Raw genomic sequence first — 55,753 nt, forward strand, 5'->3', positions numbered from 1 at the left:
GGAGCAGCGCCGGCACGGCCACGCCGAAGGCTGCGCCGATGCTGATCGATACGCCGACCACCACCAGACTGTTCCAGACGGCTTCGAAGGCGCTGCCGGCGCTGGCCAGCACCCAGTAGCCGACGATGGCCTTGAAAACGAAGAGGGAGAGTACGCAGTTGCAGGCGGTGAGGTGGAACAGGCGCTCGGTGACCTGGCCCGAGCTCTGCAGTTCGTTGGCCACCCGCAGCACGGCTGCCGGCGAGGTGGCCATGGCCAGCGCGGCGAGCAGCAACGAGGGGACGATTGGCAAGGCAAAGGCTTGCGCCAGCATGAACACCGCAGCAAAACAGCCGCTCGCTTCGGCTACGCCGGTGATTGCCAGCCAGGGATTGACCCGCAGCCAGCGCAGGTTGATGCGGTAGCCGAGCTCGAAAAGTATCAATCCGAAAGCGAAATGAGCCAGCAGAGCGATCGGCGTTCCCGAAGGGTTGTCGAGAAATCCCCCCTGGCTGGCGGCCATCACGAAGCCGGCGATGCCGTAACTGCTGATTCGCGGCAGCGATAGCAGGCGGTAGGCCAGTTCGCCGACGGTCCAGGCGATGGCAATCGCTGCCGGCCAGGCGATGCTCGCCAGGACGTCGAGCAGCGTTTCCTGAATCAAGCCGGCCGGCCTCGCAGACGGGAAAGTCCAGGCTGGCTGGCGAAAGCAGTCACCCGACAAGTGTTCCTGTACATGCGCCCTCCCAAGCTGATGGCGACAGGATACCCGAGGAAGCAGCAGTGCGACCGTCTGGAGCTGGGAGTTTTCCCCTGCCCGGCGGCCATCGCTGTTGCACTGCAATAAGCTAGAATTCGCCCTTTGCTGCTAGCCGAGAGTATCAATGAACGCACGCCTGCGCGAGATCCCCTACAACTACACCTCGTTTTCCGACCGCGAGATTGTCATTCGTCTGCTCGGCGCAGAAAAGTGGGCCTTGCTCGACCAGCTGCGTGCCGAACGCGTCACCGGTCGCTCGGCGCGGATGCTCTATGAAGTGCTCGGGGATATCTGGGTTGTGCAACGCAATCCCTACCTGGAGGACGATCTGCTTGCCAATCGCGAGCGGCGAGTGGCGCTCATCGCGGCGCTTCGCCATCGTTTGCGCGAGATTGAGAAGCGTCGCCAGGGTAACGAACGCGTGCAGCAACTGATTGTCGCCGCCGCGGCCGCGGTTGACGCTTTCGAGCGCCATTTCGACGATACGGGCAGGCTGCGCAGCAAGGTCAGAAAAGCCCTTTCCAGGCATACGCGCCACGACAATATTGCTTTCGACGGCCTGGCGCGCGTCTCGCACGTCACCGATGCCACTGACTGGCGCGTCGAATACCCCTTCGTGGTGCTCAACCCGGACAGTGAGGAAGAGATCGGCGCCCTGGTGCGTGCCTGCATCAAACTCGGGCTGACCATCATTCCGCGCGGTGGCGGCACCGGTTACACCGGCGGGGCGATTCCGCTGACGCCGCTGGCGGCGGTGATCAACACCGAGAAGCTGATGAACATCGGTGCCGTCGAGGAAATGCGCCTGCCCGGATGTGATCGCCCGTACGCAACGATCCGTACCGGTGCCGGCGTGGTCACGGCTCGCGTCGCGGAAGCCGCGACGGCGGCCGGCCGGGTGTTCGCGGTCGACCCCACTTCGGCGGATGCCTCGTGCATCGGCGGTAACGTGGCAATGAACGCTGGCGGCAAGAAGGCAGTGCTGTGGGGAACGGCGGTCGACAATCTGGCCTGGTGGAAGCTGGTCGACCCCAGTGGTCATCCGATGGAAGTGACGCGCATCGGCCACAACTTCGGCAAGATCCACGAACAGGAGACGGTGCGCTTCGAGATCAGGCGTTTTCGCAAGGATGGCAAGACGCTCTACGGCGAGCCCGAAATGCTGGAGATTCCCGGCTCAAGCTTTCGCAAGGCGGGTCTCGGCAAGGACGTCACCGACAAGTTTCTGGCCGGTCTGCCCGGTGTCCAGAAAGAGGGCACCGACGGCCTGATCGTCGCCGCGCGCTGGGTTCTGCACCGTATGCCGCAGCACGCACGTACCGTCTGCCTCGAGTTTTTCGGACAGGTACGCGAGGCGGTGCCGGCGATTGTCGAGATTACCGATCACTTCGCGCCTGGGGGGCGGCGGCAAGGACGCTGGTGTCCTGCTCGCCGGACTCGAACACCTCGACGAGCGCTATCTGCGCGCCGTCGGCTACGCGACCAAGGCCAAGCGCAAGGCGGAAAACGCCGGGCGTCCGAAAATGGTGCTCATCGGTGATCTGGTCGGTGACGACGAGTCGGCGGTGATGAGCGCGGCGTCGGAAGTGGTGCGCCTGTGCAATCTGCGCGGCGCCGAAGGCTTCATCGCCGTCGACGCCGAAACACGCAAGAAATTCTGGCTTGATCGCTCGCGCACCGCTGCCATTTCACGCCATACCAACGCCTTCAAGCTCAACGAGGACGTGGTGATTCCGCTGCCGCGGATGGGCGAATACTGCGACGGCATCGAGCGCATCAACATCGAACTGTCGATCGGCAACAAGCTGGCGCTTTGCGACGCCCTGAGCGAATTCCTGCAGGGCGACCTGCCCCTGCATCGTGGCGACGCCGAACTCGACAAGGAGCTGTTGATCGGCGAACGCCGAACGGCCGCGCTGGAAGCGGTGGCCAGTGTACGCACGCGCTGGCAGTGGTTGCTCGACAGCCTCGACCTGCCGCTGCACGAGGCCGAAGCGCAGTTCGCCAGACGTGGCCTCAGCAGTGGCGAGTTGAAGAATCGGGCGCCCAGGCCGACGCTTTTTCATCGCTTGCAGGACTACTCGCTGCGCGTTTCGTGGAAGAGCGAGCTCAAGCCGCAGCTCGAAGACATTTTCGACGGCGTCATTTACCGGCCGGTCGTCGAACGTATCGCCGCGATTCAGCAGCAGACATTGCGCAGCCGCCTGTTTGTCGCCCTGCACATGCACGCTGGCGACGGCAACGTGCACACCAATATTCCGGTGAACTCCGACAACTACGAGATGCTGCAGACCGCGTACGCCGTGGTCGAACGGATCATGGCGCTGGCGCGGGCGCTCGACGGCGTTGTCTCGGGCGAGCACGGCATTGGCATCACCAAGCTGGAATTCCTCAGCGATGAGGAAATCCAGCCTTTTCGCGACTACAAGGCCCGGGTTGATCCCGAAGGCCGCTTCAACAAGGGCAAGCTGCTGCCGGGCGGCGATCTGAGCAAGGCCTACACGCCGTCGTTCTCGCTGCTCGGCACCGAGTCGCTGATCATGGAGCAGTCGGAAATCGGCCACATTTCGGCGATGGTCAAGGACTGCCTGCGTTGCGGCAAGTGCAAGCCGGTCTGTTCGACGCATGTTCCGCGCGCCAACCTGCTCTACTCGCCGCGCAACAAGATCCTTGCCACCTCCTTGCTGATTGAAGCTTTTCTCTACGAGGAGCAGACTCGGCGCGGCGTTTCGCTGCGCCATTTCGACGAATTCAACGACGTTGCCGATCACTGCACGATCTGCCACAAGTGCCTGACGCCGTGCCCGGTCGATATCGACTTCGGCGATGTCTCGATCCGCATGCGCAATCTGCTGCGCGAGCAAGGCAAGAAGAAATTCGTGCCGGCGAAAGCGGCGGCCATGGCTTTCCTGACGATCAAGGATCCGGCGACCATCAAGCTGGTGCGCAAGCTGATGATCGACTGGGGATATCGGGCGCAGCGCCTGGCTTACCGGGCGGCGAAGTCGCTGGGTCTGATCCAGGCGCAAACGCGGCAACCGCCGGCGACGCTCGGTTCGCCGACACTTCGGTCGCAGATCATCCACTTCATCAACAAACCGATGCCGGGTGGGCTTCCCAAACGCACGGCGCGCGCGCTGCTCGACATTGAGGACGACAAGATTGTCCCGATCATCCGCGATCCGCAAAAGGTCAGCGCCCCGGATTATGACGGCGATGCGGTTTTTTATTTCCCGGGTTGCGGCTCCGAGCGCCTGTTTTCCCAGGTGGCCCTGGCCACGCAGGCGATGCTCTACGAGATCGGCGCGCAAACCGTGCTGCCACCCGGTTACCTCTGCTGTGGCTATCCACAGACGGCAGCCGGCGAGGCCGACCAGGGGCAGAGGATCACCACCGACAACCGGGTGCTTTTCCACCGCGTTGCCAACACCCTGAACTATCTGGATATCAAGACCGTCATCGTCTCTTGTGGCACCTGTATGGACCAGCTCGAAAAATACCACTTCGAGCAGATCTTTCCCGGTTGCCGTCTGCTCGATATTCACGAGTATCTGCTCGAAAAAGGCGTCTGCCTCGACGGCGTCAGCGGCAGTCGTTACCTCTATCACGACCCCTGTCACGTGCCAATGCGCACCATGCCCGGCATCAAGGTGGTCAACAGCCTGATGGCGCAGCCGGTAGAGCTTTCGGCGCGTTGCTGTGGCGAGTCGGGAACCCTGGCCGTGACGCGTCCGGACGTGTCCACGCAAGTGCGCTTCCGCAAGCAGGAGGAGATCGCCAACGGCGTCGAAAGGCAGCGGGCGGATGGCTTTGGCGGCCCGATCAAGGTGCTTACCTCCTGCCCCTCTTGTCTGCAAGGTTTGTCCCGCTACAACGATGACAGCGGCACAGAGGCCGACTACATCGTCGTCGAAATGGTCAGGCGCCTGCTGGGCGACGACTGGCTGGCCCGCTACGTCAGGCAGGCCAACAACGGCGGTATCGAGCGGGTGCTGCTCTAGAGCGCGGGCAGTAAACGCCGTGAGTGGCCTGCCGGGCGCCGTGGCGAGACTTTCGGTATAGAATGCCCGCCACATTGCGGCCGCCGGGCTAAGATACCTGCTCGCTGGTGCGGCTGATTTTTTACTCTCCCCCTGATCCTCGCGGATAGACCCCTGAGTGGTCGATTCCGCATCCTCATGGGCACGTCAAGAAAGCTGGTGGCCAGGATCGAGAAAATGTCTGGTTCTTCGTCGCTTTCCGCGGAGTCGCGAGGCGCGCGCGTGTTTGGGCGTTTCGCACCGGCGCTGTACGTCCTCGGCGTTCTGATCGCCGGCTTCGGTTGCCTGATGATAATTCCGCTCGCCATTTCCTGGCTGACCGCCGACGGCGCACATGACGCGTACGATGAAGCGGTGCTGATCACCATCCTCTGCGGCTTGCTGCTTTCTTTCTTCATAGGCCGGCAGCAACGCGAGATGCGGGTGCGCGAGAGCTTTCTGCTGGTCGCCCTGATCTGGGCGATCCTGCCCGCTTTCGGCGCCCTGCCCCTGTACCTGCACATTGCCGAGCTGACCTGGACGGACGCCTATTTCGAGGCCGTTTCAGGCCTTACGGCGACCGGTGCGACGGTCTTGTCCAGGCTTGACCAGCTGCCCGTTTCGATCAACTTCTGGCGAACTTTCATGCACTGGGTCGGTGGCCTCGGTGTTGTCGTTCTTGCCGTCGCCATTCTGCCCTTGCTTGGCTTCGGCGGCCGCGGCATGCTCAAGGCGGAAACCCTGGGCCGATGAAGGATTCCAAGATCACGCCGCGCATCACCGAGACTGCCAAGGGCCTGTGGGTAGTCTATGTGATCCTTACTGCTCTCTGCGGCATCAGTTTGTATGGCGTGGGCATGGAACCCTGGGACGCGATGATGCACGCCTTCTCGGTGATGGGCCTCGGTGGTTTTTCCAGCAAGGATGCCAGTCTTGGCCACTTCGACAGCCTCGATATCGAGTTGGTGGTCATCTTTTTCGCCCTGCTCGCCGGCATCAACTTCAGCACGCACTTCCTGGCCTTCTCGCAGCGATCGCTGCGTGCGTATCTGGCCGACATCGAGGCGCACTATTTCCTGGGCATTCTGGCACTGAGCATCCTGGCGCTTTCGGTCTACCTCTGGCCGGAGGCGATCTACGCGGATTTCCTGACGACTCTGCGTTACGTCGGATTCCACTCCGTGTCGCTGGCCACTTCGCTTGGCTTCGCAACGACCGATTACGTGCAGTGGCCCCTGTTCGGCCAGCTGTGGATCCTTTTCCTGGGCAGCTTCGTCGCCTGCTCGGGTTCGGCGGGTGGCGGGATCAAGATGATGCGCGCGGTGGTTCTCTACAAGCAGGTGTCGCGCGAACTGACGCGGGCCATGCATCCGCGCGGCCTGCAGACGGTGCGCTTCGGCGGGACGGTCATTCCGGACCAGGTGCTGCACGCCATCCTTGGCTTCATGTTCATCTACGTGGTCAGCATCGTCGCAATGACGTTGCTGATGGTCGCCACGCGGCTGGACATCATCACCGCGTTCTCCGCCGTCGTCGCCTGTTTGAACAACACTGGCCCGGGACTGAACCTCGTTGGTCCGGCGACGACCTACGCCGTGCTCACCGACTTGCAGACCTGGGTGTGCACCTGGGCCATGCTTCTCGGACGCCTCGAGATTTTCACTTTGCTGGTCTTGCTGGCGCCTGGCTTCTGGCGGAGTTAGGCCAGTCGCCGTTTGCCCTTCGCGCCACGGCGACGGCTGCCGCTAGCGCGCGAACGCGCGGCCCCACGATAGCTTGTGCGCAAGCCCGACTTTCCAGAGTGGTGTCAGCTTCCAGTAAGAATCGACATCAATAATCGCCCCGGTGGTTCCCATGGGTGCTTCGGGAGCCACTTAATCGATCGAAAAAAAAATTGGAGGAGGTAATCATGGAGGACAGTGGAAAGGCTTACTGGTCGGCGACCCTCGGGTTGTTAACCAAGATCCTGATAGTATGGTTCCTGGTCTCGTTCGGCGCGGGCATCCTGTTCGCACCCCGCACTCAATAGCATCCATCTGGGTGGCTATCCCCTGGGCTTCTGGTTTGCCCAACAGGGAGCGATGTACATATTCATCGCGCTGATCTTCTACTACCGGAAGAAGATGGGCGAAATCGACCGTCAATTCGACGTTCACGAAGAATAAGGGGCCAATATGGAACTGCAAACAACAATTTACCTGGTGGTCGGCGCAAGTTTTGCACTGTACATCGGCATCGCCCTCTGGGCGCGCGCCGGTACCACCAGCGATTTCTACGCTGCCGGAGGTCAAGTCGGGCCGGTGATGAATGGCATGGCGATCGGCGCGGACTGGATGTCGGCCGCCTCGTTCATTTCGATGGCCGGCCTGATCTCCAACATGGGTTATGGCGGCGGTCTGTTCCTGATGGGCTGGACCGGCGGCTACGTTCTCCTGGCGATGCTGCTCGCTCCCTATCTGCGCAAGTTCGGCAAGTTCACCGTGCCGCAATTCATCGGCGACCGCTTCTACTCGAAAGCCGCCAGCACGGTCGCTGTTATCTGCCTGTTGGTCGCTTCGCTGACCTATATCATTGGTCAGATGACTGGCGTCGGCGTCGCTTTCTCGCGCTTCCTGGGAGTGACGAGCGAAACCGGGATCTATGCGGGTATGGGCATCGTCTTTCTGTACGCCGTGTTTGGTGGCATGAAGGGGATCACCTACACGCAGGTCGCGCAATACTGCGTGCTGATTTCTGCCTACATCATCCCGGCAATCTTCATCTCGATCCAACTCACCGGCAACCCCGTCCCGCAACTGGGTCTGGGTTCCAACATCGTCGGCCAGGATGTCTCGCTTCTGCACAAGCTGGACATGGTGGTGACCGATCTGGGATTCGCCAACTACACTACGTCGGACGCCGGCGGCATGTTGAACATGTTCGTGTACACGATGTCGCTGATGATCGGTACCGCCGGTCTGCCGCACGTCATCATGCGCTTCTTCACGGTGCCGACGGTTGCTGCTGCGCGTAGTTCCGCCGGCTGGGCTCTGATCTTCATCGGCCTGCTCTATACCACCGCCCCTGCTGTTGCGGCGATGGCCAAGACCAACCTGCTGCGCACGATCACCCCGGGTGTGGTGATGGGCAATGCCGATCCCTACGCTGCCGACTCGCAACTGGTGTACGAGGAGCGTCCGGACTGGATGAAGCGCTGGGAGAAGACCGGTCTGCTGAAGTGGGAAGACAAGAACGGTGACGGTCGCATCCAGTACTACAACGACAAGTCCAAGAGCGATGCCTTCAAGGCCAAGGCCGAGGGTGCTGGCTGGAAGGGCAACGAGCTGACGGTCAACGCCGACATCATCGTGCTCGCCAATCCGGAAATTGCCCTGCTGCCGAACTGGGTGATCGCGCTGGTCGCCGCCGGTGGTCTTGCTGCCGCCCTGTCGACTGCTGCTGGCCTGTTGATGGCTATCTCGGCTGCGATCTCGCATGACCTGATCAAGAACGTCTTCGTTCCCGATATCAGCGAGAAGAACGAGCTGCTGGCGGGCAAGATCTCGATGGCCGTGGCAATTGTCATCGCTGGCTACCTGGGTCTCAATCCGCCGGGCTTCGCCGCAGGTACCGTTGCCCTGGCCTTCGGGATCGCGGCGAGCTCGCTGTTCCCGGCGATCATGATGGGGATCTTCTCGAAGAAGATGAACAAGGAAGGCGCTATCTGCGGCATGCTCGCCGGCCTGTTCGTCACCCTGTTCTACGTCTTCGCAGCCAAGGGTCTCTTCTTCATCAAGGGAACCGAGTACCTGGACCTGATCGGTGGGCCAAACAGCTTCTTCGGCATCACGCCGGAAGCCTTCGGTGCCATCGGAGCCTGTGTTAACTTCGGTGTTGCCTTCATTGTCGACAAGATGACCCCGGAACCGCCGGAGCACATCCAGGCAATGGTCGAATCGGTTCGCATCCCGCGTGGCTCAGGGGCTGTTACGGGTGCTCACTAAGCGCAGTTAGCATTATGATCATGCTGTCGTCCGGCCTCGAGTTGGCGGCAGCGGGCAAGAAGAGCCCCGCTGGCACTTTTGGCGGGGTTTTTCTTTGCTGCTTTGCGAAGCGAAGCGCATTGATTTCTGCGCGCTGGCGCGCGCAACAACAGGAGTAGTGGATGACTATCAGCGTCGCGATCACATGGATATTGTTTCTCGGCCTTTTCCCGATTGCCTTCTTCTGGCTGCGGCGGGCCTGGCGAATTCTCGTCGAGCGGGATTTTTCCGAAGTCGCGCTGAAAGGCGGCGTGAGCCCCGCGGATCCTGAGAAGTTTGCACCGTACGCGGCGGCCATCAACCTGGTTGCCGGCGGCATTGTGGTGGCCGTTGTTCTGATGATCGTCATCGGCGGCGTCGCGTACGACATCTGGAGCGCAATTGCCGGGTCGACGATCTGGATGAAGTTCCTTGCCGATTACATCCTCCGTCACCATGCTCACCCGACGATGTGGGGCAAGAAGAAGCAAGCGGCGTCCAAAGACCGTCCCTGACCTTCTCGGGAGTTTTGTTTGCCAGCGCTGCCGATTTTTTTTCGTCGTGCGGGCAGCGTGCCGCCCAGCGCTAGCGCGCGTGTCTGGGGTCAGGCGCCGCCAACGACGGTGTCAGGAGAATTTGCCGGCGGGCGTGGCTCGGCCTTGGCGTCCAGCTCTCTGGCCCGGGCGTCGGTGATGATTTCCAGAAGGGTGACGACTTTCTTGACGTCGCTCGTGGTGCGCGCCAGCTGGATTGCTGCGTCGGCCTCGCGCTGCGTGACCAGGCCGAGCAGGTAGACGACACCGTTTTCGGTCACCACCTTGACATAGACGGGGTTGAACTTGCCGGCTTCGACAAAGCGTGACTTGACCTTGGTGGTGAGGTAGGAATCGTTGCTGCGCGTCCCGAACGAAGAGATTGGCGCGACCACGAGTTCATTGTAAACGCCGCGCACTTCCGGTAGCGCGGCGACCAGCCGTTCCACTTCTGCCTTGGTCTGCTCGGACGCCACCTCGCCGGTAATGAGCACCTTGCCGTTGTAGCTGGTGAAGTTGATATGCGACTCGCGGCCTCCTAGCGGGCTGATCTGCAGCGCGGCCTTCCATTCGATGCTTTCGTCTTCGGTTTGGGTGCCCAGCGCCCGGCGGTCGACGGCGGCCAGCGTGGCTTGCGTGGCGCCGACGGCAAGCAACGAGATGCAACCCTGCAACATCGGTACCAGGAGCGCGCCGCAAATCAGGCTGGTGACCAGAGATCTCCTCATTCTTCAACTCCCATGAGCAGGCAATCGATGCCATCACAAAGGCAGTGGATGGTGAGTAGGTGCGTTTCCTGAATGCGTGCGGTGCGTTCAGCCGGCACCAGGATATGGACGTCGCCTTCGCGCAACATTTCACCGATCGCGCCGCCGCCCTTGCCAGTCAGGGCCACCACTCGCAGTTCGTTCTCGTGCGCGGCACTGATCGCTTCGACGACGCTGGGCGAGTTTCCTGACGTCGAGATGGCCACCAGCACATCGCCGGGCTGGCCGAGGGCACGGACCTGCTTGGCGAATACCATCCTGAAGCCATAGTCGTTGGCGATCGCCGACATGATCGACGAGTCGGTGGTCAGGGCAATCGCTGCCAGTTCGTGCCTTTCAGCCTCGAAACGGCCAACCAGTTCGGCGGCCAGGTGCTGCGCGTCGGCAGCCGAGCCGCCGTTGCCGCAGGCGAGGATCTTGCCGTTGTTGAGCAGGCAGGCGACCATTGCCTCGATCGCCTGGGCAATCGGTCCGGCGAGCAGTTCGATGGCGTCGAGCTTGGTCTGCGCGCTGTCCTTGAAGTGCTGGCTGATGCGAGTGATCAAATCCATGAGCTTTGACTCGACTGAAAGAAGAGTACGAGATCTTAACACCAGGGCGTCGACAAGATCGTGCAGTGGGAGCCGGGGTGCTCCGGCAGTGGCGAGCGGCGGCATGCCTCACCCTGCGGCAAAGGCGTCGCGCAACCATTCGATTGCCGCTTCGGAAAGGGCGTCCAGGAGCAGGCAGTCGAAGCGGCATTCGGGCTCCCGCCTGGCGCTATGCGAGGCCAGGTAATGGCGCGCAGCGAGGATGATGCGGCTTTGCTTGGCGCGGGTGATGCTGGCCGCTGCACCGCCGTAGCTGGTGTTGCGGCGCAGGCGCACTTCGACGAAGACGAGCACCTGTCGGTCCTCGCAGATCAGGTCCACCTCGCCGCCGCGGCAACGGTAATTGCGTGCCAGGATGCTCAGGCCGTTCCGTTCGAGGAAGGCCGCCGCCAGGCGTTCTGCGCGCAAACCCGGTGTTGCCGGGCGTTCGCCCGCCCCGGCCGTGCTATCTTTGTCGTTCACCTGCCGATGGATGGTCATGAGCGAAGAACTCCCTGCACTGTATGTGGTACCAACGCCGCTCGGCCATCTTGGCGACATGAGTCAGAGGGCCATCGATGTTTTGCGGCAGGTGGCGTGGGTGGCCGCCGAGGACACGCGTCATAGCGGGCTGCTACTCAGACATTATGGCTGTACTGCACGTCTGCTGGCGGCGCATCAGCATAATGAGCAGTCTGCCGCGCAACAGGTCATCGCGCGCCTGGCAAACGGGGAGTCGGTGGCGCTTGTGGTCGATGCCGGCACCCCCGCGGTGTCCGATCCGGGGGCACGGGTGGTAGCCAGGGTGCGCGCTGCCGGCTATCGCGTGGTCCCGTTGCCGGGGGCCTGTGCGGCGATCGTGGCGCTCTCTGCGAGTGGACTCGAGGACCCGCATTTCCTGTTCTACGGTTTTCTGCCGAACAAGGCGGGGCAGCGCGCCGAGGCCTTGCGCGGGCTGCTCCAGTTGCCCTACGCCCTGGTTTTCTACGAGGCGCCGCACCGCATTCTCGATACCGTGCTCGCCCTGGCGGATGCCTTCGGGCCGGCACGGACCGTGGTCCTGGCGCGGGAGCTGACCAAACTATTCGAGTCCATCCATGTCTGTCCGCTTGCTGAAGCGCATGGCTGGCTGCTGGCCGACGCCAACCGGCAGCGTGGCGAGTTTGTGCTGCTGGTTTCCGGGGCCGCATCGCTTGACGACGGCGTCGAAGGGGAAAGAGTCCTCAAGCTGTTGCTGGACGATGGCCTGGCGGTTAGCCAGGCGAGCCGCCTGGCGCACGCCATTACCGGTGTCGGCAAGAAAACCTTGTACGAATTGGCCTTACGACTCAGGGCTTGAGCGCTGCGCGGGTGGCAGTGCGACGCCGGTCGTGCCGCTGGCCGTTGCGTCGTCGGCTCGCCCAGGTTCGGCCGCGGCGAGAAAATCATCTAGAATTCAGACTTTTCCTCGCCGCGGTTCAAGAATGCAGATCACCCTTACTCGCCCTGACGATTGGCACCTTCATCTGCGCGACGGTGAAGCGCTGCGCACGGTTTTGCCGCATAGCGCGCGTCAGTTTGCCCGCGCCATCGTGATGCCCAATCTGCGACCGCCGGTGACCACCGTCGCTGCGGCTGGCGAATACCGGGCGCGGATCCTGGCGGCGTTACCGCCGGCGTTGTCGTTCGAACCCCTGATGACTCTCTACCTGACCGACCGTACGTCGGCTGATGAAGTGCGGCTGGCCGTGGCGAGCCGGTTCGTACACGCGGTGAAGCTGTATCCGGCAGGAGCGACGACCAATTCGGACGCCGGCGTCAGCGATCTCGACAAATGCGCGCCAGCCCTTGCCGAACTGGAGCGATCGGGGATGCCCTTGCTGGTGCACGGCGAGGTGACCGATCCGGAGGTCGACGTTTTTGATCGCGAAAAACGCTTCATCGAACGCGTTTTGGAGCCGCTGCTGGCGCGTTACCCGGGTCTCAAGGTCGTTTTTGAGCACATCACTACCCGCGATGCTGCTGATTTCGTGGGTAGTGCGGGGCCGAACCTGGCGGCGACGATTACCGCGCATCACCTGCTTTACAACCGCAACGCCATTTTTGCCGGCGGTATTCGCCCGCACCATTATTGCCTGCCGGTGCTCAAGCGTGAGACGCATCGGCTGGCGCTGGTGCGCGCAGCGACTTCCGGCAGCAAGCGATTCTTCCTGGGGACCGATTCTGCGCCGCATGCACGGACCAGCAAGGAGACCGCTTGTGGTTGTGCCGGTTGCTACACGGCGCACGCGGCTCTGGAACTCTATGCGGAAGCCTTTGCGTCGGTCGGCGCCCTGGATCGGCTGGAGGCCTTTGCCAGCTTCAATGGCGCCGATTTCTATGGTCTGCCGCGCAATTCCGGGACGGTGACGCTGGTGCAGGAGGACTGGCTCGTTGCCGAGGCTTTCTCCTATCTCGGCGACGATGCGCTGGTTCCGCTACGTGCCGGTGAGCGGCTACGCTGGCGGATGCTCGATTAATGTCGGGGCGTCTCCCTGCGTCGGCCGGCTCCGGGATTCGCTTGAGGAGATTTCCTGTGCTGCGAAAGACCTTGTTGTCCCTGTTTTTGCTACCCCTGCTGGTGGCCTGCTCCGATCAGCGTGCGTCCTTCGAGATCGACGGCTCCAGCCAGCACGCGCTGACGCTAATTCGCATCCAGAATTTTTTCTGGGAGAAGTCGGCTTCCTATTCCCTGGTCGCCGCGCGGATGCCGGAGTGCATGCGTCGCCATGACATGGGCAAGGCCGGTGCCACAACGCCGGTCGAGGTCTACGCCCCCGGGAACGGTGCCTGGATTCTCAAACAGGGGCGCCGCATGCTGGTCGTCGAGACGCGCACCTGTGAGGGCTTTGCCCGGCTTGAAGAGGCGCCGGCGGAGGGTATGGGTCCTTTACAGGGCAGCTTCGAGATGCGCAATGGCAGCTTGAGCTTCGTCGCCGCAGCGCAGAGCGATACGCCGACGAACGCTGGCGCGCCGGCACAGCAGTGAGCAGGTGAAGCAGTGAATCTGGCAGCGTGGCCGTCGCCGGGTGGTTTGTTCGCGCCACTGTCACCGCTCATCGAGGGCATTCCCTTTGCCCCGGAGCCGGCGTCGCTCGAACTGCTCAGCGCGCGCTGCGATCTACGTAGCGCTGGCGGTCAACGCCTGTCTTTCGTTGCGCCGCAAGGCGATGGCGTCGATTACGAAACGCGCATCTGGGTGCGCGGCGAGGTGGAGACGCGTCCGGGCAACTGGCACGATTTCTTCAATGCCCTGGTCTGGCTCAGTTTTCCGCTGAGCAAATCGACGCTGAATGCCTGCCACGTCGAGGCGATGGCGGTACCCGACGCGCGCTGCGGTCGCGGCCGCGATCGCGATGCGCTGACCCATTTCGATGAATGCGGCGTTGTCGTTGTCTCCTCCGACCACTCGCTGCTGGCCCTGTTGCGCGGCTTTCAATGGAAAACCCTGTTCTGGGAGCGGCGCCTTGATCTCGGTCGCACGCTGCGCTGTTTTGTCTTTGGTCACGCCACCTACGAGCAACTGCTGCAGCCGTTTCGCGGGCTGACAGCCAAGGCCGTGCTGCACGAGGTCAGTGAGGACTGGCTGCGCGCGCCGCTGTGCGAACAGTTGGCTGACGTCGACCGGCGTCTGGCGAGCGAAGTGGCGGCCGGACGACATCGCGATCCACGCGCTTTTCACCCTTTGCCACTGCTGGGTCTGCCCGGGGTGACGGAGGCCAACGAAAGCCCATCCTACTACGATGATGCCTGGCAATTCCGCGCGGGCCGAACGCGGCGACGGGTATAATCGGCGCGGGAAGTCGGTCAGGCAGCCGCTGGGCAAAAGGTTAACCCCTCGCGCCGAGAGGAAAGTCCGGGCTCCGTAGAGCAGGATGCCGGTTAACGACCGGGCACCGTGAGGTGACGGAAAGTGCAACAGAGAACAGACCGCCGATGTCCGCGCTCAGCGAACCGAGAGCGGGCAGGTAAGGGTGAAACGGCGAGGTAAGAGCTCACCGCAGGCGTGGTAACACGGCTGGCACGGCAAACCCCATCTGGAGCAAGGCCAAATAGGGAAGCACGGGCGTGGCTCGCGCTGCTTCCGGGTAGGCTGCTTGAGCGTGCTGGTAACAGTACGTCTAGAGGAATGGCTGTCCACGACAGAACCCGGCTTATCGATCGGCTTCCCACCTTTCTTCCCGCCTGACAGGCTGTTTTCGCGGCCGCTATTTCAACAATCCCCCCTCCATTTGCCTCCCTTTGGCCGCCAGTCGGCCGCGTCTAGCGCGCTTAAGGCGTGCGCAGGGCCGGTTTAGCCGCGCTTCTTGAGAAATCACTTTAACTACAGGAATGGCGCCATTGTTTTATAAAAACAATGCGCCTCTTGATGTGCTTCAGAAGTCGTCTATAAGTCCTTGTAGCTATTGAGAAAAGCACTGAAAGAGACCTTGCTTTCGTGCCAGCTTTGTCTTAAAGTGGGGACAAGTAGTAGAAAGTGGGAAATATTGCGGTGATCTCGGAAAGATTGCAGGGGAAGAGTTGGGGTGATGTTTCAGGGTGCGGCGGCGTTGAGTCTCGATGTGAAGGGCAGGCTGGCTATTCCGGTACGTCATCGGGAGGCTTTGGCCGCGGCTGCTGACGGCCGTCTGGTGCTCACGGCGCACCCGCATCGTTGCTTGCTCCTCTATCCCGAGCCGGCCTGGGAACCGATTCGCGACAAGGTTCTGGCTGCGTCGAGCATGAATCTGCAATCGGCCGCCATCAAACGCCTGTTGGTCGGTAATGCGCGCGAAGAAACGATGGACGCGGCAGGTCGCCTGCTTGTCGCTCCCGAGTTGCGTCAGTTCGCGGCGCTCGAAAAACAGGTCTGGCTGGTCGGGCAGGGGAGTCATTTCGAAATCTGGTCCGACCTCGGCTGGCAGGAACAGCAGGAAGCGGTCTTTGCCCTCAGCGACCAGTGTCTGCCGCCGGGGCTTGAGGATCTTGCGCTGTGAGCTTGTCGGCGCAGCATCAGACGGTCTTGCTGCGGGAGGCGGTTGCCGCCCTGGCGATAAAACCCGCCGGAACCTATGTCGATGGCACTTTTGGTCGTGGCGGACACAGCCGGGCGATCCTCGAAAGGCTGGGGCCGGACGGTCGCCTGCTGGCTCTCGATCGCGACCTGGAGGCGGTGCTGCCGGCGCGAGAGATTCAGGATCGCAGGCTGCTGGTCATGCACCAGCGCTTCGGCGAGTTGAGCGAAGCCTTGCGCCTGGCGGGAATCGACATCGCGGAAGGCGTCGATGGCGTGCTTCTCGATATTGGCGTCTCGTCGCCACAGCTTGATCAAGGGGAGCGGGGTTTCAGCTTCCGTTACGACGCAGCGCTGGATATGCGGATGGACACGACGCAAGGGGAAACCGCAGCGCAATGGTTGCAGCGGGCCAGCGTGCAGGAAATTACGGAGGTTATCAGGAATTATGGGGAAGAACGGTTTGCTGTCCAGATTGCAAAGAAGGTTGTGGCTGTTCGGGGAGAGCGGCCGCTTGCAACCACGGGCGAGCTCGCAGCCCTTGTACGCGAAGCCGTGCGGACCCGCGAGCCTGGCAAGGACGCGGCGACGCGTACCTTTCAAGCTCTACGGATTCATATCAATCAAGAACTCGAACAACTCACGCTAGTGCTGCCGCAGGCAATGACAGTCCTCAAACCGGGAGGGCGGCTGGTGGTGATCAGCTTCCACTCGCTCGAAGACCGGATCGTCAAACGCTTCATGCGCGACGGCGCCGCGCCCGAGCAGCTGCTGTCTACGAAGCTGCCCTTGCGTGCGGTCGATCTGCCGCAGCCGGAGCTGCGCCTGGTCGGCAAGCCGCTCAAGGCCAACGAAGAAGAGGTCGCTGCCAACCCGAGGGCGCGCAGCGCCGTCATGCGCGTCGCCGAAAAGCTCGCCCGGAAGGCGGCTTGAAATGGTGCGCCTGAATCTGCTTCTCCTCCTGGTGGTGATGCTCTGTAGCCTGGGCGTGGTGACTTCGCAACACAAGGCGCGGCAGCTCTTTCAGGAGCTTGACGTCCAGCACGAGCGTACACGCCAGCTCGAGGTCGAGTTGGGGCAGTTGCAACTTGAACTGTCGACCTGGGGAACGGCGCCGCGAATCGAGAAAATCGCCGTCGAGAAGCTCGGTATGCGCACCCCTGACGCCGAGACTCTGCTTCCCACGGCACCGATTGGAGGCGCGTCGCGATGATGCGCTTCAAGGCAAAAGTGTCCCACAAATTCGCCGAGAGCCCTTTGCTGGAGCTGCGCCTGCCCGCCTGGCGGTCGCGGCTGATGGCTTTGCTGATTCTCTTTTCCTTTGTCGTTCTGATCGGCCGTGCGTTCTACCTGCAAATACTCGACACCGATTTCTTGCAGGAGAAGGGCGAGTCACGCTACCGGCGTGACATCGAAATCACCGCCTCACGCGGACGCATTGCCGACCGCCATGGCGACGTGCTGGCCATTTCGACGCCGATGCGGTCGATCTGGGCAGTCCCGCCGGCGGTACAGTTAAGCGCCGAGCAGACGCAGCAACTGGCCGCGCTGCTGGAGACCGACGCGCAGGCGCTGACCCGCAAGCTGACGACTGATAAGCCCTTCGTCTTCCTTCGCCGCCAGATTCCACCGCCGGTGGCTGCGCAGGTGGCTGCGCTCAAGCTGCCTGGCATCGGTCAGGACCAGGAGTATCGCCGCTTCTACCCGACTGGCGAGATGACCGCGCACATGGTCGGTTTCACCGGGGTCGACGACAAGGGACTCGAAGGCGCCGAGCTGGCCTTCCATGGGAAATTGTTGGGCACGCCGGGCAGCCGTAGCGTGATCAAGGACCGGCGCGGCCAGATCGTGGAAGACGTCGGCTCTATCAAGCCGCCGCAGGACGGCGAAGATATCAACCTGGCCCTGGATTCCAAGGTACAGTACCTGGTTTATAGTCAGCTCAAGCAGGCCATTGCCGACAGCAAGGCAAAAGCTGGCGGTGCCGTTGTCCTCGACGCCAGGACCGGTGAAATCCTGGCCCTGGCGAACTGGCCGACCTATAACCCGAACAATCGTACGAGTCTTTCCGGCGCCCAGTTGCGCAACCGTGCCTTGACCGATACCTTCGAGCCCGGTTCGACCCTGAAGCCATTTACCATTGCCCTGGCAATGGAGACTGGGAAAGTCCGCTTCGACACGCCGATCAACTGCGCGCCTGGTCGTCTGCGCATCGGCGGTGCGACGATTTCCGATACTCATCGCTACGGCGTGCTGAGCGTTGCCGAGGTCATCCAGAAGTCGTCGAACGTCGGAGCGTCCAAAATCGCGGCCATGCTTCCGGCGAAAACGATGTGGGATATGTTTGACAGCGTCGGTTTCGGGCAGGTGCCGAGTCTCGGTTTTCCGGGCGAGGTCAGCGGTCGACTGCGTCCCTGGAAGACCTGGCGGCCCATCGAGCAGGCGACGATGTCCTTCGGCCATGGCATTTCGGTATCCCTGATTCAGTTGGCGCGCGCCTATACGGTTTTTGCGCGTGATGGCGATCTGGCGCCGCTCTCGCTCACCCGCGTTGCTTCCGCGCGGCCGCGTGGCGAGCAAGTATTCAGCCCGCAGACGGCGCGGGAGGTGCGCGCCATGCTCGAAATGGCTGTGCGGCCCGGCGGAACGGCTCCCAGGGCGCAGATCCCGGGTTATCGTGTGGCCGGCAAAACCGGTACCGCGCGCAAGCTTGAAGGCGGTCGCTACACAACCAAGAAATACGTCGCGTCCTTCGTCGGGTTTGCGCCGGCCTCGGATCCGCGGCTGGTCGTTGCCGTGATGATCGACGAGCCGCGCGGCAAATACTATGGTGGCGAAGTGGCGGCGCCGGTTTTTGCGGCGGTGATGGCCGGTACCTTGCGGACCCTCGGCATCGCACCGGATGCGCCGCTGGAGGTTGCGCAGAGCGGCAAGCCAGCGACCAAGGCCAGGTTGTGAGCCGGACGGATGCCCTTGTGACGGCCGACACGACCGCCCGCGCTATGCTGGCGCAGTTGGCGGCGCTTGGCGTGCTGCCCAGCGGCGCCAGCGACGACAGCCGCCAGGTCAGTGCTGGCGATCTCTTTCTCGCCTATCCTGGCGACCTGGCCGATGGCCGCAAACATATTGCCGCGGCTATCGCCGCGGGCGCTTGCGCTGTCCTCTGGGAGGCGGGTGCGGCTACGGACGATTTTGCCTGGAACGCCGACTGGCGGGTCGCCAATTTGCCGGTGCAGGGTTTGCGGTCACTGTGTGGGCCGCTGGCGGAGGCTGTTTACGGGCGGCCGAGTGAGCGGCTGTCGCTAATCGCGGTTACCGGCACCAATGGCAAGACCACCGTGACGCAATGGCTTGCCGCTTGCCACCCGCGCCGCTGCGCAATCATCGGCACCTTGGGCGCCGGCTTCCCCGGCCAGTTGCTCGATACCGGCTTCACGACACCCGAAGCGACGACCCTGATGCGCTCCCTGGCGCGCTTTGCCGACGACCAGGCTCAGGCCTGCGCGCTGGAAGCCAGTTCGATCGGCATTGCCGAAGGTCGCCTCGACGGCGCCCGCGTCGATATCGCCGTATTCACCAATCTGACGCGCGATCATCTCGACTATCACGGCAGTTTCGAGGCTTACGCACAGGCCAAGGCAGCACTCTTTACCTGGCCCAGGCTGCGCCTGGCGGTGTGCAATCTCGACGACCCTTTCGGGCGCCGGCTGGCGGCGCTCAGTTCGGCCACCAAAGTGGTCGCTTACACCCAGCAGGACAGCCCCGACGGTCGACAGGGAACGATTCGTGCCGAAGAGATCGAGGAAAGCATCGACGGTTTGCGCTTCCGGCTCTGTGCTCCGAACGGGCGCGCGATGGTCGAAACCGGCCTGCTCGGTCGCTACAACGTCTCCAATCTCCTCGCTGTTGCCGCTGTCCTGATCGATGCCGGCTTGACGCCGAAGGCCGTCGCCGAACGCTTCGCGCAGTTGCCCTCGCCAGCCGGTCGTCTGGAGAAGATCGGCGGCCGCAACGAACCGCTGGTGGTCGTCGATTACGCCCACACCCCCGATGCCCTGGACAGCGCACTGGGCGCCTTGCGGGCGGTGGCGACAGCTCGTGGTGCCCGCCTGATCGTCATTTTTGGCTGCGGTGGCGATCGCGACCGCGGCAAGCGACCGCTGATGGGAGCGATCGCCACAGCGCGCGCCGATCATGTCGTGTTGACCAGTGACAACCCGCGTGGCGAAGATGCGCAGACGATTATCAACGAGATTCGCGTCGCGGCACCGGCTGCCGAAGTCGTTGTCGATCGCGGCGAGGCGATCGAGCGCACCCTCCTTGCCGCGCACCCCGCGGATGTGGTGTTGATTGCCGGCAAGGGGCACGAGTCGTATCAGGAGATCTGTGGTCTGCGGCGGCCGTTTTCCGACGCCCTGCAAGCGCGTGCCGCACTCACTGCTCGTCAGGAGATGGCCGAATGAGCGTGATGATGGATCTCCTGGCCGTTGCGCGCGCAACCGACGGCCAACTCCTTGGCGAGAATGTCCAGTTCTGCGGGCTGTCGACCGACAGCCGAAGCAGCGCAGCCGGCGAGCTCTTTCTTGCCTTGCGCGGCGACAATTTCGACGGTCACCACTACCTGGCCGCCGCCAAGGCCCGCGGCGCGGTCGCCGCAGTGGTCGCCGCCGATGCCGTCGATGGGCTGCAGGAGCTCGCTCTGCCCTTGGTTAAGGTGGCTGAAACACGCTTGTCACTTGGCGCCCTGGCCGCGGATTGGCGCGGCCGTTTCACCCTGCCGTTGATTGCCGTCACCGGCAGCAATGGCAAGACGACGACCAAGGAAATGATCGCCAGCATCCTGAAAGTCGCCTACGGCGATGCGCTGCTGGTCACCCAGGGCAACTACAACAACGACATCGGCTTGCCCCTGACCTTGCTGCGGCTGCAGGCCGGCCATCGTGCGGCAGTCATCGAGATGGGCATGAATCATCCTGGTGAGATTGCCTATCTGGCGGGAATTGCGCACCCCAGCGTCGCCGTGGTGACCAACGCGCAGCGTGCGCATCTCGAGGGAATGGGCTCGCTCGAAGCGATCGCCGCCGAAAAAGGCAGTATCTATTCGGGACTTGACGAGAGTGGCATCGCCGTGTTCTGCGCCGACGACCAATGGGCGGAACTCTGGCGCAGTCAGAGTCGCGCCCTGCGGATGATGACTTTCGGCTTCGAAAAGGCAGCAGACGTCCGCGGTCGCTTCTATCTGCACGGTCTCGAAAGCCGGCTCAGCGTCGCAGCTGCCGGCGACGAGGTCGAGATTGTGCTGGCCCTGCCCGGGCAGCACAACGCCCGCAACGCGCTGGCCGCCGCCACCGCCTGCCTCGCCGCCGGAGTTCCGCTGGCCGCGGTGCAGGCCGGCCTGAGCGCTTTTCACGGTCTCAAGGGGCGGCTGCAAAGGCGCCTGGCCGTGCACGGTGCGCTACTCCTCGACGACACTTACAACGCCAATCCCGACTCGGTCCGCGCCGGCATCGACGTGCTCGCGGCAACCATCGGGCACAGCGTACTGGTCCTCGGCGACATGGGCGAGATCGGCGCGATGAGCGGCCAGTTTCACGACGAAATCGGCGGCTATGCCAAGAGCCAGGGGATCGATCGTCTATTCACCCTCGGTGAGGCGAGCGCTCTCGCGGCGCACAATTTCGGCAGCGGCGGCGAGCACTACCAGAACCTCGACAGACTGATCGCCGCCCTGATCGCCGAGCTGAACCCGGAAACCACAGTCCTGGTCAAGGGCTCGCGCTTCATGCGCATGGAGCGGGTGGCCGACGCCATTGCCTTGCCAGCGATTGCGGAGGGCGGCTGATGTTGCTGCTACTCGCCCAATGGCTGGCGCAGGATGTGCGCGCTTTCAACGTTTTCGGCTACATCACCCTGCGCGCCGTCCTCGCGGCGATGACGGCGTTGATCATTTCCTTCCTGGCCGGGCCGTCGCTGATCCGCTGGCTGGCAGCCAAGAAAATTGGTCAGGCGGTGCGCCAGGACGGTCCGCAGACCCACCTCGTGAAGTCGGGAACACCGACCATGGGGGGGGGCGCTGATCGTCGTCGCGATCTGTTTTACTACGCTGCTCTGGAGTGACCTCAGCAATCGCTATGTGTGGGTGGTACTGATCGTCACCGTCGGCTTCGCCGGCATAGGCTGGTACGACGACTGGCAAAAAGTGGTCAACCGCGACCCGCGCGGGCTGGCTTCACGCTGGAAGTACTTTTGGCAATCGGCGCTTGGTTTGCTGGTAGCCCTCTATCTTGGCCTCAGCGCCAGCGGTCCGGAACAGCTGCAGCTGATCGTGCCATTCTTCAAAACGGTGGCCTATCCGCTGGGAATCATTGGCTTCATCGTTCTCAGCTACCTGGTCGTCGTCGGCACCAGCAATGCAGTGAACCTCACCGATGGCCTCGACGGGCTGGCGATCATGCCGGCGGTAATGATCGCTGCGGCCCTGGCCATCTTTGCCTACGTGGCCGGAAACTCGGTCTATGCACGCTATCTATTACTGCCCTACGTTCCGGGTGCTGGTGAACTGGCCATTTTTCTCGGTGCCATGGTCGGTGCCGGGCTCGGCTTTCTGTGGTTCAACGCCTACCCCGCTGAAGTGTTCATGGGCGACGTCGGCGCGCTGGCGCTTGGCGCAGCTCTCGGCTCCGTGGCGATCATCGTCCGCCAGGAAATCGTGCTGGCGATCATGGGCGGCGTCTTCGTCGCCGAAACACTGTCGGTGGCCGCACAGGTCATTTACTACAAGCTGAGCGGCGGCCGAAGGATCTTCCGCATGGCACCGCTGCATCACCATTTCGAACTCGGCGGCTGGAAAGAAACTCAGGTCGTCGTGCGCTTCTGGATCATCACCATCATGCTGGTGTTGATCGGCTTGTCCAGCCTGAAGCTGCGCTGAGATGGAACTTCAGGGGAAACTGGTGCTCGTCATCGGCCTTGGCGAAAGCGGCTTGGCGATGGCCCGCTGGCTGCACCGGCAGGGCGCCCGCGTACGTGTCGCCGACAGCCGTAGCGCACCGCCGCAGGCCGACGCGCTACGCGCCGCTGTGCCCACAGCGGTCCTCTTCGCCGGGCCGTTCTCGGCCGCGGCCTTCGCGGGTGTCGAACTGATCGCCATTTCCCCTGGCGTTCCGGTACAGGAGCTGCTGCTTCAGGACGCTGTTGCGCACGCCATTCCCCTGGTCTCCGAAATCGAGCTCTTTGCCTGGGCGGTGCATCGCCTGACTCCGCAAGCTGCGCTGATTGCCATTACCGGTAGCAATGGCAAGACGACCACCACCGCCCTGGTCGGCGCCCTGTGCCGGGCCGCAGGCCGGCGTACCGCCGTCGCCGGAAATATCGGCCCGGCGGCTCTTGATGCCTTGATGACGGCCATCGATGGCGACGACTTGCCGGCGGTCTGGGTCCTCGAGCTGTCGAGTTTTCAGCTCGAAACGACGCACACTCTGGCCGCCGATGCGGCGACCGTACTCAATATCAGCGAAGACCACCTCGACCGCTACAATGGCCTCGACGACTATAGCGCTGCCAAGCTGCGTGTCTTTCAGGGGTGCGGCGTGATGGTCGTCAATCGCGATGATCCGCGCAGCCTGGCGGCCGCACGCAGTGACCGTCGTTGCGTCAGCTTCGGCCTCGGTGCCCCGGCGCAGGCCAGTGAATACGGAATCGCCGATGACTGCCTGGTTCGTGGTGAGGAGAAACTGATCGCGCTCCGGGAACTGCAGCTCGTGGGCCGTCATAATGCGGCCAACGCCCTGGCCGCACTGGCCTTGTGCGAGGCGATCGGTATCGATCCGCAGGCCGTAGTGCCAGCCCTGGCCGCCTTTACGGGTCTGGCGCACCGCGTCGAGCGGATTGCGGAGATCAAGGGGGTCCGCTATTTCGACGACTCCAAGGGAACCAACGTCGGCGCCACCCTCGCCGCGATCGAGGGCCTGGGCTGCAAGCTGGCCATCATTCTCGGTGGCGATGGCAAAGGGCAGGACTTTTCGCCGCTCCGTCCAGCGCTTGACCGGCATGCCCGTGCGATCGCCCTGATCGGGCGCGATGCGCCGCTAATCGCTGCGCTGCTGGCCGGCTCCCAGGTGCCGCTGCGGCGCTGCCTGGATATGCCCGAAGCCGTTAACTGGTGTGCCGCGCAGGCGCAACGCGGCGACGCCGTTCTGCTCTCGCCGGCGTGTGCCAGCATGGACATGTACCGCAACTACGCGCATCGCGCGGCAGCTTTTGCCGACGCCGTTCGTGGCCTCGAAGGCGAGGCAGCCTGATGTTGAGCACCTTCGATACGCCCCGCCGCCTGCCTTCCGAGATCGACCTGGCGCTCCTGTGGGGCACCTTGATCCTGCTGCTGATCGGCATGGTGATGGTCTACTCGGCGTCGATGGCGACCGCCGAAGCTGCCCGCGGCACGGGCCATCAGCCGGCCTACTACCTTGTTCGCCATGCCATTTTTCTGATCATCGGGCTACTCGCCGCCGCCATCGCTTTTCAGGTGCCGATGACCAGTTGGCAGCAGTGGTCCCCGTGGCTCTTTGTCGGCGGCTGCCTGCTCCTGGCCCTGGTACTGATCCCCGGTGTGGGCCGCGAGGTCAACGGCGCGCAGCGTTGGCTTCCTCTTGGCATCGTCAACCTGCAGCCTTCCGAGTTGATGAAACTTTGCGCCGTCCTCTACGCGGCCGACTACACGGTGCGCAAGATGCCGCACATGCACAATCTCAAGAAAGCTTTTCTGCCGATGGCTTGCGCCATGGTTGCCGTTGGCGTGCTGCTGCTCAAGGAACCCGACTTCGGCGCCTTCGTGGTGATCATCTCGGTTGCTTTCAGCATTCTCTTTCTCGGTGGCATGCGGGCGCGCCTGTTCGTCGTCCTGATCATCGTCCTGGCCGCAGCTTTTGCGGCGCTGATCATCTTCTCGCCTTACCGTCGTGACCGCATTTTCGGATTCATGGACCCCTGGGCAGACGCCTTCGGCCGTGGCTATCAACTGTCGCACTCGCTGATCGCCTTCGGCCGTGGCGAGTTGTTCGGCGTCGGCCTCGGGGCCAGCGTCGAAAAGCTGTTCTACCTGCCCGAAGCGCATACCGACTTCCTGCTCGCGGTGATCGCCGAAGAACTTGGATTCGTTGGCGTACTGGTGATTATCGTTCTCTTCGGGCTAATCGTTCAACGCGCTTTCGCCATCGGTCGCCAGTCGGTCGCCCTCGAGCGTCTGTATTCGGCGCTGGTCGCACAGGGAATCGGCGTCTGGATTGGTGTTCAAGCCTTCATCAACATGGGGGTCAACTGCGGTCTGCTACCGACCAAAGGACTGACCCTGCCGTTGATGAGCTTTGGTGGCTCGGGGATCCTGGCCAATTGCCTGGCGGTGGCGGTGCTGCTCCGGATCGATTGGGAGAATCGTCAGCTGATGCGCGGGGTCGAGCTATGAACGCGCCGGCTGTGAATGCTGCGGCGACCAACAAGACCCTGCTGGTCATGGCCGGAGGTACGGGTGGGCACGTCTTCCCGGGCCTGGCGGTGGCCGACCTGCTCAGCAGCCGCCACTGGAAAGTGGTCTGGATGGGCGCACCGGGGAGCATGGAAGCCAAGCTCGTGCCCGCGCGTGGTTACGAAATGGCCGAGGTCCGTTTTGCCGCCCTGCGTGGCAAGGGCCTGTTGCGCAAGATACTGCTTCCCTTTCATCTATTCTCGGCGTGCTGGCAGGCGCAGCGCGAGCTTCGCCGCGTGCAGCCCGACGTCGTCCTCGGGATGGGCGGTTACATCAGCTTCCCCGGCGGCTTGATGGCTGCCCTGTTGCGCTATCCGCTGGTGATTCACGAGCAGAACTCCGTCGCTGGCCTGGCCAACAGGGTGCTCGCCAGCTTCGCCGACCGGGTGGCCTGCGGTTTTCCGGATGTCCTGCCGAAGGGAGTCTGGGTCGGCAACCCCTTACGTGCGGAAATGAGCGCCGGGCCGGCGCCGGCAGTGCGCCTCGCGGGCCGCCAGCCACCCTTGCATCTGCTGGTCCTCGGTGGCAGCCTGGGTGCCGCGGCGCTTAACGAAATCGTTCCCAAGGGCCTGGCGCTGATCGACGCTGCGGCGCGGCCCGAAGTGCGTCATCAGGCCGGCGAAAAACATCTCGCGCAGCTACAGGAGAATTACCGCGTCGCCGGAGTGCAGGCCAACTGTGCGGCCTTCATCGAAGATATGGCCGCCGCTTACCAATGGGCTGACCTGGTGCTCTGTCGGGCCGGCGCACTAACCGTTGCCGAGCTGGCAGCAAGCGGCGTAGCGAGCGTCCTGGTACCGTTTCCGCATGCCGTCGACGACCACCAGACGGCCAACGCCCGCTTTCTTTCGCTGGCTGGCGCTGCCATGCTCCTACCGCAGAGCGAGTTGACGCCGGAAGCCATCAGCCTGCTGTGTAAATACGCCCCTGCTCAGCTCGAGCAAATGGCCGCGAAGGCGCGTCAACTGGCCAAGCCAGCGGCGACCGCAGACGTTGCACGGATGTGCGAGGAACTGGTTTAGTGAAGCATAAAGTCAAGAGTATTCATTTCGTCGGCATCGGCGGCGCCGGTATGAGCGGCATTGCCGAAGTGCTGGCCAATCTCGGTTTCACAATCAGCGGCTCCGATCTCGCCGAAAACTCGGTCACCCGGCGCCTGGCCGGACTCGGCGTGCGCACCGTGCTTGGCCACGCTGCCGAGAACATCACTGGCGCCGACGCGGTGGTCGTGTCGTCGGCGGTGAAGGAGGATAATCCGGAGGTTATTGCCGCACGGCAACGCAAGGTGCCCGTCGTGCCGCGGGCGCAGATGCTCGCCGAGTTGATGCGGTTGAAGCAGGGAATCGCCGTTGCCGGAACACACGGCAAGACAACCACCACCAGCCTGACGGCGTCGATTTTGGCCGAGGGCGGCATGGACCCCACTTTCGTCATCGGTGGCCGCCTCAACGCTGCCGGCGCCAACGCTCGCCTCGGCTCCGGCGAATTCCTGGTGGCCGAAGCCGACGAGTCCGACGCATCATTCCTGTTTCTTTCGCCGGTTATTTCGATTGTCACCAATATCGACGCCGATCACATGGAAACCTATGGCCACGACTTCAATCGCCTGAAGCAGGCCTTCGTCGATTTCCTGCAACGCCTGCCGTTCTACGGCGTTGCCGTGCTCTGCGCCGATGACGCCAATGTCCGCGAAATCATGCCCCTGGTGAGCAAGCAGATCGTCACCTACGGTTTCGAATCGTCAGCCAACGTGTACGCCGAGAATGTGGTCGCCGACAACGGCCAGATGCACTTCGATTGCGTTCGCGTCAATGGCAATATCAGCCGTTTTCCAGTGACCGTCAACTTGCCGGGCCGGCATAACGTTCTCAACGCCCTGGCGGCGATTGCGGTGGCCAGCGAACTTGGCATTGCCGACCAGGCGATTGTCAAGGCGCTGACCGACTTCACCGGGGTTGACCGCCGCTTCCAGCGTTACGGCGAGATCGGCCTGCCTGGTGGCGGTTCCTTCAGCCTGGTCGATGACTACGGTCATCACCCGGTCGAGATGCGGGCAACGATCGCCGCCGCCCGCGGTGCCTTTCCTGGTCGTCGCCTGCTGCTGGCTTTTCAGCCGCATCGCTACACCCGCACGCGCGACTGCTTCGAGGATTTTGTGAGTGTACTGAGCCGCGTCGATGCGCTCCTGTTGACCGAGGTCTATGCCGCCGGCGAACAGGCGATTGTCGCTGCCGACGGTCGCGCGCTGGCGCGCGCCTTGCGTGTCGGAGGAAAACTCGAACCGGTCTTTGTTGACCAGGTCGGCAACCTGCCGCAGGCGATTGTCGACCTCGCCCGCGACGGCGACGTGGTGATGACCATGGGCGCTGGTTCGATCGGCGGCGTCGCCGGCAAGCTGGTGGGTGGCTAGGATGACGACCCTGGATGCGCAAGATTTCGGTAAAGTGGCCGTTCTCTTCGGCGGCCGTTCGGCGGAGCGCGAAGTCTCCTTGAACAGCGGTTCGCGGGTGCTCGCAGCCTTGTGCCGGCAGGGGGTCGATGCGCAGGCTTTCGATCCGGCCACGCGCCCACTCGACGATCTGGCCGCCTTCGACCGCGCTTTCATTGCCCTGCATGGACGCTATGGTGAAGACGGGACGATCCAGGGGGTTCTCGAATTGATGGAAATTCCCTACACCGGCAGTGGCGTGATGGCTTCGGCGATCGGTATGGACAAGTGGCGCAGCAAAATGCTCTGGCATGCTGCTGGCGTGCCGATTCCCGACTACGTGATGTTGGCGGCGGATAGCGATTATTCCGCCGTCGAAGCGTCGCTGGGTTTGCCCTTGTTCGTCAAGCCGGCCTGCGAGGGTTCGTCGATCGGCATCAGCAAGGTCAAGCAGGCGGGCGACCTGGCCGCGGCGTACGCCGAAGCGGCGCGGCACGATTCCCTGGTGATCGCCGAACGTGCCATTCTTGGCGGCGAGTACACGGTCGCCATTCTTGGCGACCAGGCGTTGCCGATCATCAAGATAGAGCCGAGTACCGAGTTTTACGACTACGAGGCCAAGTATCTGCGCGACGACACGGCTTACCGTTGTCCTTGCGGTCTGCCGGAAAGTCTGCAGCGAGCGCTTGGCGCCCAGGCCTTGCATGCCTTCCGCATTCTTGGTGGCCGCGGCTGGGGACGGGTCGACTTCCTGATGGATGCGGCAACCGCAGACAGGACGTGCAAGGCCTATTTTCTCGAAGTTAACACCTCGCCCGGAATGACCGATCACTCGCTGGTGCCGATGGCGGCGCGCGCGGCCGGAATTTCTTACGACGAACTGGTGCTTCGCGTCCTTGCACTAGCTGCCCTGGGATGAGCGATGTGGCACAAACCGCAATTGATGACTGCCCTTGCCGACCTGCTCTTGCTGGCAGCCGGCGCCGCCTTGCTGGTTGCGGCAGTGATCTGGGGTGCGCCGCGGATGCGGCTGATTCCAGTCAACGAGCTGCAGGTGATGCACGAGTTGCAGTCGGTTCAGCGCAGCGAATTGGAGGAGTCACTCGAATCTCTGCTGGCCAGCAGTTTCTTCACCGTCAATCTGGAAGCTCTGCGGCTGGCGCTCGAGCAATTGCCCTGGGTGCGGCGAGCAGAGGTGTGGCGGAAATGGCCGGCGCGTATCGATGTCCGTATCGAGGAACATCAGGCCGTTGCGCACTGGGGCGAGGGGAACGGCGAGTTGGTCAATACCTTCGGCGAAGTCTTTCCCGCCTCTTTGCCCGACGAGCAGCGTCTGCCGCGGTTCTTCGGGCCAAGCGGGTCGGCGGGCGACATGCTGCGCCGCCACGAGGAGTTTGCCCGGCTCCTGCAGCCGATCGGTCAGCAGCCGGTACAAGTGGCTTTGTCGCCACGCCTGGCCTGGGCGCTGGCACTGGAGGACGGAATGTTGGTTGAGCTCGGTCGCGAGCAGGCGAAGGCGCCGATCCGGATGCGTCTGCAGCGTTTTGTCGACTACTACCCAACCCTGTCGGAAACCCGCCACGGGCGGCCGTTGGCGGTGGACATGCGGTATCCCAACGGCTTCGCATTGCGCTTTCCGGCCACTGCGGGTCACGAAGTCAAAGGAAAGAAATGAGCAGGGATAGCAAAGATCTGATCGTCGGTCTCGACATCGGCACCTCTAAGATCGTGGCGCTGGTCGCCGAACTCACCCCGGAAGGCGGGTGAACGTGATCGGCATGGGCCAGCAGGAGTCGCGAGGGCTCAAGAAGGGGGTGGTGGTCAACATCGAGGAGACCGTGGCGACCATTTCGCGCGTCCTGCAGGAGGTCGAACTGATGGCCGATTGCAAGGTGCGCGACGTCTATACGGGGATCGCCGGCAGCCACATCCGCAGCTTCAATTCGAACGGAATGGTGGCCATCAAGGACCGTGAAGTGACGCCGATGGACGTCGAGCGGGTCATCGAAACGGCGCGTGCGATGCCGATTCCGGCCGATCAGGAAATCCTCCACATCCTGACGCAGGAGTTCATTATCGACGACCAGGATGGCATCCGCGAGCCGATCGGCATGAGCGGGTTTCGCCTCGAAGTCAAGGTGCACATCGTCACCGGAGCGGTCTCGGCGGCTCAGAACATTATCAAGTGCGTCCGTCGCTGTGGTCTGGAAGTCAACGACTTGGTGCTGCAGCCGCTGGCTTCGAGTTGCGCCGTGCTCTCGGAGGACGAAAAGGATCTCGGCATCTGCCTGATCGACATCGGCGGTGGTACGACCGATCTGGCGGTCTGGACGCAGGGTGCAATCCGTCATACCTCGGTAATCCCGATCGCCGGCGACCAGGTGACCAACGACATCGCCATGGCCTTGCGCACGCCGACGCGCGAGGCGGAAGACATCAAGCGTCGCTTCGGCTGTGCTCTGGCAGACCTCGCCGACCCGGAAGATACGATCGACGTTATCGGTGTCGACGACCGCCCTTCGCGCAAGCTTTCCCGTCGCGCCCTGGCGGATGTCATCCAGCCGCGTGTCGAGGAACTCTTCGAACTGATCCAGGCCGAGCTTCGCCGTTCGGGGTTCGAGGACGTGCTGTCATCAGGCATCGTGCTCACCGGCGGCGCCTCGGTGATGCCGGGCATGATCGAACTCGGCGAGGAGATTTTTCACATGCCCGTCCGCTTGGGCATCCCAAAGTACCAGGGAGCACTCGCCGACGTCGTCCAGAGTCCGCGCTTTGCGACCGCTTGCGGCCTTCTGCTCGAGGCGCAGACGCAGCGCAAGCGGGGCTTGAAGGTGCGTGAAACGAGAGACGTGAAACAGGTTTTCGGGCGCATGCGCTCGTGGTTTGAAAAGAACTTCTGACCCGCGAGCTCTCCGGTGTCAGGCCATTAGCAACTTTCAGCAGTAAAAATAAGCTTTTTGCAGAGGAGACGATAATGTTTGAAATCATCGATAAGGAAGAACTGGGCGGGGAACGCGATACGGTGATCAAGGTCATCGGTATCGGCGGTGCCGGTGGCAATGCTGTCGATCACATGATCCGCGAAGGCGTCAATGGCGTCGACTTCATCGCCGCCAATACCGACTCGCAGGCGCTCAACCGCAGCGTTGCCGTGCAGCGCCTGCAATTGGGCAAGACCGGTCTTGGCGCGGGCGCCAAGCCGGAGGCCGGGCGTAGTGCTGCCGAGGAAGAGCGCGAGGCCATCGCCGCATCGCTGGCCGGTGCTCACATGGTTTTCATTACCGCAGGCATGGGCGGCGGCACAGGTACCGGCGCCGCACCGATCGTCGCCGAGGTGGCACGCGAACTCGGCGTCCTCACCGTCGCCGTGGTGACCAAGCCCTTCGGCTTCGAAGGAAAGCGGCTGAAAATTGCTGAAGCCGGTATCGCCGAACTGCAGAAGCACGTGGATTCGCTGATTGTCATTCTCAATGACCGTTTGATGGACGTTCTCGGCGATGACGTTTCCATGGACGATGCCTTCAAGGCAGCCGACAATGTCTTGCGTAACGCGGTTGGCGGCATTGCCGAAATCATCAATTTCCCGGGACTGGTCAACGTCGACTTCGAGGATGTGCGCACGGTGATGGGCGAAATGGGCATGGCGATGATGGGCTCGGCCAGCGCTGCCGGTGTCGACCGGGCGCGGATTGCTGCCGAAAGAGCGGTCGCTTCGCCTTTGCTCGAGGGAGTCAACCTCTCGGGGGCCAAGGGCGTACTGGTGAATATCACGGCCACCCGTTCGCTGAAGATGAAGGAAGTCAACGAGGTCATGAACACGGTTCGCGCCTTCGCTGCTGACGACGCGCACATCATCTTCGGTGCGGTCTATGACGAAAGTATCGACGACGAGATTCGCGTGACGGTGGTGGCCACCGGCCTGGGTCAGGCGCAGGCGAAAAGGCAGAGCTTTGAAGTGATCAACAGCTCGGTGACCCTGGCGACCGGTACTGACGGCCGTTACGCGCACGGGCAGAGTGTCGACTATTCGAGCCTTGACCAGACGCCAGCGGTGTTTCGCAAAGGGCGTAGCGCGACCGTCGAAGCCTTGGCCAACAGTGGTGTGGATCGTTGGGATATTCCGGCCTTTCTCAGAAAACAGGCCGACTGAAGCCAAACCTGCACTAACTCCTCTGCCGGGATCGGCGCGTTTCAAGGCAGTTCCGACTGTGTTAAAATGCGCCGATTCCATCGGTTTTTCAAGTACATGCTAAAGCAGCGAACACTCAAGTCCGTGGTCCGCGCCGCTGGCGTCGGCCTCCATTCGGGCGTCAAGGTAAATATGAGCCTGCGGCCGGCTGCGCCTGCGACAGGCATCGTTTTTCGACGTCTCGATCTCGATCCGGTCGTCGATCTGCCGGCCTCGGCCTTGCTCGTAGGCGACACGCGCATGTGTTCCTGCCTGGAAGTCGACGGCGCCAAGGTGGGCACCATCGAACACCTGATGTCGGCATTCGCCGGTCTCGGCATCGACAACGCCTTTGTCGATCTGGATGCCGCCGAAGTCCCAATTCTTGACGGTTCGGCGTCGCCGTTTGTCTTCCTGATTCAGTCGGCGGGGATCGAAGAGCAAGCGGTCGCCAAGAAATTCATTCGCGTCACGCGTCCGATTGAAGTCCGCGATAGCGACCAGTCCGGTGAGAAGTGGGCGCGTTTCGAGCCTTATGACGCTTTCGCCTGACTTTCTCGATTGGTTTCAATCATCCAGCGATTGACCGCACCGGGCAGTCGGTGTGCATTGATTTCGCCGACAACTCCTACGCTCGCGAAGTCGCGCGAGCGCGAACCTTCGGTTTCATGCAGGAGGTGGAGTGGTTGCGCGAGAACGGCCTGGCGCAAGGAGGCGGGCTGGAAAACGCCGTCGTGCTCGATGAGTACCGCGTCCTGAATGCCGATGGACTGCGCTACAGCGACGAGTTCGTGAAGCACAAGGTTCTCGACGCCATCGGCGATTTGTACCTGCTCGGGCAGCCGCTTTTGGCGTCATTTGTCGCCCACAAGTCAGGGCACGCACTGAACAACGCGCTGGCTCGGCAATTGCTGGCCACTCCGGATGCCTGGGAATACGTCAGTTTCGAAGACGCTGGCCTCGCTCCGCCGTCGCTTTCACGCTGGCTGGCCTTGCCGGCGTTCTGACGAGGTGTGGTTGCTGCGTCTGCTGGCGGTCCTGACGGTGATTACCGTTGCCAGCGGGGTGCTGATCTTTTTGTTTACTCGCGACGCGCGCTACCTGCATTTCGCCTGGCGTCTTTTTCGCTACGCGCTGATCGTCGCCTTGCTGGTATTCGCGCTTCTGATCCTCGAACGCGTGGCGGTCATTCCTCTCTAGCGGCGTGCGCCAGCAGATGTTCGAGCGCAGAGCGCAAAGACGACGCCGCCGGCAGCGAGTCGCTCAATGCCGTCAAGCGCTGGCTGGTCCTGGCGCTGAGCGGCTTTTGCTCCGCCGCGCGGGCCGCCGCGGGGCGGGCGCGAGCTTGGACTTTCACCTGAAGCCCCCTACACTCCACGCCCCGCTGCAAAAATTCATCGACCAGTGTCGGCGCCATCTGGCGTAGCTTGGTCGCCACGGCGCCGCTGCTGGCGTGGATAAGTACGATCCCCGACTTGTAATTGGCCACGCTGCTTGCCTGGCAAAGATGTGGCGGCGCGATCTCTTGAAATAATCCCGCCAGCCTGGCCAGGAGTCTGGCGTGTGCCAAGACCTTGCCAGCCCCTTCGGGTCCATCAAGATAGCTGTGCAATGAGTCCGTCATCGGGAATTTCTGGGAGAGGCAAGGCGTGCATCTTATTCTCGTCGCCAACCGTCTGGCAACCGCCAAGACCTTGACACCCGTAGTCTGGTGACGTAGCTGGTACTTTTCCCCCGCGGAACAAGGGCTACGGTCATGACTTCGATGATCTGGCGTATCTCGACAGGTGATGACTGTTAAGGCGATTTCTGTCAAAGAACATATCACCCTGCTTGTCTTTTCGCCCGTCTTCTGTATTACGACACAGGTACGTAGTTCGACTATGCGCCTGTTGTCGCGCCTTGAAGCCGACCGAAAATCCGACGCAATCTGGTACGTTCGTTTCCGGCAATCGCCTAACGACGTTCGTAGACGACGAAGTCGAAGGCGGGGGTACTCGCTGCGGTCGCCTGCTCGTCGCTGCCAGGCCCTTGGCAAGAGTCCTTGGCAGATGGCTTCCCCGCGCGACGCGAGATCTCGCGCCACTCGTCAGGCGGAAGGTCCGGGAAGTAGCTGTCTCCCGGACAGTCCGCGGCGACTTCGGTCAAGTAGAGCCGACCGGCCAGCGCCAGAGTCTGTCGATAGAGGTCGGCGCCACCGATGACGAAGGTCTCGCTGGCGTCGCCCGCGAGGCGAATGGCCTCCTCGATCGAGCCGGCCCGTGTTGCCCCGCTGGCAAGGTAAGCCGGATTGCGGCTGACGACGATATTGTGCCGCCTTGGCAACGGTCGAAACGCTGCCGGCAGCGACTCCCAGGTCTTTCGGCCCATGATCACGGTCTTGTCGCGGGTTGTTTCGCGAAAGTGTTTCATGTCTTCAGGCAGTTGCCAAAGTAATTGTTGCTGCCTGCCAATGGCGCCGTTTCTGGCAACGGCAGCGATCAGTACGATCATTTCCAGCCTCTCCGAAGGCGCCCCTGGCAGCGGCTGTCGGCGGCTATGCCAGCGGTCGGCATGCAGTAGCAGCAGTCGCTACGCTGCATCGGATTAGACCGCGACCGGCGCCGCGATGTGCGGATGCGGATCGTAGCCTTCGAGGCTGAAGTCCTGAAAACGGAAGGCGAAGATGTCGTCGATGTCAGGATTCAGTCGCATCGTCGGCAAGGCTCGCGTCGCACGCGTCAGTTGCAGTTGCGCCTGCTCGACGTGATTGCTGTAGAGGTGCGCGTCGCCGAAGGTATGCACAAAGTCGCCCGCTTGATAACCGCAGACCTGCGCCAGCATCAGGGTGAGAAGTGCGTACGAGGCGATGTTGAACGGGACGCCAAGGAAGATGTCGGCGCTGCGCTGGTAGAGCTGACAGGAAAGCTTGGCGCGCTGGTCGCGGTCAGTTGGCCCGGCGGGCGCGACGTAGAACTGGAAGAAGGCGTGGCACGGCGGTAGCGCCATGCGCTCGACGTCGGCTGGATTCCAGGCGCTGACCAGATGGCGGCGCGAATCAGGCTTGTTTTTCAGATTCTCCACGAGCGCTGCGATCTGGTCGATTTCGCCTCCCTGCGGGCTTTGCCAGTGACGCCACTGATGGCCGTAGACCGGGCCGAGATCGCCATTCGCGTCCGCCCATTCGTCCCAGATGCGGACGCCGTTCTCGCGCAGATAACGGATGTTGGTGTCACCCTGCAGGAACCAAAGCAACTCGTGGATGATCGACGGCAGATGCAATTTCTTGGTCGTCACCGCCGGGAAGCCGGCGCTGAGGTCAAAGCGCATCTGCCAGCCGAACACCGAGAGCGTACCTGTGCCGGTGCGGTCTGCCTTGAGCGTGCCCTGTTCGAGAACATGGCGCATCAGGTGGAGATACTGCTGCATGGTTTGAGCCTGTCGTTGATCCAGGCCGAATTGTAGAGTAATCGACCGCCGGGCGCAGTCCGCTGCCGACGCCGCTCGATTGCCCAGCGTGCTTCGCGCGACGCCGAGGAATCGGCTTGGCGGCAAGCGGGCGTCATTCGGCAGACGTTCGACCTCGTCCTGGATTACTGGTTTACAATTCGCGCTCCAACGGCAGTCATCCGCGATGAGGCTTCACGTTCCATAATGTTCAATTTCTTTGCGAAACGTTCAGATCATCCACTGGCTGACAGCAAGGAGCTGAAGCGAATTCTTGCCGAGTTGCACGTCGATAGGCCGGCAAAAGCCGTCGACGAAGTGAGCGGATGGTTCGATTCGCTCCAGCACAGCGAGAGCTTCCGCGTTGACCAGTATTTCGATGTGCTCCGCCAGCTTGATGAGGCGGCGCAGCGGCACCTGTTGGCTGTGGCTCGCGACTACCTGCTGTCAGAACGCCTGACGAAGCGGGAAGAAGAGCGGCTGTGGACGCGCAGCCACGGCTATTGGAGCCAGGTCGCGACCCTGTACACCGACTGCATCGAACGCGCCCAGCGGGATCCCAAGAGCAAGGCTGGCGACGCCTTCAAGGCCTTCCTGCCGCTGGCGCTTGTACGCGCGCAGGCGGCACGCCGCAATCAACTCAAGTGGTTGGCGTTTCGCTACGGTTCCGGTGCAGAAGACCTCTGGCAGGCGCTCGGCACAACCTATCTGGTGGCCGAAACTACGACTAACGCTCAGAAGCCGCTACAGCTCTATCCGGCGCGGCAAGGGCTGAGCACCGTGGCGGAGCAATACCTGCATGCAATTGTCTTCTTTGCCTCTTCGATGGATAGCTTGATGCCCGTGCAGATCGAGCTCGCTGACCGCCTGATTGCGCATTGCCTGCCGTACTTTGTTCTCCTGCCTGATTGTCGGCCGGACAGCGTCTATTGGGTCGATGCGGAAGCCGGCGCGCCACCGCTGCGACTGGCCCGTCACCCTGGTGTGAGCAGGCGTGGCTTGCGCTTCTTCTCCCCGGGAACGGCGCTAGCGGCGCTCGAAGGGCTGCTGCATCGGGTCGAGCACGGTGAGATTCCGTCCGACATCAACCTTGGCGGTGAGTACGCGCCGCGTGCGCTGTTGCCGGTACTTCGCCATCTGCGTCTGTATTGGGGCAAGTGCCCGCCACAGCGCCGCCATACGCGGCATGCGGTGAAAACGCGAATGCTCGTCCTGTATGGCTTTGATGACAGCTACTCGCTGTTCTCGGGAGCCGTGCCGCGCCCCGAGAATGAAGTAGCGATGGACAGCTGGGTGGTCGAGAACGTCAGCCTTGGCGGATTTCGTGCGCAGATTGACCATTCGGCGACTGAGCGCATCAACATCGGCGCACTGCTGTGTGTCCAGCCGGAGGGTGGCGACAACTGGATGCTGGGTGTCGCCAGGCGCTTCACCAGGCAGGGTCCTGACGACGCCTATTTGGGCGTGCAGGTACTCTCTCGGCAGGCGCTGAGCATTGAATTGCGGCCGCGGCGCAGCGGTTTTTCGGCGGCGGTGGCTATCCCGGGTATTTGGTTGCAGGATGGTAGGGAAACCGGAATCCTGCGCATCGTCTTGCCGCTGGCGGGCTTTAATGTCCGTGAAACGCTGGAGTTCAGCCATCAGGGCCAGCGCCGGACGCTGATTCCGATGGAGCTGGAGGAGGTCGGCAGCGAGTTCGAGATTGCTTGCTTTCGCGAGCAATCAGCGACCTGAAGGCTAGAAGACCTGGGGGGCGGCTCCTTGCCGCTAGCCTTGGGGGGCCGTTGGCCGCAGCGCTGATTTCGGTCGAAAAGCCTTGACCACCTGCGCGACGGTTTCGACGTAGGGGCCGCCAAGCAGATCGATGCAGTAGGGGACGGCAGCGAAAATGCCGTTCACCACGACCGTGCCATCGGCCGCTTTCACTCCCTCAAGGGTTTCCCGGATCGACTTCGGTTGCCCGGGCAGATTGAGGATCAGGGCCTTGCCACGAACGACACCCAGCTGACGCGAAAGGATGGCCGTCGGCACGAAGTTCAGGCTGATGCGGCGCATTTCCTCGCCGAAGCCGGGCATCAGCTTGTCGGCGACGGCGAGGGTGGCTTCCGGGGTGACGTCGCGTGGCGCCGGACCGGTGCCGCCGGTGGTCAGCACCAGATGGCAGCCAAGCTCATCAACCAGCTCCTTCAATGTTTCTTCGATGCGTGCCTGCTCGTCAACGATCAGGCGTCTTTCGCTTCGCCACGGGCTGGCAAGTGCCCGGCCGAACCATTCTTCGAGCGCCGGGATTCCCTGATCGGCATAGACGCCCTGCGCGGCGCGGTCGCTGATCGACAGCAGTCCAATCAGCAGTTGATCATCATTGATCATGCCCATCCTTTCCGGTGGCGCGGTCGTCGAGGATTTCCAGCCCTTTGAGGAACTGGAAAATGGCGCGGTAATTACGCGGCGACTTGCCTTGCTCCTGCTCGCTCAAGGCGGCGCGTCGCAGCGAGCGGAGACGCTGCAGATCCACCGCTGGGTAGGTCTCGGCAATTCCGAACAGCACCGCTTCGTCGGCCAGCAAGGCCGTTCGCAGGCGCTCGATACGGTGCAGCCTGCCTGTTTCCTCGGCCGAATCGCCACGCAGCGCAGCCAGCGCCTTGCGGATCGGTTCCGGGTCTTCGATATCGCGCATTACCCGGCCGATGTATTGCAGCTGTCGCCGTCGTGCCTCGTCGTGTCGGGTCATACGCTGTGCCGTACGGACGGCGGCGCGCAGATCCTCCGGGAGGTCGATTTTCTTTAGCCGATCGGGCGCCAGTTCCACCAGTTCCTCGCCGACGGCCTGTAATTCCTCCATGGCCCGCTTGCGCTGCGTTTTTGATGGCGGGCCGGCTTCTTCTTCGTCTTCTTCGGGGGGGGATCATCGGCGGCAGAGGGGGCTTTCCTGGTGTCGGTTGGGGAGAGGGACGTATCCAGACGCCGGAACGGACGGTCTGCGCGGAGCTGCTATGATAGCGACTTTTGCCTTTGGCCACCGCCCCATGTCCCCTCCCACCACCGCCGCCGCTCGCGAATCGCGGTTCAGCTACCGTTTCGAAACTCTGCAGCAGTTGGCGCGCGACGTTCTCGCGCATGCCGAAAAGAGCGGCGCAAGTGCTTGTGAGGTCGATGTTTCCGATGGCTTCGGTCAGTCGGTGACGGCTCGCCGTGGAGAGGTCGAAACCATCGAATACAACCGCGACAAGGCGATTGCCGTCGCCATCTATCTTGGTCAGCGAAAAGGCCAGGCGAGCACTTCCGATTTTTCAGCGACGGCTTTGCGTGAGACGGTCGAGGCGGCGCTGAACATCGCCCGCTTTACGGCTGCCGATCCCTCCGCCGGTCTGCCCGACGCGCGCCTGCTGGCCATCGACAGCGAGCGCCTGCCGGATCTCGATCTCTATCATCCCTGGTTGCTCTCGGTCGAAGCCGCCGTCGACCTGGCCAAACGCTGCGAAGCTGCCGCCTTCGCCGTCGACCCGCGGCTGAGTAATTCGGAGGGCGCGACGGTGTCCAGTCAGGAAGGGCATTTCGTGTCTGCCAACAGTCTTGGTTTCATCGGCGGCTATCCGACTTCGCGGCATTACCTGTCGTGTTCGATGATCGCCGGCAAAGATGGAAACATGCAGCGCGACGACTGGTACGCGATGGCCCGCGATGCGCAGGCCATTGGGTCGCCGGAGCTGATTGGCGAGCGCGCCGCCCAGCGCGCCCTGGCGCGGCTTGGTGCGCGCAAGATCAAGACCTGCAAGGTGCCGGTGATTTTCGAGGCGCCGCTTGCCTCGTCGCTGATTGGCAACTTTGTGCACGCAGTCAGCGGCGGCAGCCTGTACCGCAAGACCTCCTTCCTGGTCGATAGCCTGGGTAAGCGCGTGTTCGCCAGAAAGGTACAGATCAGCGAGCGACCCCATCTCGCGCGTGGCCTGGCCAGTGGCTATTTCGATAGTGACGGCGTCGCGACCAAGGATCGTGAAGTGATTGTTGACGGCCAGCTGCAGGGCTATTTCCTGAGCGCCTACACGGCGCGCAAGCTGTCGATGCAGACCACCGGCAACGCCGGTGGCAGTCACAATCTCATCGTTCATCCCGGCAAGCGGGATTTGCCTGGCCTGCTCAAGAAGATGGGCCGTGGCTTGCTGGTGACCGAGTTGCTCGGCCATGGCGTCAACTATGTTACCGGCGACTATTCGCGCGGCGCTGCCGGCTTCTGGGTCGAGGGCGGCGAGATTGTCCATCCGGTAGAGGAGATCACCATCGCCGGCAACCTTCGCGACATGTTCAGAAACGTGGCCGGCGTAGGCAACGATGTTCTGGTGCGCGGCTCGAAGCAGGTCGGGTCGCTGCTCATCGAGCAGATGAAGGTGGCTGGCGCCTAGCTTTTTCCGCGCTACGAATTTCTCTGGCCAGCTGCGCGACGGGCGCGCGGCCGGCCGCGGAGGCTCGGAAAATGCGTATTCCCAGGCAGACTGCTTTCGCTATACTCGGCGGGCAACTCGTGTAAAAAAAACCAAAATAGGAGACAAGACTGTGGAAAGACGTTCGTTTTTGAAGAATGCGGGTGTCGGCCTGGCGGCCGGTACCGTGGCCATGCCGGCGATTGCTCAGAATGCACCAACCATCCGCTGGCGTCTGGCGTCCAGCTTCCCGAAAAGCCTGGATACCATTTATGGTGGTGCCGAGTTCATGGCTAAGCGGGTCGCCGAAGCCACTGGTGGCAAGTTTCAGATTCAGGTTTTCGCCGGTGGTGAAATCGTCCCCGGGCCGGCAGTCTTCGACGCCGTCAAGGACAACACTGTCGAAATGGCGCACACCGCGTCGTACTACTTTTTCGGCAAGGATCCGACCTACGCCTTTGACTGCGCGATTCCTTTCGGCATGACCAACCGTCAGCTCGACGCCTGGATGCGTTACGGTAACGGCAGCACGTTGATGGGCGAGCTCTACGGGAAGTCGAATATCGTTCCGATTCCCTGTGGCAACACCGGTGCGCAAATGGGCGGCTGGTTCCGCAAGGAGGTCAAGACGGTTGCCGACATCAATGGCCTGAAGATCCGTATTGGTGGCTTTGCTGGTGAGGTGTTGAGCAAACTGGGCGCCGTGCCGCAGCAGATTCCGGGTGGCGATATCTATCCATCTCTGGAGAAGGGCACCATTGACGCGGCCGAATGGATTGGCCCCTACGATGACCAGAAGCTGGGCTTCAACAAGGTTGCCAAGTACTACTACTACCCGGGGTGGTGGGAGGGCGGGCCGCAGCTGTCGGTTTACGTCAATAGCGCCAAGTACGCCGAGCTGCCGAAAGAGTACAAGGCAATCCTGCATATGGCCTGTGCTGATGCGCACGTGGACATGATGGCCAAGTACGACGCCAAGAACCCGACGGCGTTGAAGCAACTGGTCGGCTCCGGTACGCAGTTGCGGCAGTATCCGAAAGTGATCATGGATGCTGCGTACAAGGCGGCCATGGAACTCTATGCGGAGACGTCCAAGGCGAATCCCGGCTTCAAGAAAGTCTATGACGACTACGCGAAGTTCCAGGCCGACCAGAACCTCTGGTTCGGGATTGCCGAAGGTGCCTACGTGAGCTACATGAACACCAAGCGCTAATTTCAGACTTCAGACTTCGTCCGTAGAGGGCCGCTTGGCGGCCCTCGCGATGAAGAAAAGGAAACGGAGGCCAATGGCCTCCGTTTCCTTTTCGGGTCAGCATTCCCTATATTCCTGTTGCCGTCGCGCGGCGACCTTCCCGCCGACGGCAGCCTGCCGCCTACTTTTCCTTGTTCTCCTTGAGCATGTCGAGAATAGCGTCGGTAGCCGCAGCCCCGGGCTTTTGCTGCTGTCCGTCTGGCGCGCCTTCCGCAGGCGCACCGTATCCGCCGCCACCTCCGTACGAGGAACTCGGCATCTCGATCTCGACCGAATCGAGATCCACCTTGACCTCCTTGTCGAGGCCGAAAGTCACCAGTTGCGGGAACGCAATCAGGATGCCGACCATGACGATCTGGATGCAGACAAAGGGAATCGCACCCCAGTAGATGTCGGTGGTCTTGACCGACGCCGGCGCGACCGAGCGCAGGTAGAAAAGCGCAAAGCCGAAAGGCGGATGCATGAACGAGGTCTGCATGTTCACCGCCAGCAGGATTCCGAACCAGATCAGATCGATCCCCAGTGATTCGGCAACCGGTCCGAGCAGCGGCACGACGATGAATGAGAGTTCGAAGAAGTCGAGGAAGAAAGCGAGCAGGAAGATCAGGACGTTGACCACGATCAGGAAGCCGACTTCACCGCCCGGCAGCCCGGTGAGGAGATGCTCGACCCAGCGGTGCCCGTCTACACCGTAGAAAGTGAGGGAGAAGACGCGCGCGCCAACCAGGATGAAGACCACGAAGGTCGTCAGCTTGGCGGTCGTATCCATTGCCTGCTTGAGCAGGCTCAGCGTCAGGCGTTTGCGCGCCAGGGCCATGATCAATGCGCCGGTGGCGCCCATGGCGCCGCCTTCGGTCGGCGTTGCGATACCCATGAAGATCGTGCCGAGGACCAGGAAGATCAGCATCAGCGGTGGCACCATGGTGGTCAGCACGCGTAGCAGCAGTTTGCTGCCATGCAGGGTGCGCGCTTCCGCTGGCAGTGCCGGTGCCCACTTGGGCTTGAAGATAGCGACCAGCAGGACATAGCCAACGTAGAAGAGGGTCAACACGATAGCCGGCAGGAAGGCGCCCTTGTACATGTCGCCGACCGACTTGCCCAACTGGTCAGCCATGATGATCAGTACCAGCGATGGCGGCAGGATCTGGGCCAGCGTTCCCGACGCAGCGATGACGCCGGTGGCGAGCTTGGTGTTGTAGCCGTAGCGCAGCATGATCGGCAGCGAAATCAGTCCCATCGAGATCACCGACGCGGCGACGACACCGGTGGTCGCGGCGAGCAGCGCTCCGACGAAGATGACGGCCAGCGCCAGGCCACCACGCATTGGGCCGAATAGCTGCCCAATGGTGTCGAGCAGGTCTTCGGCCATTCCTGATCGTTCGAGAATCAGACCCATGAAGGTAAAGAAGGGAATGGCCAGCAGCGTGTCGTTGTTCATGATGCCGAAAATACGGTCCGGCAGGGCCTGGAAAAGTTGTGGGCCGAGCAGGCCGAGTTCGATGCCGATCAGGCCGAAGAAGATGCCGTTGGCGGCGAGCGCGAAGGCTACCGGGAAGCCGACTAGCAGGAAGAGGACCATCGAAGCAAAGATGATCGGCGCCATGTTGTTGATCAGGAATTCGGTCATCAGAGTTCTCCCTGTTTGGCTTTGATGGCTAGCGCGAGTTCTTCTTCAGCGGTCGGCGTGTGCGACTTGGCGCCGGGATCCGGACACCGGCCCTGCACGAAGCCAATGCGCTTGATCAGTTCCGAAAAGCCCTGAATCACCAGCAGGAAAAAGCCGATAGGGACCATCAGGCGAACCGGCCAGACGGTGAGGCCGCCGGCGTTGCTCGATTGCTCGTTGGTTTCGTAGGCGAGGACAAAGATCGGCCACGACATGTACATGATGGCGATGGCCATCGGCATCAGGAAGAAAATGATGCCGAAGATGTCGATCATCGCCTGGCCGCGCCGGGAGAAGCGACCGGCGACAAGGTCGATACGCACATGCTCGTTGCGCATCAGAGTGTAACCGGCGCAAAACAGGAAAATCGCCGAGAACAGATACCACTGAATCTCGAGAAAGGCGTTCGAGCTGTAGTCGATGGTGTAACGCATGACGGCGTTACCGGCACCGATCAGGGTGACGATCAGCACCAGCCAGATGATGCTCTTGCCGACGCGTTCGGTAAGGCCATCAATCAGGCTTGAAAGCTTGAGTAAACCATTCACGGGAAAATCCTCCTTTGACAGCTGGAAACGCGGCCCTCGCAGAGCTGATCACATGCCAGTCGCCTCTTCATCGGGCGGCTTGGCTCGGCTGCGGTACCAAAAAACTATGGGCCGCAAACATGGCGGCACGATAGTCGGCCGATTATGGCACATCTTTTCGCTATGCAAGCGCGCTTGTTAAACATGAAAACCATGCTGACGGGGTGGTAAAAGGTCTTGCCGATCAGGTGTTTAGGCGAAAGCCATGTGCCAGCACAAGAGGCGTTGCGCTGGCGCCGAGCGAGCTATGCTGCCGTCGCTCAGCTGGTTTCTCGCTGGCGCAGTTCCGGCGCCTTGCCGTCGTCCGGCTGGATTCGATAGCGGGCCGCGTAGCGGGCTGGCAGAAAGCGCGCGGTGAGCAGGGCGGCGTCAATCAGATCGCTGATCAAGTGTGCATCTACCGCACGTATTCCCTGCGAGCGTTGCCAGCCCCTCACGCTGCGGGCGTCGATTGCGCTACCATGCCCCGTCAGATTGTCCTCTCCTGTTGTCCGTGCGCGCCATGACCCGCTGGCGCGTGCAGCAGGAGCCTCCCAGCGGAAGCACGATGCCGAAGAGTGAATGATGAATAGCCCCAGAACCGAAGTCGCCCGAACAACCCTGGCCGTCCTTTTCATCGGCGTGCTGATTGCCGCTTCGGGCTGGATCCTGAGGCCGTTTCTGCCGGCCCTGATCTGGGCGACGATGGTTGTCGTCGCCACCTGGCCGGTGATGCTGCGCGTGCAGCGACAGCTCGGCAACCGGCGTGCTCCGGCGGTGATGGTCATGACCCTGCTGGTACTCCTGGTCCTCGTCGTTCCCTTGTCGTTGGCCATCGCGACCCTCGTCGAGAACGCTCACCACATCGTCAGTTGGGGGAGGTTTGCCGCAAGCTTCGAGGTGCCGCCACCCCCTGACTGGGTTCCCAACCTGCCGCTGATCGGGCACAAGCTCGACCAGGCCTGGATGCAGCTGGCGGTGGCTGGAACCCAGGAACTGACGGCCAAGATCGCCCCCTATGCGGGCAATCTGACCAAGTGGTTCGCCAGAGAAGTCGGCAGCTTTGGCCTGGTTTTCGTGCAGTTTCTATTGACCGTCGCCCTGTCCGCAGTTCTCTATTCAGGCGGCGAACAGGCCGCTGACGAAATGCTGCGGTTCGGTCGCCGCCTGGCCGGTGAGCGCGGTGAAGGCGCCGTCGTGCTGGCTGGGCAAGCCGTTCGCGCGGTCGCCCTTGGCGTCGGCATTACGGCGTTTGTACAGTCGGTACTCGGTGGCATTGGCCTGGCCATCGCCGGCGTACCTTTTGCGCCCGTGCTGACTGCCTTGATGTTCATGCTCTGCATCGCCCAACTTGGGCCGACGCTGGTGTTGGCACCGGCCGTCGCCTGGTTGTACTGGAGTGGCGATACCGGCTGGGGCACTTTCCTCCTGGTGTGGACGGTAATCGTCGGGACCATGGACAATTTCCTGCGTCCGCTGCTCATCAAGCAGGGGGCCGACCTGCCCTTGCTGCTGATTCTCGCTGGCGTCATTGGCGGCTTGCTGGCCTTCGGTCTGGTCGGCATCTTCGTCGGCCCGGTGGTCCTGGCGGTCAGTTACACTCTGCTCGAAGCCTGGTTGCGTGATGATCCGATTCGGCCAGGTGCGCCGTCGGCGAGCATTGCCGAAGCGCCCGTCGCGGAGAAAAAGGGCCAATCGGCTGGCGGCTGATCGCTGTCCTTGCTGTTGTTCTCGGTCGGCGAAGTCAAGAGCTGGGCGAGGCCGGCGGCAAGGGGCGGCATGCTAGAATCCAGCGCCCTTCCGCCCAGCAACCATCCAGCAATCACCACTCTACTTGGGCTTTGTTATGTTCTCTGGAATCATCGCCGCCGTTGGCCAAATCACCGCCGTTACGCCTCGTGACGATGGCGCTGCAACCGTTCGCTTGACCATCGACGCCGGCAAGCTCGACCTTGATGACGTCGTGCTCGGCGATTCGATTGCCTGCAACGGCGTCTGCCTGACAGTGGTCGATCAACTGGGCCCGTGTTTCTGCGTCGATGTTTCCCCGGAATCTCTGGCCTGCACCGTTGGCCTCGCCGGACCTGGCCCGGTCAACCTCGAGAAAGCCCTGCGGCTGGCCGATCGCCTCGGGGGGCATCTGGTTTCCGGGCACGTCGACGGCATCGGCGAGGTCTTGCGTTTCGACCCGGTGGGCGACAACCGCCTGCTCGAAATCGGTGCCCCGCAAGCGCTTGCCAGGTATATCGCCCGCAAGGGGTCAATCACGGTTGATGGCGTCAGCCTGACGACCAACGCGGTAGACGGCGCCACCTTCACCATCAATCTGATCCCGCACACGCTCGAAGCGACCAGCTTGGGTCGCTTGCAGCCCGGTAGCCGGGTAAATCTCGAAATCGACCTGATCGCGCGCTACTGCGAACGGCTGTTGAGCGCCCATGAGGAGCAGTGAGGGCGGCCTGATTCGCGTTGGTTCGCGTCGCCCGTAACAAGCGCTCACGACTGATCGCCTGCGGAGGTTGTCGCGTCGACAGCGGCGCTCGCGGTCTGCAGGATTCTTCCAGGCAGGCAGGCAGGCAGGAATGGATCTCTCCCTGCACCAGCAGCGGACCGTCGTCGGCGCGCATCCCCAGCGCGAATGCGACCTGGCCGAGCGTGGGCCACTATCGGTGCCAGAAAGAATCCCTTCTCGCGCGTGAAGGCGGCACGGGGTCCGGCAATCCCTCCGCTCCTGCAAAGCATGCCAGCGCGCTGAAGATGACGGACCCCGTGACTTAGTTCATAACCAGCTGCCGGCTCGACGAGAGATACTTGATTCCGAAGTCGAGCCAGGCTGTGGATTCGCCTTCCCCGCTCCGAGAAGCCTTGCCGGGCTTCAAAAGCGGATGTGCGTCGCGTCCTCGGTTGGCACGGCAATGATTAGTGGTCATTGCTTAGCGTGCTTGTGCCCCCTGAAGCGCGGTCTGAAAAACCATCATTCAGTTACTTCGGAACGGAATCGTACCATGAATATCTCTTCTCGCAAGCCTGAGGCCTGCTCGAGGTCGACCGTAGCTGGCCGCATCCGCCGCTGTCTCGCTCCCGCCTTGTTGGTGGCTGGCTTCGCCGCCCTGGCGGTCAGTGCTTCCGACGCCAGCGCAGGCACCGTCTACCAGGACTGGAACTACGCCATCGACTCGTTTACTGACGGCTCCGGTGGGGCGTCTTACGAAGAGCGTGGCCTGGCCTTCCGCAAGATCGGCTCGACCGGCTACTTCGCGATCAGTGGCGGGATGCCGCTGGCGGGGGTGACCAACGCCGGTGCCCGCAATGGGAGCATTGCCCCGGGCGATCTCTATCTCAACTTCTCGTCGCACAATCTCGACACGCCAGGCGAGTTCAATGACCCCAGAGTGTTCGGAATTCGCTTTGCCAGTGCCAACGACTCGCTTGGCAACGGCACCCCCGGCGTCAGCAATACGACCCTTGGCTTGTTCAAGAACCTGAGCGTCGTCAATCTGACCTTGGCGAACCAAGGTTACGCAAGCTTGCAGGCTTACTACGATGCCGGCTTCGGGCGGCCCACGGGCAGCATGGGTGACCTGAGCTCGACCACCGACGTGACCAACTACTTCGGCAATCGCGACATCTATGCCAACATTGCCAGCGGCGCCCTGGTGTCGGCTATCAGTTCGCTCAACAAAATCCAACTAGAGAACCTGGGCCTTGATTTTGCCCACTTTGGTGCCGTCGGCCCACAAATCTTCGGCTTCTCTTTTGACCTCGCCGCGCTGCCTGGCGGGAAATTCACGGCGCATTTCTTCGAGGAATGCATCAACGATGGTATCGCCTTGTACGGCACTGTACCCGAACCGGGGACGCTCGCGCTCTTCGGCCTGGCGCTCGCTGGCTTCACCCTTCGCCGCCGTCGCTAGATTTGGCGCCTGGCCGGCGCACGCCACAAGGAGGTGGGCGAGGTGTGTGCCGATTCCCCCACATGAATGCTGCCCATCACCGCCGCACTTCGTGTCGGCATCGGTGTCGGCGCGGCTGCCAGCTAGGCCTGCCGAGTGCTCACCCCTAGCCATGGCAGCAGCACCGCCGCCGCATCTTCAGCGCCCGAGGGCGTCGGAATCGGCGGCGCGGCCTGGCGCCACAAGGCCTCGAGTGAGGGCAGCAGCCGACCGGCAAGCAGCTCGCCAGCGCTGATTTCCCTGCAGCGGCCGTGCGTTTGCAGCCAGTCGATCAGGAAATCCTGCTCTGGCCAGTCTTCACGGCGCAGGTAGAGCAGCGGCGTGCCGTTGCAGGCGGCTTCGGCGAAAGTGCCGTAGCCGGGCTTGGTAAGCACCGCGTCTACCGAACGCAAGACATCGGCGATCGATAGCCCGAGAGGTTCGAAATCGCTGACGCTCGGATGTGTGAGCTGCCAGGCCTGTGGAATCAAGCAGCGTACGCCGGGGATCGCTGGCCAGGCAGCAATGGGCAGCTCCTTCTCGAAGCCGCCAAAAGCGATCAGGACCAGGCGCTCGTCCTTGCCGCTGCCCAGCCGTTCGCGCAGGGCCTTCCGACAGTCGTTGCCGAGTGCGGCCAGCGGGCCGATGGGGCGTAGCCGTGGCAGGTCGGCCATGGCCATTCCCGGTGTCGCGCGCAGGAAGCACTCGGCACTTGCATACGCGTCCAGCATCTGGCGATGAATGGCCTCTGCCCACTTCTCCCTGGCGAAGAAATGGGCAAAGAGCTCGGCCCAGTTCAGCGAGCACATGGACACCGACGGGATGCCGGCGCGTGCGGCACCGGCCAGCGGCAGGTAGGCAACGTCGCTGAACACCAGATTGGGCTGCAGCTCGCGGAAGAGGCGGGCATCACGATCAACCAGGCGGTCCCAGTCGGCGTGCTGACGGCGATAGGCGAGCGCCGTCGCCTCGAGGTCGAGGCTGACGGCATCGTGCATCACGTAGCCGAAGTCGCTGCGCTCTTGCAGGTGGGTGAAGTCGGCCATGACGCGTGCCTGCAGCTTGTCGGTGGGCAGGCCGCTGCGGATGGTCAGGCGCAGTTCCGGCAAGCGCTTGCTGAGCGTGTTGAGCACCGGCGCCGCCTGCGCCAGATGACCGAATCCATGCGCCGAGATGTCGACAAAGAGGTGCGCCGGCTGCTTCATTGCTGGCCGGAGGATGAGACGAAGCGCGCCAGCATCGCGCCGGGCAGTTCCGTTGGCAGAGCAATCCACACCTTGTGGCCGTTGCCCGGAGCGACGCGGATTTCGGCACCGCCGAGGTTTTCCATGCGCTCCACCGTGATGACGCGATTGCCCGAGGGGTGGATGATCTCCAGCCGATCGCCGACCGAGATGCGGTTCTTTATGTCGATCAGCGCCAGCGCCCGCGCCGCGTTCCAGTCGATGACGTCGCCAACGTAGAGGCTGCGTCCCGACTCCGAGTGGCCACGCAGGTAGTTCTGCATTTCGTGTTCGTGGTGGCGCTGATAGAAGCCGTCGGTGTAGCCGCGATTGGCGAGGCCCTCGAGTTCGCCGAGCAGGCTGGGGTCGAAAGGGCGGCCGGCAACGGCGTCGTCGATGGCGCGCCGGTAGACCTGTGTGCTGCGCGCAACGTAGTAGGGCGATTTGGTGCGCCCCTCGATCTTCAACGAGTCGACGCCGATCTCGACCAGGCGGCGGACGTGCTCGACGGCGCGCAGATCCTTCGAGTTCATGATGTAGGTGCCGTGCTCATCCTCTTCTATCGGCATCAGCTCGCCCGGGCGCTCCTTCTCTTCGAGCAGCCATTCGCCGCTGCTGCTGCCCGTGTTAGCCATGCCGGCCGCGCTGCCCGCGTGGCCGGCGCCCATGCCGACAGCCGCCTCGGCGTCCGCCGGCTTCACTTTGTAATCCCAGCGACACGAATTGGTGCAGCTACCCTGGTTGGGATCGCGATGGTTGAAGTAGCCGGAAAGCAGGCAGCGGCCCGAGTAGGCGATGCACAGGGCGCCATGCACAAAGACCTCGAGTTCCATCTCCGGGCATTCCTGGCGAATCTCGGCGACTTCGTCGAGCGACAGCTCGCGCGACAGGATGACGCGGCTGATCCCCAGTTTGCGCCAGAAGCGTACCGCCGCGAAGTTGACCGTATTGGCCTGCACCGAGAGATGCACCGGCATTTCCGGCCAGGTTTCGCGCACCATGTCGATCAGCCCCGGGTCGGCCATGATCAGCGCGTCGGGCTGGAGCGCCACGACCGGCGCCATGTCGGCCAGGTAGGTACGCACCTTGCGGTTGTGCGGCAGGACGTTGCTGACCACGTACAGTTTCTTGTCGGCGGCGTGTGCTTCGCCAATTGCAGTGGCCAGCGTGTCGAGATCGCCGAAGGCATTGTTGCGCACGCGCAGGCTGTAACGCGGCTGGCCGGCATAGACGGCATCGGCGCCGTAGGCGAAGGCCGTGCGCAGCATCGTCGGCGAACCGGCAGGAGCGAGCAATTCGGGAGAGGTCGCGGTGGAGGGCGAAGCAGGGATCAAGGCTGAGATGGCAGGAATCCGGGGAGGGGGCGTGACAGGGTACTAAGAGTAGAATGCGGCGAATCGCGATTCTAACCGTATTTCTCGCCCCATTTTCCAGAGCACCAGCCCATGTCTGAAGAGATCCTGATCAATTTCACCCCGCAGGAAACCCGCGTTGCGGTCATGTATCAGGGCGCCGTGCAGGAACTGCACATCGAACGCTGCGCCAGTCGCGGCTTCGTCGGCAACGTCTATGTCGGACGCATCGTACGCATCCTGCCGGGGATGCAATCGGCGTTCATCGAGATTGGCCTTGACCGTACCGCTTTCCTGCACGTCGCCGATATCCGCGAGCCGCGGCAGAATGACGAACCGCTGCGGCCGATCGAGCGACTGCTCTTCGAAGGCCAGAGCCTCCTCGTGCAGGTCATCAAGGATCCGATGGGCAGCAAAGGGGCGCGCTTGTCCACGCAGGTATCGATTGCCGGGCGGATGCTGGTCTATCTGCCGCAGGAGAAGCACATCGGCATTTCTCAGCGCATCGAGAAAGAAGCTGAACGTGAAGCCTTGCGCGAAAAGCTCTCACGTCTGGTGCCCGAGGACGAACCGGGCGGTTTTATCGTGCGCACCATGGCCGAGAACGCCAGCGAAGCCGAGCTGGCCAAGGACATCGAGTACCTGCGCAAGACCTGGCGCGATATCCAGGCCCAGTCGACCACCGCCGCACCGCCCGCGCTGCTCTATCAGGAATTGTCGCTGGCGCAGCGGGTGCTGCGCGACTTCGTCAATCCCGAAACTTCCGGCATCGTCATCGACTCGCGCGAGAACTTCTCGCGGCTGACCACCTTTGCCGCCGAGTACACGCCGACTGTTGCGCCCCTGCTCGAGCATTACACCGGGCAGCGACCGCTGTTCGACCGGCACGGCGTCGAGGACCAGATTCAGAAAGCACTTGCCCGCCGGGTCGATCTCAAGTCGGGCGGCTACCTGATCATCGACCAGACCGAGGCGATGACCACTATCGACGTCAATACCGGCGGCTTCGTCGGCGTGCGCAACTTCGACGACACCATTTTCAAGACCAATCTCGAAGCCGCGCAGACCATTGCCCGTCAGCTACGTTTGCGCAACCTCGGCGGCATCATCATCGTCGACTTCATCGACATGGAGAACGAAGAACATCGCTCGGCAGTGCTCAGCGAGTTCAACAAGGCGCTGGCGCGTGACCATACGCGCCTGACGGTCAACGGTTTTACGGCGCTGGGTCTGGTCGAGATGACGCGCAAGCGGACGCGCGAATCGCTCGCGCACGTGCTGTGTGAAACCTGCCCAACCTGCGAAGGCTGCGGCGAAGTGAGAACCGCGCGTACCGTGTGCTACGAGATTCTCCGCGAACTGCTGCGCGAAGCGCGCCAGTTCGACGCGCGCGAATACCGCGTGCTCGGCAACCAGGCGGTCATCGACCGCTTCCTCGACGAAGAGTCGCACGGCCTGGCGATGCTCTCCGATTTCATCGGCAAGCCGATTTCGCTGCAGGCCGAGCCCAGCTATACGCAGGAACAGTACGACATCGTGCTGATGTAATTTTCGGCCGCCGTTCGCCAGGCGCTGCACGATGGCGTCGACTATCGGTATCGTTCGGCTTGACCCCTGGCGGGCTGGGTCCTATAATCTGCCGCCCTGAGGTGATGTAGCTCAGTCGGTTAGAGCGATGGATTCATAACCCATAGGTCGGTGGTTCAATTCCACCCATCACCACCAAAGAATCAAGCATTTAGCCCGGCCCAAAAGGTCGGGCTTTTTGTTGGGGTTACGCCGGGGTTACATTCGCTGTAACCAAGGGTGCGGGTCGCGCAAGAGATTTCATTCGCCCGGTTCGCATATCTGAGGCGGCGGACATGGCGGCCCGCGCTCAGGGCGTGGCAGTGATGACGCTATTGCTCCCGCTCTCGATGCCTCGCCCCGATGCGACGGAAAGCCATTTGCAGCAAGGCACGGCAAACGGTCGGCAGCGAAGGACCACATTCCCCGCCCCTCACCAGCCGTCGCCTGCGCCCACCTTTGCGGTGCAGTTTCCGGACAGCCTTGCGCATTGCTTCATCCGCCGGCTTTCGCCATTTTGCGAAACAGATTCAACACCGGCCGCGTGGATCATCGGCCACGCCAACACGCCGCCGTTTCAGTGACTCCAGCCAATTCGCCAATCCCGCCAGTGATACCCGGACACAAGCATCATGCGTGGCGGTCAGTCGCTCGAATGTGCGCCAGTGCATCCCCTTGGGCTTGTCGCCATCGGGATTCGCGATGCCCGCAGGCCAGCCCAAGCGGCGCCGAATGTTGTCAGCCTGCCGCCGCGCTCGATCGTCGGCCGCTTCCCTCTGGCTCGCATAAGCCAAGCGGTAGCAGTGGCGACAAGCGTAGAGCTTCCCGTGGCCGTAGAGAATTGCGACGCGCCGACTGCAGGACGGACAGACCCACCAGCACCTGGTTCCGCCATAGGTGCAGGGCGTGTGATCCATTAGGACGGGCTGCTCGACAGCGTGCCAAATGTCATCATTGCCGCAGCGGTATCGGTAGACGAGGACGACGCGCTGGATTTCCGCTTGCACCCGGATGTCGGCCACCGGGCGGCTGTTGACCGTCCACTGCCACCAGAAGCTGCGGCCAGGTATCAGTAGACCTGCACGTTGCAACTTCCGAATGTCCAGGGGGCGCGAATCTTCAGTGGTGTCCCTGCCACCTTGATGCCGCCGCCCACTGCCGCTGCCGCCCATATTCTTTTCTCCCGGATTTTGCCGAAATCATCAGGTAAGTTTGGCCATCGTTGTTGGCAAGAACTGCCTGAAAGCCTTGCCACGAAACGCATGGCGCCTGTTTTCGTTGCTGTGCCCTTTTCAGCTGTTGCGAAGCTCTTTCAGCTTCAAGAGTATGGCCAGCGTTCTCTCAAACTTGCGGTCGAGGTGCGTTTCGTAGCGGCTGAGCTTTTCCAGTCGGAATATGGGCAGCGCTTCGCCCAGGGTTTGCGCCTTGATCGCTGGAATCAATCTCGCCTCCTGCGCCAAACGCGCGTGCATTGGCTCAAGTGACTCGCGGATATACTCGTGCAGATCGTCGGCGGTCGCCGAGTACTCTTCCTCCTGGACCTGTACGTCCCACCAGTCGCGCGAGTCCGGAGTCAGTGCGCGACGTGCCTTTTCGTAGGCGTTAGCTCCACCTTTGTCCAATATCGCCGCCGCTCTACGCGTCGCGCCAAGGTCAATCTCCGCGTTGCGCTGGCGCTCAGTGGTTTCTTCTTGGCTTGCGTTCAGCAGATAAGGTAGGTCGGTATGCTCGCCGGTGGGCCCGTGCTCAAAAGGTGCGGCCGAAGGCATGACGCTGCGCGGACTGTTGACCACGTTCTTGATTCCCTCGTTGATCCTTGCGCCTTCCGCCAGCAGCACCCGCCGCTTGCGCCAGATGATCGCTGCCAGTTCTTCGATCAGATGCCGCTCCGTGATGCCTGCTGGTTGGTGTTCGTCGATCAGCGCCGCCAGTAAGTCGTCAAACTCGGAATGGTCCTCGTGCGCCAATACTGCGAGCTTGGAAAGAATGCCGTGTTTCATCGCATTGAAGCGCACCGCCTTGTAGTGGCCGGCTTTCCCGGCAGTTTCCGCGTCGTCGGTCGCGTGGCAAGGAATCACCGCGGAATTACGCAGTGCCACGCCTTCAATAGTTTCCATATCGTCGCCTCATTCTGTGATTGTCACGAATCCGTAACGTCGGCCGATTTCGGCCCAAGCGCGTTGTGCAGACTGCCGCGCTGGTTCCGACGATTCGACTCGCCCCAGCATAGTCAGCAGCGCCCGAAGGGGCGCGCTTTGCTCATCGCCAATAGCCTCGATTGCCGCTCGGGCGTCACGCATTCGCTGCGCACGTTTGCGCTCGGCAGCGCTCATCGGCTGTTCGCCCTTAGGTGGACGGCCGCGCTTGGCATCTTTCGCATGATCGTCGGTCATCGAACTGTCGTCTATTATGTGAGTGTCACAATAATAACAGAGTGTGGCACCGAGCCACCAGCGGAACGGCTATCCGAAGGCTCATGACTTGCGCGTCAGTGTAGTCAGTGCTCGCCGTTATCAATCGCGCCTGTAGTCCGCCTTCGTTGGTTGCGCGCAGCCGTAGTGAGCTAATATCCACACAACACAAAGGTCAATCATGAGCATCGTTCAAGCAAAATACGAGCAACTCGCGCCGCACGGGGCCTTCCTGAAGGATGTGGTCGTATTGGCGCAGGCTTGGAAGAAAACCCACGCTGCGATTCGTCGTCACAACTGGTATGCCGACGTGCTGGAACTCGACTGTTCCACAATTGACCTTGAACGACAGCTTGCGCAGTGGGCGTTGGCAGTGGCGAGTCCGACTTTCGCCCCAACGCCAATGATGTTGGTTCCGGCACCGAAGAATGCCCGCTGGGAGTTCCCGACGCCACCGCCACGTTCAAGCGCTCCTCTCGACCTTGAGGCTCTCCTAAACTCGGAACTGTCCAGTCAGGGTGACGCTGATGCTGACACCGACCAAGAGTTCGAGGCTTGGATGGTTGCCGAAGATGTACGGGGGGAGCGCGTCCAGAAGATCAGGCCTCTCGCACATCTCTCGATCCGAGACCAGACATTCGCTACGGCCGTGATCCTTTGCCTCTCGGATGCCATCGAAACTGCGCAGGGGGACCCCTCTGAGCGTGACGGCCTCAAGGCACAGAAGCAGGGAATCTTCAGCTACGGCAACCGGCTACACTGCCGCTGGGATCAGACTACACGCCCTCGGCCGAGAGCCTTCTTTAGCTGGGGAAACTCGCGGATATATAGCGAATATTTTCAGGACTATCGCATTTTTTCTTGCGCGTCCCCGCAGTGTCTGTTCGGAGTTGTCTGGGCGACTAAAAGACGCACACGAACTATTCATCATCTCGCTGGATATAAAATCGTTTTTCGACTGCATCGACCGCAAAGCGCTTATCGGTCAGTTAATGGTGCTTCACAATGAGTTTGTAGAGGGCTTTGGGTTGCGTGAGGACCTTCGGGCAGATGACGATTTCTGGAGTGCGACCGAACGCATCTTCAACTGGACATGGCGGTCCGATGACCAGCGCCTTGCGTCCGATGTAATGGGTTCTGAGAATCTTTTACCCACCGGCCTGCCCCAAGGTTTAGTCGCATCCGGATTCTTGGCCAACGCCTATATGGTGGGTTTCGATCGTCTTCTTGCTGCTACCATTGATGAGGAGGACGCCCAAGGAAGGGTCGTCATCCGCGACTACTGTCGGTACGTCGACGACATCCGGTTGGTGGTTGAAGCGCCTCGCCGAGAAGACGCCACCAACGTTGCGATGGAAGTTCAGAGCCGTGTTTCACAACTCCTCCAGAAGTATTGCGAAGGTATCGGCGCCACTACCACGTTCTCCCTCAATGAAGACAAGACCACCGCGAAGCCTTACAGCTCCATTTCCAAGGAAAATAACGTCTCTGCACTGATGGAACTCTACCAGGAAGCGATTAGCGGAACCTTCGACCTTGATTCATTGATTCAGGCGACCGGAGGATTGGACGGCCTGCTGTGGTTGTCCGAACAACTGGAGGATCCTCATGCACGAAAGCCGTCGTCTTTGCTGTTGGCAAATATTGCGGTGGCAAATACCGACGTTCGCGACGACACTGTAAAACGCTTTGCCGCGACTCGAATAGCTTCGACGCTCCGCATGCGACTGGCCATGACGGACACTGAGGGCACGCCGAGTACCGATCGCGCCATCAACGAATCGGTCACTGACGGCGCCGCGTTGAACCATGAATTCGAAGCGACGGCACGCAAGCTCATCAAGTGCGTATTCCACACCAAACTGGACACGGATTCCAGACGAAACTGGACAGTGATTCCACGGCAATATAGTTACTCAACCAAGTGTGAGCAGGGCCAGAGGCAACTGCCAGACATGCTCTTCAATTTATTCTAAAAGCATGGTCGAGCGAGCCAGCAGGCGAGCCGACCGTCTTGTCGGCGAGCACGCCGACAAGACGCCAGCATTGGCTTTTTGAAGGGCACGCATGGCGTGGTCGCCCCCTTGCCGGGCCCACATGCGGTCGTTCCGCTTTCGGTAGTCTAACTACAGCCGGCAGGTAGCTGTCGGTGAAAGCGGGACATGCAGCCGCGGATTACGAATAAT

The 55,753-nt window shown here is 62.1% G+C and carries 46 protein-coding genes, 1 tRNA gene, 1 other RNA gene and 7 pseudogenes (1 of these 55 only partly in view); 40 read left to right on the forward strand and 15 right to left on the reverse strand.

What is annotated here, in order from left to right:
* A protein-coding gene (locus E4Q23_RS00655) for a cation:proton antiporter (RefSeq protein WP_169064847.1) crosses the window boundary here: on the reverse strand, nucleotides 1-643 show its 5' portion. Its footprint begins 551 nt before the window's first position; only the first 643 of its 1,194 coding nucleotides appear in the window; its start codon is at nucleotides 641-643; its stop codon lies beyond the left edge, outside the window.
* A gap of 220 nt (nucleotides 644-863) precedes the next feature.
* Between E4Q23_RS00655 and E4Q23_RS00660 the strand changes: the two are divergent.
* From E4Q23_RS00660 to E4Q23_RS00680, 5 genes and pseudogenes are all read left to right on the forward strand, one after another.
* Nucleotides 864-4,740: pseudogene (locus E4Q23_RS00660) on the forward strand (DUF3683 domain-containing protein).
* Between the two features lie 216 nt (nucleotides 4,741-4,956).
* A pseudogene (locus tag E4Q23_RS00665) lies at nucleotides 4,957-6,461 on the forward strand (TrkH family potassium uptake protein).
* A 206-nt stretch (nucleotides 6,462-6,667) separates the two neighbouring features.
* Nucleotides 6,668-6,923: pseudogene (locus E4Q23_RS00670) on the forward strand (DUF4212 domain-containing protein).
* 9 nt (nucleotides 6,924-6,932) lie between these two features.
* Nucleotides 6,933-8,741, forward strand: coding sequence for a sodium:solute symporter family protein (locus E4Q23_RS00675; protein WP_169064848.1), 1,809 nt, complete (start codon nucleotides 6,933-6,935; stop codon nucleotides 8,739-8,741).
* Nucleotides 8,742-8,902: 161 nt separating this feature from the next.
* Complete coding sequence (locus E4Q23_RS00680) at nucleotides 8,903-9,274, forward strand: hypothetical protein (RefSeq protein WP_169064849.1); 372 nt, start codon at nucleotides 8,903-8,905, stop codon at nucleotides 9,272-9,274.
* Between the two features lie 89 nt (nucleotides 9,275-9,363).
* Here the strand turns inward: E4Q23_RS00680 and E4Q23_RS00685 are convergent, their stop codons facing one another.
* The 3 genes from E4Q23_RS00685 to E4Q23_RS00695 form a co-directional block, all read right to left on the reverse strand.
* A complete protein-coding gene (locus E4Q23_RS00685; RefSeq protein WP_169064850.1) occupies nucleotides 9,364-10,020 on the reverse strand; it encodes a BON domain-containing protein in 657 nt (218 codons plus the stop codon).
* The gene (locus tag E4Q23_RS00690; protein ID WP_169064851.1) at nucleotides 10,017-10,610 is read right to left on the reverse strand and encodes a phosphoheptose isomerase; all 594 of its coding nucleotides are present in this window, start codon (nucleotides 10,608-10,610) and stop codon (nucleotides 10,017-10,019) included. The genes E4Q23_RS00685 and E4Q23_RS00690 overlap by 4 nt, the downstream gene beginning before the upstream one ends.
* Before the next feature lie 108 nt (nucleotides 10,611-10,718).
* Complete coding sequence (locus E4Q23_RS00695; RefSeq protein ID WP_248595156.1) at nucleotides 10,719-11,129, reverse strand: YraN family protein; 411 nt, start codon at nucleotides 11,127-11,129, stop codon at nucleotides 10,719-10,721.
* On the opposite strand from E4Q23_RS00695, the gene rsmI reads away from it, so the two are divergent.
* The 22 genes and pseudogenes from rsmI (at nucleotide 11,128) to E4Q23_RS00805 (ending at nucleotide 32,955) form a co-directional block, all read left to right on the forward strand.
* Nucleotides 11,128-11,967, forward strand: a complete 840-nt coding sequence (gene rsmI / locus E4Q23_RS00700; RefSeq protein WP_169064853.1) for a 16S rRNA (cytidine(1402)-2'-O)-methyltransferase — start codon at nucleotides 11,128-11,130, stop codon at nucleotides 11,965-11,967. The two genes, E4Q23_RS00695 and rsmI, sit on opposite strands and share 2 nt — an antisense overlap.
* Nucleotides 11,968-12,091: 124 nt before the next feature.
* The gene (gene pyrC / locus E4Q23_RS00705) at nucleotides 12,092-13,126 is read left to right on the forward strand and encodes a dihydroorotase (protein ID WP_169064854.1); all 1,035 of its coding nucleotides are present in this window, start codon (nucleotides 12,092-12,094) and stop codon (nucleotides 13,124-13,126) included.
* 56 nt (nucleotides 13,127-13,182) lie between these two features.
* Nucleotides 13,183-13,635 carry a hypothetical protein gene (locus E4Q23_RS00710; protein ID WP_169064855.1) on the forward strand — a complete coding sequence of 151 codons (453 nt, stop codon included), beginning with the start codon at nucleotides 13,183-13,185 and terminating at the stop codon, nucleotides 13,633-13,635.
* 12 nt (nucleotides 13,636-13,647) lie between these two features.
* Nucleotides 13,648-14,436, forward strand: coding sequence for a DUF3025 domain-containing protein (locus tag E4Q23_RS00715; protein ID WP_169064856.1), 789 nt, complete (start codon nucleotides 13,648-13,650; stop codon nucleotides 14,434-14,436).
* 9 nt (nucleotides 14,437-14,445) lie between these two features.
* Nucleotides 14,446-14,819, forward strand: an RNA gene (gene rnpB / locus E4Q23_RS00720) — RNase P RNA component class A.
* Nucleotides 14,820-15,175: 356 nt separating this feature from the next.
* On the forward strand, nucleotides 15,176-15,622 hold the full coding sequence (gene mraZ / locus E4Q23_RS00725) for a division/cell wall cluster transcriptional repressor MraZ (RefSeq protein WP_169064857.1): 447 nt from the start codon (nucleotides 15,176-15,178) through the stop codon (nucleotides 15,620-15,622).
* Nucleotides 15,619-16,572, forward strand: coding sequence for a 16S rRNA (cytosine(1402)-N(4))-methyltransferase RsmH (rsmH, locus tag E4Q23_RS00730; RefSeq protein WP_169064858.1), 954 nt, complete (start codon nucleotides 15,619-15,621; stop codon nucleotides 16,570-16,572). The genes mraZ and rsmH overlap by 4 nt, the downstream gene beginning before the upstream one ends.
* A gap of 1 nt (nucleotide 16,573) precedes the next feature.
* Nucleotides 16,574-16,852, forward strand: coding sequence for a cell division protein FtsL (gene ftsL / locus E4Q23_RS00735; RefSeq protein WP_169064859.1), 279 nt, complete (start codon nucleotides 16,574-16,576; stop codon nucleotides 16,850-16,852).
* Nucleotides 16,849-18,597 (forward strand): peptidoglycan D,D-transpeptidase FtsI family protein, encoded by a 1,749-nt coding sequence (locus tag E4Q23_RS00740; RefSeq protein ID WP_169064860.1) that lies wholly within the window; start codon nucleotides 16,849-16,851, stop codon nucleotides 18,595-18,597. The genes ftsL and E4Q23_RS00740 overlap by 4 nt, the downstream gene beginning before the upstream one ends.
* 17 nt (nucleotides 18,598-18,614) lie before the next feature.
* Nucleotides 18,615-20,102, forward strand: a complete 1,488-nt coding sequence (locus E4Q23_RS00745) for a UDP-N-acetylmuramoyl-L-alanyl-D-glutamate--2,6-diaminopimelate ligase (protein WP_169064861.1) — start codon at nucleotides 18,615-18,617, stop codon at nucleotides 20,100-20,102.
* A 5-nt stretch (nucleotides 20,103-20,107) separates the two neighbouring features.
* A complete protein-coding gene (locus E4Q23_RS00750; RefSeq protein ID WP_169064897.1) occupies nucleotides 20,108-21,481 on the forward strand; it encodes a UDP-N-acetylmuramoyl-tripeptide--D-alanyl-D-alanine ligase in 1,374 nt (457 codons plus the stop codon).
* A pseudogene (gene mraY / locus E4Q23_RS00755) lies at nucleotides 21,481-22,570 on the forward strand (phospho-N-acetylmuramoyl-pentapeptide-transferase). The gene E4Q23_RS00750 and the pseudogene mraY overlap by 1 nt, the downstream one beginning before the upstream one ends.
* A 1-nt stretch (nucleotide 22,571) precedes the next feature.
* Nucleotides 22,572-23,939: a UDP-N-acetylmuramoyl-L-alanine--D-glutamate ligase gene (gene murD / locus E4Q23_RS00760; RefSeq protein WP_169064862.1), complete on the forward strand. Its 1,368-nt coding sequence runs from the start codon at nucleotides 22,572-22,574 to the stop codon at nucleotides 23,937-23,939.
* Nucleotides 23,939-25,099, forward strand: a complete 1,161-nt coding sequence (gene ftsW, locus E4Q23_RS00765) for a putative lipid II flippase FtsW (protein WP_169064863.1) — start codon at nucleotides 23,939-23,941, stop codon at nucleotides 25,097-25,099. The genes murD and ftsW overlap by 1 nt, the downstream gene beginning before the upstream one ends.
* Complete coding sequence (gene murG, locus E4Q23_RS00770; RefSeq protein ID WP_169064864.1) at nucleotides 25,096-26,181, forward strand: undecaprenyldiphospho-muramoylpentapeptide beta-N-acetylglucosaminyltransferase; 1,086 nt, start codon at nucleotides 25,096-25,098, stop codon at nucleotides 26,179-26,181. Before ftsW ends, murG begins: the two co-directional genes overlap by 4 nt.
* Complete coding sequence (murC, locus tag E4Q23_RS00775) at nucleotides 26,181-27,569, forward strand: UDP-N-acetylmuramate--L-alanine ligase (protein WP_169064865.1); 1,389 nt, start codon at nucleotides 26,181-26,183, stop codon at nucleotides 27,567-27,569. The genes murG and murC overlap by 1 nt, the downstream gene beginning before the upstream one ends.
* Nucleotide 27,570: 1 nt before the next feature.
* On the forward strand, nucleotides 27,571-28,506 hold the full coding sequence (locus tag E4Q23_RS00780) for a D-alanine--D-alanine ligase (protein WP_169064866.1): 936 nt from the start codon (nucleotides 27,571-27,573) through the stop codon (nucleotides 28,504-28,506).
* Nucleotides 28,507-28,509: 3 nt separating this feature from the next.
* Nucleotides 28,510-29,262 (forward strand): cell division protein FtsQ/DivIB, encoded by a 753-nt coding sequence (locus tag E4Q23_RS00785; RefSeq protein ID WP_169064867.1) that lies wholly within the window; start codon nucleotides 28,510-28,512, stop codon nucleotides 29,260-29,262.
* Nucleotides 29,259-30,487, forward strand: a pseudogene (gene ftsA, locus E4Q23_RS00790) (cell division protein FtsA). The gene E4Q23_RS00785 and the pseudogene ftsA overlap by 4 nt, the downstream one beginning before the upstream one ends.
* A gap of 74 nt (nucleotides 30,488-30,561) precedes the next feature.
* On the forward strand, nucleotides 30,562-31,737 hold the full coding sequence (ftsZ, locus tag E4Q23_RS00795) for a cell division protein FtsZ (protein ID WP_169064868.1): 1,176 nt from the start codon (nucleotides 30,562-30,564) through the stop codon (nucleotides 31,735-31,737).
* Between the two features lie 96 nt (nucleotides 31,738-31,833).
* Nucleotides 31,834-32,762: pseudogene (gene lpxC / locus E4Q23_RS00800) on the forward strand (UDP-3-O-acyl-N-acetylglucosamine deacetylase).
* Nucleotides 32,763-32,766: 4 nt separating this feature from the next.
* Nucleotides 32,767-32,955: a hypothetical protein gene (locus tag E4Q23_RS00805; RefSeq protein ID WP_169064869.1), complete on the forward strand. Its 189-nt coding sequence runs from the start codon at nucleotides 32,767-32,769 to the stop codon at nucleotides 32,953-32,955.
* On the opposite strand, the gene E4Q23_RS00810 is transcribed toward E4Q23_RS00805, so the two are convergent.
* The 3 genes from E4Q23_RS00810 to E4Q23_RS00820 form a co-directional block, all read right to left on the reverse strand.
* A complete protein-coding gene (locus E4Q23_RS00810) occupies nucleotides 32,942-33,379 on the reverse strand; it encodes a DciA family protein (RefSeq protein WP_169064870.1) in 438 nt (145 codons plus the stop codon). The genes E4Q23_RS00805 and E4Q23_RS00810 overlap by 14 nt on opposite strands.
* A gap of 332 nt (nucleotides 33,380-33,711) precedes the next feature.
* Entirely contained in the window at nucleotides 33,712-34,248 is a 537-nt protein-coding gene (locus tag E4Q23_RS00815; protein WP_169064871.1) for a dihydrofolate reductase, read from the reverse strand.
* A 93-nt stretch (nucleotides 34,249-34,341) separates the two neighbouring features.
* Nucleotides 34,342-35,163 (reverse strand): thymidylate synthase, encoded by an 822-nt coding sequence (locus E4Q23_RS00820; protein ID WP_169064872.1) that lies wholly within the window; start codon nucleotides 35,161-35,163, stop codon nucleotides 34,342-34,344.
* Between the two features lie 225 nt (nucleotides 35,164-35,388).
* Here E4Q23_RS00820 and E4Q23_RS00825 point away from each other — a divergent pair, with 225 nt between their 5' ends.
* Nucleotides 35,389-36,915 carry a hypothetical protein gene (locus tag E4Q23_RS00825; protein ID WP_211203563.1) on the forward strand — a complete coding sequence of 509 codons (1,527 nt, stop codon included), beginning with the start codon at nucleotides 35,389-35,391 and terminating at the stop codon, nucleotides 36,913-36,915.
* Nucleotides 36,916-36,948: 33 nt separating this feature from the next.
* On the opposite strand, the gene mog is transcribed toward E4Q23_RS00825, so the two are convergent.
* Together mog and yjgA are read right to left on the reverse strand one after the other, a co-directional pair.
* A complete protein-coding gene (gene mog, locus E4Q23_RS00830; protein WP_169064873.1) occupies nucleotides 36,949-37,551 on the reverse strand; it encodes a molybdopterin adenylyltransferase in 603 nt (200 codons plus the stop codon).
* Nucleotides 37,541-38,041 (reverse strand): annotated as a pseudogene (yjgA, locus tag E4Q23_RS00835) (ribosome biogenesis factor YjgA); the annotation flags it as partial. The pseudogene yjgA and the gene mog, both read right to left, overlap by 11 nt.
* Before the next feature lie 166 nt (nucleotides 38,042-38,207).
* Between yjgA and pmbA the strand changes: the two are divergent.
* Nucleotides 38,208-39,581: a metalloprotease PmbA gene (pmbA, locus tag E4Q23_RS00840; RefSeq protein ID WP_169064875.1), complete on the forward strand. Its 1,374-nt coding sequence runs from the start codon at nucleotides 38,208-38,210 to the stop codon at nucleotides 39,579-39,581.
* 151 nt (nucleotides 39,582-39,732) lie between these two features.
* Complete coding sequence (locus E4Q23_RS00845) at nucleotides 39,733-40,812, forward strand: TRAP transporter substrate-binding protein (protein ID WP_169064876.1); 1,080 nt, start codon at nucleotides 39,733-39,735, stop codon at nucleotides 40,810-40,812.
* 160 nt (nucleotides 40,813-40,972) lie between these two features.
* Here the strand turns inward: E4Q23_RS00845 and E4Q23_RS00850 are convergent, their stop codons facing one another.
* The 3 genes from E4Q23_RS00850 to E4Q23_RS24460 all read right to left on the reverse strand — a co-directional run bounded on the left by E4Q23_RS00850 (nucleotide 40,973) and on the right by E4Q23_RS24460 (nucleotide 43,493).
* Nucleotides 40,973-42,478 (reverse strand): TRAP transporter large permease, encoded by a 1,506-nt coding sequence (locus tag E4Q23_RS00850; protein ID WP_169064877.1) that lies wholly within the window; start codon nucleotides 42,476-42,478, stop codon nucleotides 40,973-40,975.
* Nucleotides 42,478-43,065 (reverse strand): TRAP transporter small permease subunit, encoded by a 588-nt coding sequence (locus E4Q23_RS00855; RefSeq protein ID WP_169064878.1) that lies wholly within the window; start codon nucleotides 43,063-43,065, stop codon nucleotides 42,478-42,480. Before E4Q23_RS00855 ends, E4Q23_RS00850 begins: the two co-directional genes overlap by 1 nt.
* 299 nt (nucleotides 43,066-43,364) lie before the next feature.
* Nucleotides 43,365-43,493, reverse strand: coding sequence for a hypothetical protein (locus tag E4Q23_RS24460; RefSeq protein WP_272873619.1), 129 nt, complete (start codon nucleotides 43,491-43,493; stop codon nucleotides 43,365-43,367).
* Nucleotides 43,494-43,668: 175 nt separating this feature from the next.
* Here E4Q23_RS24460 and ydiK point away from each other — a divergent pair, with 175 nt between their 5' ends.
* The 3 genes from ydiK (at nucleotide 43,669) to E4Q23_RS00870 (ending at nucleotide 46,997) form a co-directional block, all read left to right on the forward strand.
* A complete protein-coding gene (gene ydiK, locus E4Q23_RS00860; RefSeq protein WP_169064879.1) occupies nucleotides 43,669-44,793 on the forward strand; it encodes an AI-2E family transporter YdiK in 1,125 nt (374 codons plus the stop codon).
* 136 nt (nucleotides 44,794-44,929) lie between these two features.
* Complete coding sequence (locus E4Q23_RS00865; RefSeq protein ID WP_169064880.1) at nucleotides 44,930-45,535, forward strand: riboflavin synthase; 606 nt, start codon at nucleotides 44,930-44,932, stop codon at nucleotides 45,533-45,535.
* A gap of 553 nt (nucleotides 45,536-46,088) precedes the next feature.
* On the forward strand, nucleotides 46,089-46,997 hold the full coding sequence (locus E4Q23_RS00870; RefSeq protein WP_169064881.1) for a PEP-CTERM sorting domain-containing protein: 909 nt from the start codon (nucleotides 46,089-46,091) through the stop codon (nucleotides 46,995-46,997).
* A gap of 122 nt (nucleotides 46,998-47,119) precedes the next feature.
* On the opposite strand, the gene E4Q23_RS00875 is transcribed toward E4Q23_RS00870, so the two are convergent.
* On the reverse strand, nucleotides 47,120-48,220 hold the full coding sequence (locus tag E4Q23_RS00875; RefSeq protein WP_169064882.1) for a hypothetical protein: 1,101 nt from the start codon (nucleotides 48,218-48,220) through the stop codon (nucleotides 47,120-47,122).
* Entirely contained in the window at nucleotides 48,217-49,569 is a 1,353-nt protein-coding gene (yegQ, locus tag E4Q23_RS00880; protein WP_169064899.1) for a tRNA 5-hydroxyuridine modification protein YegQ, read from the reverse strand. The genes E4Q23_RS00875 and yegQ overlap by 4 nt, the downstream gene beginning before the upstream one ends.
* 114 nt (nucleotides 49,570-49,683) lie before the next feature.
* On the opposite strand from yegQ, the gene rng reads away from it, so the two are divergent.
* The 4 genes from rng to E4Q23_RS23215 all read left to right on the forward strand — a co-directional run bounded on the left by rng (nucleotide 49,684) and on the right by E4Q23_RS23215 (nucleotide 52,232).
* On the forward strand, nucleotides 49,684-51,138 hold the full coding sequence (rng, locus tag E4Q23_RS00885) for a ribonuclease G (protein ID WP_169064883.1): 1,455 nt from the start codon (nucleotides 49,684-49,686) through the stop codon (nucleotides 51,136-51,138).
* Nucleotides 51,139-51,238: 100 nt separating this feature from the next.
* Nucleotides 51,239-51,315: transfer RNA gene (locus tag E4Q23_RS00890), tRNA-Met, on the forward strand.
* A gap of 137 nt (nucleotides 51,316-51,452) precedes the next feature.
* The gene (locus E4Q23_RS00895) at nucleotides 51,453-51,740 is read left to right on the forward strand and encodes a hypothetical protein (protein ID WP_169064884.1); all 288 of its coding nucleotides are present in this window, start codon (nucleotides 51,453-51,455) and stop codon (nucleotides 51,738-51,740) included.
* Nucleotides 51,741-52,094: 354 nt separating this feature from the next.
* On the forward strand, nucleotides 52,095-52,232 hold the full coding sequence (locus E4Q23_RS23215) for a hypothetical protein (RefSeq protein WP_211203565.1): 138 nt from the start codon (nucleotides 52,095-52,097) through the stop codon (nucleotides 52,230-52,232).
* A 216-nt stretch (nucleotides 52,233-52,448) separates the two neighbouring features.
* Here the strand turns inward: E4Q23_RS23215 and E4Q23_RS00905 are convergent, their stop codons facing one another.
* Nucleotides 52,449-53,156, reverse strand: coding sequence for a hypothetical protein (locus E4Q23_RS00905; RefSeq protein ID WP_211203566.1), 708 nt, complete (start codon nucleotides 53,154-53,156; stop codon nucleotides 52,449-52,451).
* Between E4Q23_RS00905 and E4Q23_RS00910 the strand changes: the two genes are divergently transcribed.
* The 3 genes from E4Q23_RS00910 to E4Q23_RS00920 all read left to right on the forward strand — a co-directional run bounded on the left by E4Q23_RS00910 (nucleotide 53,148) and on the right by E4Q23_RS00920 (nucleotide 55,543).
* Nucleotides 53,148-53,636 (forward strand): hypothetical protein, encoded by a 489-nt coding sequence (locus tag E4Q23_RS00910; RefSeq protein WP_169064805.1) that lies wholly within the window; start codon nucleotides 53,148-53,150, stop codon nucleotides 53,634-53,636. The genes E4Q23_RS00905 and E4Q23_RS00910 overlap by 9 nt on opposite strands.
* 112 nt (nucleotides 53,637-53,748) lie before the next feature.
* On the forward strand, nucleotides 53,749-54,576 hold the full coding sequence (locus E4Q23_RS00915; protein WP_169064886.1) for a hypothetical protein: 828 nt from the start codon (nucleotides 53,749-53,751) through the stop codon (nucleotides 54,574-54,576).
* The gene (locus E4Q23_RS00920; protein WP_336511577.1) at nucleotides 54,458-55,543 is read left to right on the forward strand and encodes an RNA-directed DNA polymerase; all 1,086 of its coding nucleotides are present in this window, start codon (nucleotides 54,458-54,460) and stop codon (nucleotides 55,541-55,543) included. The genes E4Q23_RS00915 and E4Q23_RS00920 overlap by 119 nt, the downstream gene beginning before the upstream one ends.
* Nucleotides 55,544-55,753: the final 210 nt, after the last annotated feature.

It is taken from the genome of Candidatus Accumulibacter phosphatis, assembly GCF_012939955.1.
GTDB classification, from domain to species: domain Bacteria; phylum Pseudomonadota; class Gammaproteobacteria; order Burkholderiales; family Rhodocyclaceae; genus Accumulibacter; species Accumulibacter delftensis.

Bases quoted from the DNA above. Each gene is read 5' to 3' on its own strand.
- E4Q23_RS00675 (WP_169064848.1), top strand. From the start codon at position 6,933: ATGGAACTGCAAACAACAATTTACCTGGTGGTCGGCGCAAGTTTTGCA.
- E4Q23_RS00680 (WP_169064849.1), top strand. From the start codon at position 8,903: ATGACTATCAGCGTCGCGATCACATGGATATTGTTTCTCGGCCTTTTC.
- E4Q23_RS00685 (WP_169064850.1), bottom strand. From the start codon at position 10,020: ATGAGGAGATCTCTGGTCACCAGCCTGATTTGCGGCGCGCTCCTGGTA.
- E4Q23_RS00690 (WP_169064851.1), bottom strand. From the start codon at position 10,610: ATGGATTTGATCACTCGCATCAGCCAGCACTTCAAGGACAGCGCGCAG.
- rsmI (WP_169064853.1), top strand. From the start codon at position 11,128: ATGAGCGAAGAACTCCCTGCACTGTATGTGGTACCAACGCCGCTCGGC.
- E4Q23_RS00695 (WP_248595156.1), bottom strand. From the start codon at position 11,129: ATGACCATCCATCGGCAGGTGAACGACAAAGATAGCACGGCCGGGGCG.
- pyrC (WP_169064854.1), top strand. From the start codon at position 12,092: ATGCAGATCACCCTTACTCGCCCTGACGATTGGCACCTTCATCTGCGC.
- mraZ (WP_169064857.1), top strand. From the start codon at position 15,176: ATGTTTCAGGGTGCGGCGGCGTTGAGTCTCGATGTGAAGGGCAGGCTG.
- ftsL (WP_169064859.1), top strand. From the start codon at position 16,574: ATGGTGCGCCTGAATCTGCTTCTCCTCCTGGTGGTGATGCTCTGTAGC.
- E4Q23_RS00740 (WP_169064860.1), top strand. From the start codon at position 16,849: ATGATGCGCTTCAAGGCAAAAGTGTCCCACAAATTCGCCGAGAGCCCT.
- E4Q23_RS00750 (WP_169064897.1), top strand. From the start codon at position 20,108: ATGATGGATCTCCTGGCCGTTGCGCGCGCAACCGACGGCCAACTCCTT.
- murD (WP_169064862.1), top strand. From the start codon at position 22,572: ATGGAACTTCAGGGGAAACTGGTGCTCGTCATCGGCCTTGGCGAAAGC.
- ftsW (WP_169064863.1), top strand. From the start codon at position 23,939: ATGTTGAGCACCTTCGATACGCCCCGCCGCCTGCCTTCCGAGATCGAC.
- murG (WP_169064864.1), top strand. From the start codon at position 25,096: ATGAACGCGCCGGCTGTGAATGCTGCGGCGACCAACAAGACCCTGCTG.
- E4Q23_RS00780 (WP_169064866.1), top strand. From the start codon at position 27,571: ATGACGACCCTGGATGCGCAAGATTTCGGTAAAGTGGCCGTTCTCTTC.
- E4Q23_RS00785 (WP_169064867.1), top strand. From the start codon at position 28,510: ATGTGGCACAAACCGCAATTGATGACTGCCCTTGCCGACCTGCTCTTG.
- ftsZ (WP_169064868.1), top strand. From the start codon at position 30,562: ATGTTTGAAATCATCGATAAGGAAGAACTGGGCGGGGAACGCGATACG.
- E4Q23_RS00810 (WP_169064870.1), bottom strand. From the start codon at position 33,379: ATGACGGACTCATTGCACAGCTATCTTGATGGACCCGAAGGGGCTGGC.
- E4Q23_RS00815 (WP_169064871.1), bottom strand. From the start codon at position 34,248: ATGATCGTACTGATCGCTGCCGTTGCCAGAAACGGCGCCATTGGCAGG.
- E4Q23_RS00820 (WP_169064872.1), bottom strand. From the start codon at position 35,163: ATGCAGCAGTATCTCCACCTGATGCGCCATGTTCTCGAACAGGGCACG.
- E4Q23_RS00825 (WP_211203563.1), top strand. From the start codon at position 35,389: ATGTTCAATTTCTTTGCGAAACGTTCAGATCATCCACTGGCTGACAGC.
- mog (WP_169064873.1), bottom strand. From the start codon at position 37,551: ATGATCAATGATGATCAACTGCTGATTGGACTGCTGTCGATCAGCGAC.
- pmbA (WP_169064875.1), top strand. From the start codon at position 38,208: ATGTCCCCTCCCACCACCGCCGCCGCTCGCGAATCGCGGTTCAGCTAC.
- E4Q23_RS00850 (WP_169064877.1), bottom strand. From the start codon at position 42,478: ATGACCGAATTCCTGATCAACAACATGGCGCCGATCATCTTTGCTTCG.
- ydiK (WP_169064879.1), top strand. From the start codon at position 43,669: ATGAATAGCCCCAGAACCGAAGTCGCCCGAACAACCCTGGCCGTCCTT.
- E4Q23_RS00865 (WP_169064880.1), top strand. From the start codon at position 44,930: ATGTTCTCTGGAATCATCGCCGCCGTTGGCCAAATCACCGCCGTTACG.
- E4Q23_RS00870 (WP_169064881.1), top strand. From the start codon at position 46,089: ATGAATATCTCTTCTCGCAAGCCTGAGGCCTGCTCGAGGTCGACCGTA.
- E4Q23_RS00875 (WP_169064882.1), bottom strand. From the start codon at position 48,220: ATGAAGCAGCCGGCGCACCTCTTTGTCGACATCTCGGCGCATGGATTC.
- rng (WP_169064883.1), top strand. From the start codon at position 49,684: ATGTCTGAAGAGATCCTGATCAATTTCACCCCGCAGGAAACCCGCGTT.
- E4Q23_RS00895 (WP_169064884.1), top strand. From the start codon at position 51,453: ATGGCGGCCCGCGCTCAGGGCGTGGCAGTGATGACGCTATTGCTCCCG.
- E4Q23_RS00905 (WP_211203566.1), bottom strand. From the start codon at position 53,156: ATGAAACACGGCATTCTTTCCAAGCTCGCAGTATTGGCGCACGAGGAC.
- E4Q23_RS00915 (WP_169064886.1), top strand. From the start codon at position 53,749: ATGAGCATCGTTCAAGCAAAATACGAGCAACTCGCGCCGCACGGGGCC.